Origin of the sequence: Serratia sp. BNK-10, from assembly GCF_047456065.1 — a bacterium.
In the GTDB taxonomy this organism is placed as follows: domain Bacteria; phylum Pseudomonadota; class Gammaproteobacteria; order Enterobacterales; family Enterobacteriaceae; genus Serratia; species Serratia ureilytica.
The window spans coordinates 4147139-4204809 of record NZ_CP179894.1; the positions used below are offsets into that span (position 1 = coordinate 4147139).

The 57671-nt window shown below is 59.8% G+C and carries 48 protein-coding genes (2 of these 48 running past the window's edge); 31 read left to right on the forward strand and 17 right to left on the reverse strand.

From position 1 onward, the window contains the following. From ACMGG9_RS19920 to ACMGG9_RS20015, 20 genes are all read left to right on the forward strand, one after another. Positions 1–1136 carry the 3' portion of a GMC family oxidoreductase gene (locus tag ACMGG9_RS19920; RefSeq protein ID WP_089192251.1) on the forward strand. It extends 520 nt beyond the left edge of the window, so 1136 of the gene's 1656 nt are visible here — the last part of the coding sequence; its start codon lies off the left edge, out of view; its stop codon occupies positions 1134–1136. Then, entirely contained in the window at positions 1133–2548 is a 1416-nt protein-coding gene (locus ACMGG9_RS19925; protein ID WP_414161659.1) for a c-type cytochrome, read from the forward strand. Before ACMGG9_RS19920 ends, ACMGG9_RS19925 begins: the two co-directional genes overlap by 4 nt. 232 nt (positions 2549–2780) lie before the next feature. Further along, positions 2781–3989: a lactonase family protein gene (locus ACMGG9_RS19930; RefSeq protein ID WP_369606055.1), complete on the forward strand. Its 1209-nt coding sequence runs from the start codon at positions 2781–2783 to the stop codon at positions 3987–3989. 1041 nt (positions 3990–5030) lie between these two features. Next, positions 5031–6326 carry a lysine N(6)-hydroxylase/L-ornithine N(5)-oxygenase family protein gene (locus ACMGG9_RS19935; RefSeq protein ID WP_197750942.1) on the forward strand — a complete coding sequence of 432 codons (1296 nt, stop codon included), beginning with the start codon at positions 5031–5033 and terminating at the stop codon, positions 6324–6326. A gap of 50 nt (positions 6327–6376) precedes the next feature. Beyond that, positions 6377–7261 carry an ATP-grasp fold amidoligase family protein gene (locus ACMGG9_RS19940; protein WP_033651313.1) on the forward strand — a complete coding sequence of 295 codons (885 nt, stop codon included), beginning with the start codon at positions 6377–6379 and terminating at the stop codon, positions 7259–7261. A gap of 615 nt (positions 7262–7876) precedes the next feature. Next, positions 7877–8791 (forward strand): alpha/beta hydrolase, encoded by a 915-nt coding sequence (locus ACMGG9_RS19945; RefSeq protein WP_414161660.1) that lies wholly within the window; start codon positions 7877–7879, stop codon positions 8789–8791. A gap of 416 nt (positions 8792–9207) precedes the next feature. Next, positions 9208–9618 carry a GNAT family N-acetyltransferase gene (locus tag ACMGG9_RS19950; protein WP_019453029.1) on the forward strand — a complete coding sequence of 137 codons (411 nt, stop codon included), beginning with the start codon at positions 9208–9210 and terminating at the stop codon, positions 9616–9618. A gap of 27 nt (positions 9619–9645) precedes the next feature. Further along, entirely contained in the window at positions 9646–10335 is a 690-nt protein-coding gene (locus ACMGG9_RS19955) for a helix-turn-helix transcriptional regulator (protein ID WP_033644646.1), read from the forward strand. 20 nt (positions 10336–10355) lie between these two features. Next, the gene (locus ACMGG9_RS19960; RefSeq protein WP_033644921.1) at positions 10356–11657 is read left to right on the forward strand and encodes a cytosine permease; all 1302 of its coding nucleotides are present in this window, start codon (positions 10356–10358) and stop codon (positions 11655–11657) included. A 534-nt stretch (positions 11658–12191) separates the two neighbouring features. Continuing rightward, entirely contained in the window at positions 12192–12806 is a 615-nt protein-coding gene (locus ACMGG9_RS19965; RefSeq protein WP_033644644.1) for a helix-turn-helix domain-containing protein, read from the forward strand. Next, on the forward strand, positions 12807–13703 hold the full coding sequence (locus tag ACMGG9_RS19970; RefSeq protein ID WP_033644642.1) for a queuosine precursor transporter: 897 nt from the start codon (positions 12807–12809) through the stop codon (positions 13701–13703). Next, positions 13681–14520 carry an NADPH-dependent 7-cyano-7-deazaguanine reductase QueF gene (gene queF, locus ACMGG9_RS19975; RefSeq protein WP_046687812.1) on the forward strand — a complete coding sequence of 280 codons (840 nt, stop codon included), beginning with the start codon at positions 13681–13683 and terminating at the stop codon, positions 14518–14520. The genes ACMGG9_RS19970 and queF overlap by 23 nt, the downstream gene beginning before the upstream one ends. Positions 14521–14643: 123 nt before the next feature. Further along, a complete protein-coding gene (locus tag ACMGG9_RS19980) occupies positions 14644–16791 on the forward strand; it encodes a phosphocholine-specific phospholipase C (protein ID WP_164106432.1) in 2148 nt (715 codons plus the stop codon). Positions 16792–16877: 86 nt separating this feature from the next. Next, positions 16878–18014, forward strand: coding sequence for an ABC transporter substrate-binding protein (locus ACMGG9_RS19985; protein ID WP_033644639.1), 1137 nt, complete (start codon positions 16878–16880; stop codon positions 18012–18014). Positions 18015–18174: 160 nt separating this feature from the next. Further along, positions 18175–20298, forward strand: coding sequence for a TonB-dependent receptor family protein (locus ACMGG9_RS19990; protein ID WP_033644638.1), 2124 nt, complete (start codon positions 18175–18177; stop codon positions 20296–20298). A 197-nt stretch (positions 20299–20495) separates the two neighbouring features. Continuing rightward, positions 20496–21422, forward strand: a complete 927-nt coding sequence (locus ACMGG9_RS19995; RefSeq protein WP_033651307.1) for an aminoimidazole riboside kinase — start codon at positions 20496–20498, stop codon at positions 21420–21422. A 195-nt stretch (positions 21423–21617) separates the two neighbouring features. After that, the gene (locus ACMGG9_RS20000; protein WP_033651352.1) at positions 21618–23027 is read left to right on the forward strand and encodes a carbohydrate porin; all 1410 of its coding nucleotides are present in this window, start codon (positions 21618–21620) and stop codon (positions 23025–23027) included. Positions 23028–23090: 63 nt separating this feature from the next. Continuing rightward, positions 23091–24461, forward strand: coding sequence for a sucrose-specific PTS transporter subunit IIBC (locus ACMGG9_RS20005; RefSeq protein WP_033644635.1), 1371 nt, complete (start codon positions 23091–23093; stop codon positions 24459–24461). Continuing rightward, positions 24461–25870, forward strand: coding sequence for a sucrose-6-phosphate hydrolase (locus tag ACMGG9_RS20010; protein ID WP_216474492.1), 1410 nt, complete (start codon positions 24461–24463; stop codon positions 25868–25870). Before ACMGG9_RS20005 ends, ACMGG9_RS20010 begins: the two co-directional genes overlap by 1 nt. Before the next feature lie 21 nt (positions 25871–25891). Continuing rightward, positions 25892–26935 carry a LacI family DNA-binding transcriptional regulator gene (locus ACMGG9_RS20015; protein WP_033644632.1) on the forward strand — a complete coding sequence of 348 codons (1044 nt, stop codon included), beginning with the start codon at positions 25892–25894 and terminating at the stop codon, positions 26933–26935. Positions 26936–26991: 56 nt separating this feature from the next. Here ACMGG9_RS20015 and exbD read toward each other — a convergent pair whose 3' ends face one another. Together exbD and exbB are read right to left on the reverse strand one after the other, a co-directional pair. Continuing rightward, complete coding sequence (gene exbD / locus ACMGG9_RS20020; protein ID WP_004937307.1) at positions 26992–27414, reverse strand: TonB system transport protein ExbD; 423 nt, start codon at positions 27412–27414, stop codon at positions 26992–26994. Positions 27415–27417: 3 nt separating this feature from the next. After that, positions 27418–28395 (reverse strand): tol-pal system-associated acyl-CoA thioesterase, encoded by a 978-nt coding sequence (gene exbB, locus ACMGG9_RS20025; RefSeq protein ID WP_414161661.1) that lies wholly within the window; start codon positions 28393–28395, stop codon positions 27418–27420. Between the two features lie 430 nt (positions 28396–28825). On the opposite strand from exbB, the gene metC reads away from it, so the two are divergent. Next, entirely contained in the window at positions 28826–30022 is a 1197-nt protein-coding gene (metC, locus tag ACMGG9_RS20030) for a cystathionine beta-lyase (RefSeq protein WP_033644631.1), read from the forward strand. A gap of 145 nt (positions 30023–30167) precedes the next feature. Then, a complete protein-coding gene (locus ACMGG9_RS20035; RefSeq protein WP_033644630.1) occupies positions 30168–30830 on the forward strand; it encodes a DedA family protein in 663 nt (220 codons plus the stop codon). Positions 30831–30840: 10 nt separating this feature from the next. Here the strand turns inward: ACMGG9_RS20035 and ACMGG9_RS20040 are convergent, their stop codons facing one another. After that, a complete protein-coding gene (locus tag ACMGG9_RS20040; protein WP_042785382.1) occupies positions 30841–31761 on the reverse strand; it encodes a LysR family transcriptional regulator in 921 nt (306 codons plus the stop codon). 107 nt (positions 31762–31868) lie between these two features. Here ACMGG9_RS20040 and ACMGG9_RS20045 point away from each other — a divergent pair, with 107 nt between their 5' ends. Continuing rightward, entirely contained in the window at positions 31869–32897 is a 1029-nt protein-coding gene (locus ACMGG9_RS20045; RefSeq protein ID WP_042785383.1) for a zinc-dependent alcohol dehydrogenase family protein, read from the forward strand. Between the two features lie 19 nt (positions 32898–32916). Here the strand turns inward: ACMGG9_RS20045 and ACMGG9_RS20050 are convergent, their stop codons facing one another. Then, the gene (locus ACMGG9_RS20050) at positions 32917–33804 is read right to left on the reverse strand and encodes an AraC family transcriptional regulator (protein ID WP_414162281.1); all 888 of its coding nucleotides are present in this window, start codon (positions 33802–33804) and stop codon (positions 32917–32919) included. 226 nt (positions 33805–34030) lie between these two features. On the opposite strand from ACMGG9_RS20050, the gene yqhD reads away from it, so the two are divergent. From yqhD to ACMGG9_RS20065, 3 genes are all read left to right on the forward strand, one after another. Beyond that, on the forward strand, positions 34031–35194 hold the full coding sequence (yqhD, locus tag ACMGG9_RS20055; protein WP_414161662.1) for an alcohol dehydrogenase: 1164 nt from the start codon (positions 34031–34033) through the stop codon (positions 35192–35194). 287 nt (positions 35195–35481) lie between these two features. Further along, entirely contained in the window at positions 35482–36306 is an 825-nt protein-coding gene (gene dkgA / locus ACMGG9_RS20060; RefSeq protein ID WP_016930128.1) for a 2,5-didehydrogluconate reductase DkgA, read from the forward strand. Between the two features lie 143 nt (positions 36307–36449). Beyond that, entirely contained in the window at positions 36450–37055 is a 606-nt protein-coding gene (locus tag ACMGG9_RS20065) for a transglycosylase SLT domain-containing protein (protein WP_033644624.1), read from the forward strand. Positions 37056–37117: 62 nt separating this feature from the next. On the opposite strand, the gene ACMGG9_RS20070 is transcribed toward ACMGG9_RS20065, so the two are convergent. Both ACMGG9_RS20070 and ACMGG9_RS20075 read right to left on the reverse strand, forming a co-directional pair. Continuing rightward, positions 37118–39286, reverse strand: coding sequence for a YgiQ family radical SAM protein (locus tag ACMGG9_RS20070; protein ID WP_033651302.1), 2169 nt, complete (start codon positions 39284–39286; stop codon positions 37118–37120). A gap of 80 nt (positions 39287–39366) precedes the next feature. Further along, a complete protein-coding gene (locus ACMGG9_RS20075; RefSeq protein WP_149542313.1) occupies positions 39367–40101 on the reverse strand; it encodes a GntR family transcriptional regulator in 735 nt (244 codons plus the stop codon). Between the two features lie 659 nt (positions 40102–40760). On the opposite strand from ACMGG9_RS20075, the gene ACMGG9_RS20080 reads away from it, so the two are divergent. Beyond that, positions 40761–42158 (forward strand): purine-cytosine permease family protein, encoded by a 1398-nt coding sequence (locus tag ACMGG9_RS20080; RefSeq protein WP_414161663.1) that lies wholly within the window; start codon positions 40761–40763, stop codon positions 42156–42158. Further along, on the forward strand, positions 42155–43087 hold the full coding sequence (locus ACMGG9_RS20085; protein ID WP_414161664.1) for a PfkB family carbohydrate kinase: 933 nt from the start codon (positions 42155–42157) through the stop codon (positions 43085–43087). The genes ACMGG9_RS20080 and ACMGG9_RS20085 overlap by 4 nt, the downstream gene beginning before the upstream one ends. 34 nt (positions 43088–43121) lie before the next feature. On the opposite strand, the gene ACMGG9_RS20090 is transcribed toward ACMGG9_RS20085, so the two are convergent. After that, positions 43122–44372, reverse strand: coding sequence for a nucleoside permease (locus ACMGG9_RS20090; RefSeq protein ID WP_033651349.1), 1251 nt, complete (start codon positions 44370–44372; stop codon positions 43122–43124). 81 nt (positions 44373–44453) lie between these two features. Continuing rightward, the gene (xapA, locus tag ACMGG9_RS20095; RefSeq protein WP_033651299.1) at positions 44454–45275 is read right to left on the reverse strand and encodes a xanthosine phosphorylase; all 822 of its coding nucleotides are present in this window, start codon (positions 45273–45275) and stop codon (positions 44454–44456) included. Between the two features lie 136 nt (positions 45276–45411). On the opposite strand from xapA, the gene ACMGG9_RS20100 reads away from it, so the two are divergent. Then, positions 45412–46323: a LysR family transcriptional regulator gene (locus tag ACMGG9_RS20100; protein WP_147838809.1), complete on the forward strand. Its 912-nt coding sequence runs from the start codon at positions 45412–45414 to the stop codon at positions 46321–46323. A gap of 17 nt (positions 46324–46340) precedes the next feature. Here ACMGG9_RS20100 and ftsP read toward each other — a convergent pair whose 3' ends face one another. The 3 genes from ftsP to parC all read right to left on the reverse strand — a co-directional run bounded on the left by ftsP (position 46341) and on the right by parC (position 51143). Further along, positions 46341–47756: a cell division protein FtsP gene (ftsP, locus tag ACMGG9_RS20105; protein ID WP_033644615.1), complete on the reverse strand. Its 1416-nt coding sequence runs from the start codon at positions 47754–47756 to the stop codon at positions 46341–46343. A 132-nt stretch (positions 47757–47888) separates the two neighbouring features. After that, complete coding sequence (locus ACMGG9_RS20110) at positions 47889–48623, reverse strand: 1-acylglycerol-3-phosphate O-acyltransferase (RefSeq protein ID WP_004937266.1); 735 nt, start codon at positions 48621–48623, stop codon at positions 47889–47891. Positions 48624–48869: 246 nt separating this feature from the next. Continuing rightward, complete coding sequence (gene parC, locus ACMGG9_RS20115; protein WP_004937261.1) at positions 48870–51143, reverse strand: DNA topoisomerase IV subunit A; 2274 nt, start codon at positions 51141–51143, stop codon at positions 48870–48872. 325 nt (positions 51144–51468) lie between these two features. Here parC and ACMGG9_RS20120 point away from each other — a divergent pair, with 325 nt between their 5' ends. After that, positions 51469–52050: an NAD(P)H-dependent oxidoreductase gene (locus ACMGG9_RS20120; protein WP_042785391.1), complete on the forward strand. Its 582-nt coding sequence runs from the start codon at positions 51469–51471 to the stop codon at positions 52048–52050. Between the two features lie 33 nt (positions 52051–52083). Then, entirely contained in the window at positions 52084–52392 is a 309-nt protein-coding gene (locus tag ACMGG9_RS20125; RefSeq protein ID WP_047026464.1) for a putative quinol monooxygenase, read from the forward strand. Positions 52393–52400: 8 nt separating this feature from the next. Here ACMGG9_RS20125 and ACMGG9_RS20130 read toward each other — a convergent pair whose 3' ends face one another. The 6 genes from ACMGG9_RS20130 to nudF all read right to left on the reverse strand — a co-directional run. Next, positions 52401–53297, reverse strand: coding sequence for a LysR substrate-binding domain-containing protein (locus ACMGG9_RS20130; protein WP_197666941.1), 897 nt, complete (start codon positions 53295–53297; stop codon positions 52401–52403). Between the two features lie 82 nt (positions 53298–53379). Next, a complete protein-coding gene (parE, locus tag ACMGG9_RS20135) occupies positions 53380–55275 on the reverse strand; it encodes a DNA topoisomerase IV subunit B (RefSeq protein WP_025304305.1) in 1896 nt (631 codons plus the stop codon). Positions 55276–55321: 46 nt separating this feature from the next. Next, on the reverse strand, positions 55322–55906 hold the full coding sequence (gene yqiA / locus ACMGG9_RS20140; RefSeq protein WP_004937252.1) for an esterase YqiA: 585 nt from the start codon (positions 55904–55906) through the stop codon (positions 55322–55324). After that, a complete protein-coding gene (gene cpdA / locus ACMGG9_RS20145) occupies positions 55906–56733 on the reverse strand; it encodes a 3',5'-cyclic-AMP phosphodiesterase (RefSeq protein WP_004937250.1) in 828 nt (275 codons plus the stop codon). The genes yqiA and cpdA overlap by 1 nt, the downstream gene beginning before the upstream one ends. 27 nt (positions 56734–56760) lie before the next feature. Next, the gene (locus ACMGG9_RS20150; RefSeq protein ID WP_004937244.1) at positions 56761–57186 is read right to left on the reverse strand and encodes a DUF1249 family protein; all 426 of its coding nucleotides are present in this window, start codon (positions 57184–57186) and stop codon (positions 56761–56763) included. After that, positions 57186–57671 carry the 3' portion of an ADP-ribose diphosphatase gene (gene nudF / locus ACMGG9_RS20155; RefSeq protein ID WP_004937242.1) on the reverse strand. Its footprint extends 147 nt past the window's final position, so 486 of the gene's 633 nt are visible here — the last part of the coding sequence; its start codon lies beyond the right edge, outside the window — the gene reads right to left on this strand; the stop codon is at positions 57186–57188. Before nudF ends, ACMGG9_RS20150 begins: the two co-directional genes overlap by 1 nt.

Below are 57671 nucleotides of genomic sequence, written 5' to 3' on the forward strand. Positions count from 1 at the left end.
CACGCAGCAAGCCTTATCCCATGGATATGGTGCCCTGGGCCCACGGAGATACGCGCTTCGCCGAAGTGGTCAACCCGCACGGTTACCGCTCCGTACCGATCCCCCAAGGGCGCAGCACGCGACCATGGCAGGGACGGCCCACCTGCTGCGGCAACAATAACTGCCAACCTATCTGCCCGATTGGCGCCATGTATAACGGCATCCATCACATCGAACGCGCCGAAATGAAAGGAGCGCTCGTGCTGGCGGAAGCGGTGGCGTACAAAATCGATACCGATGGGCAAAATCAGGTTACCGCCGTGCATTGGCTGGACAACCAAAAGCGGTCGCACAAAGCCAGCGCCAGCGCGTTCGTCCTGGCATGCAATGGCATCGAAACCCCGCGCCTGCTGTTGATGGCCGCCAATGCGCAAAACCCGAATGGGATCGCCAACAGCTCCGATCAGGTTGGCCGCAATATGATGGATCACTCCGGCTTTCACTGCACCTTCCTGGCGAAAGAGCCGCTGTGGCCAGGACGCGGCCCGGCGCAGAGCAGCTGTTTGGTCGGCCCGCGCGATGGGGATTTCCGCAAGCATTACTCAGCCAACAAGATGATCCTCAATAACATCAACCGCGTTTTGCCGGCTACGCGTCAGTCCTTGGCGCAGGGCCTGGTGGGGAAAGCGCTGGATGACGAGATCCGCCGCCGCGCGGCGCACGGCGTCGATTTGTCCATCAGTCTGGAACCGCTGCCCGATCCAAATAACCGTCTGACGTTGAGCGCAACGCGCAAAGACGCCCACGGTTTGCCTTGCCCGGACATTTACTATGACGTGGGGGACTATGTGCGAAAAGGGGCTGAAGCGGCGCACCGGCAGCTCAAGCATATTGGCCAATTGTTTGATGCCGATGAATTCACCATCACCACCAGCCTGAATGCCAATAATCACATTATGGGCGGCACCATCATGGGCAACGATGAGAAAAATTCCGTGGTGAACGGCGATTGCCGTGCGCACGATCATCCGAACCTGTGGCTACCCGGCGGTGGCGCCATCCCTTCAGCCAGCGTGGTGAACAGCACGCTGACGATGGCGGCCCTGGGCCTTAAAGCGGCGGACGACATTGCCCGCAAACTGGCGGTGAAATCATGAGAAAACCTGCAAGGATAGCCTGGCTGGCGCTGCTCCTCGCGGCGGGCGGCTCGGCGTTCGCCGCCGACGAAGGACCGTATTTCAGCACCGAGCTGATTGAAAAAGGCGAGCGGCTCGCGGTAGCGGCGGACTGCCAGGCCTGCCACACCCAAACGGGAGGCGGCGAGCGATTTGCCGGCGGTTACAGCATCGCCACGCCGGTAGGCGTGATTTACACCACCAACATCACACCCGACAAGGAAACCGGCATTGGCCGCTACAGCGAAGCGCAATTCGCCCGCGCCGTGCGTGAAGGCATTCGCGCGGACGGCACCCCGCTGTACCCGGCAATGCCTTATACGTCATACGTCAAATTGAACGACGAGGACATTCACGCGCTGTACGCCTACTTTATGAACGGCGTCGCCCCCGTCGTTCAGCACAACAGGCGAACCGAACTGCCCTTCCCCTTTAACCTGCGCTTTATCATGCCGGCCTGGAACAGTTTGTTTCTGGAAGAGGGGCATTTCAGCGCCGACAGCCGCGAAGATGCACAATGGAACCGCGGCGCCTACCTGGTCAACGGCCCTGGACACTGCGATACCTGCCATACGCCGCGCAACGTGTTACTGGCTGAATACAGCGGGCAACCGCTTTCCGGCGCCATGGTCGGCAGTTGGTATGCGCCCAATATTACTTCCGACCCGATCAGCGGCATTGGCGGATGGAGCCAGGCTGAGCTAATCCAGTATTTGAAAACCGGGCGCGCGGCGGGAAAAAACCAGGCGGCGGGGGGCATGGCGGAAGCGATAGAAAACAGCCTGCAATATTTGTCGGACGACGATCTGGCCGCGATTGCCGCTTACCTGAAAAACAGTCCGCCGATCAGAGATCGACGCGATACGCGGCCGGCAGACAGCTTTGGCAAGCCGTTCAACGTTGAACCCGAGCTGCGCGGCGCGCATCCGCCGACCGCCAACGAGACGGTGATTGACGGCGCCGCCTTGTTCAGCGGCAACTGCGCCAGCTGCCACCAACCCGACGGCAGCGGCAGTCAAAACCAGGCCTATCCATCGCTGTTCAACAACACGGCGACGGGCTCGCGCAATCCCTCCAATCTGATCTCGGCCATTTTGTTCGGCGTCGAGCGCCGCGTCGGGGATCAACATATCCTGATGCCGAATTTCGGCCCGCAATCCTATGTCAATCCCTTGAACGACCAACAGATTGCGGCGATCGGCAACTATGTCTTGCAACATTACGGCAACCCCGCGGCGCACGTCACCGCCGAAGACGTTGCGATCCTCAGACGAGGGGGCCCGGCGCCGTTGCTGGCCGAGATGCAGCCCTATATGGCACCGGGGTTGGGCGGCGGCGCGCTGGCGCTACTGGCCGCCATCGCGTGGCGGGTGCGCAAACGCCGCGGCGCGTGATTCACGCCAATTAAAGCTCCCTACGCTGGCGGCCGCAGGGAGCTTGTCTGCCGGCGCGCAAGGCTCTGATGCCATACGCCAATGATGTGCTAAAAATAGGCCCCGCCGGCGTTTTGCACTATTTTGGTTATGTCTGCCTGTTCATTCTGGGCGGTGCCTCGCTACGACGATAAACCCTGTACACCGTTCGCCTCGGTCACAAAACACAGTCAATCATGCCAGGAGCCCGACCATGAAAAACGCAACGTTCCCCAGCATCGCCAAGTTTTCCTTTCTGTCTTTATTATTGCCGGCCTGGATCACCCAGGCCGCTCCCCCGCAGCCGCAGCCGCAGCCGGGCAGCACCGCGCAAATCGTTTTGATTGGCACCTGGACAGGGGAAAGAGACGGCGATCGGGTTCAGCCGCCCGTTTATCCCAGCCAGGGGATGTATCGGTTGGCGCTCAACGAAGACGGCAGCCTGCTGCCATTGAATCGCATAAAAATGGACAGCCCTTCCTGGATAGTTCTGAGCAAAAATCGCCAATTTGCCTATACCACCAATGAAACTCAGCAAGGCCAAATCAGCACGCTCAGGCTCGGCAAAGGCGGCGACCCGCAACGCATCAGCGGCATCGACTCGCAGGGACAAGAGCCGACGCATGCCGCCATCAGTCCAGACGGGCGCTACTTATTGGCCGCCAATTACTCCAACGCCCCCGGGCATGCCAGCGTCATCGTGGCCCCCATTCTCCAGAACGGTGAACTCGGCGAGGTGCTGCAGCGCTTTCCCTTCACCAAGGGCTCAGAGGCCGTTGCCGAGCGGCAAGCCAGCGCCCATATTCACTCCGTCAACTTCACCCCCGACGGGCGCATGATGTACGCCGCCGATTTGGGCGGCGACATCATTCATGCCTTCTTCTACGACGCGGCAAATAAGGCCGCGCCGTTCAGGCTCGCGCCGGATTACGATTTGTCGTTTCCGCCGGGCACCGGCCCGCGACATATGATCTTTTCCGCAAATGGCAGATTCGCCTACGTGATCAGCGAAATGTCGGCGAATATTTTTGCCTACCAGATTAATAACGATCGGTTGGAGAACATCCAGACATTAGCGCTGACGGAAAGCGCCCGCGCGGATGCAAAGGGCGGCGGCGGGCTGGCGTTTTCCCCTGACGGAAAATACCTCTATGCGAGCAATCGCCAAAAAACCAACGAAATCGTGGGTTATAAAATTAACCCGGAGAATGGCAAACTCACGCTGATTGGCCGCACGCTTTCCGGCGGAATCGAACCGCGCGCTTTCGCCTTCGATAAAAGCGGAAAGTTTTTGCTAGTCGCCAATGTGTTTAGTAATAATGTTACCGTATTACAACGCGATCTGGATACCGGCGAATTATATGGCAACGGCGTAAGCGTCCAGATAGGTACGCCAACTGACGTTAAATTTATCCACGAGTAAATTATTGCTGCGGCAATCCGTTTGTCGCAGCGCCAACATCGATTCTCTTGCCCACGAGCGCCATACTTTACCCCATTCCCATGGCGTTTAACGTGTCGATAACGTGAACGCTCAGGTAATGAGAATCATCATCAGCGGCAAAGGAATTATAAAAGAGAAACGCCAAAACAATTCAAACCGGGTTGATATAATGGCGGCTACATTCAGGTAAGTTCCGGCGGCACACGGATATCCTTGCACGTCACGCCGTCGCTGAACCTAAACGAACCTAAACGTCCAACTGTCGGCCAATCGGTTTTTAATTGGCGCTTTTCCAACGTCAACAGGCGCCTCTGTATATAACATGAACATTCACTCATTGAAATTAATGCATATAGGGATAATTTCCCGCCATACAGGCCCGCAAACAACAAAACTGGGCGCATTGGCCGATGTGAAAGCGGATACCCCCATGCCGCCAAGACGCAATAGCTCTCGCATCCAAAAGATAATAACACATTGAATACAATGATAAAAAGACCATCAAAACGGCCTGATTTCATAATTTCACTTTAATTTCATCTTTTCAAAAAGCGCTCAACGCCTAATATCATGTTATTTCACCTTCCCAGAATCCCTTTTAACGCTATTCTAAGCAGCGAATACCTGATTCAAGAAACACAAGCCGAACGCAGAACGGCGTATACACGTTAACAGACAATAGTCGATGCCAATCCCATGCGGCTTATCCTCTTTGCGGAGTGTCGTTTACATGGAATGATGAACGCGGTTTCTAAGATTATTGCTTAAGAATATTAATTAAACACATACGCAAGCTTTTGCAGGGACTTTCATGGAAAGAAATACACCCGTAGCCTTTACCTGATGTGCTACCGAATTCTAAACGGGCATTTAAAAATGACGCATTTTTAACCCGCATATCTTTTAATTATTTTTAATTCATGTCGTTTACTTATAAGAAAAAGGCAGCCTGGTTGCTATAAGCCAACCCCTTTGCAGCCGTATTTCTGGGTATTATTCTCATTATACTGGAGCTTATTAATGAATCAGCGTTTCGATATCATCGGTATTGGCCTTGGCCCGTCGAATCTTAGCCTGGCGGCCTTAGGGAGCGAAATCGAGGGATTTACGGGGCAATTCCTTGAGCGCAAACCTCATTTCTCCTGGCACCCGGGCATGATTTTGGCTGACTGCAACATGCAAACCAACTTTTTAAAGGATTTGGTGAGCGCGGTTGCCCCAACCAATCCCTATAGCTTTCTCAACTATCTGGTAAAAAACCGAAAATTCTACCGTTTCCTGACGACCGAACAGCGTACCGCATCGCGTGAAGAGTTCGCCGATTACCTCACCTGGGCCGCAAGCGGGATGGGATCGTTGGCGTTCAATCAAGACGTTCAGCGAGTCGAGTTTGACGATCGGCAACGCCAGTTCGTGGTGACCACCTCACGGGAGGTCTTCCACGCCAGACACGTAAGTATCGGTATTGGCAAGAAAATAAAGTTACCGGATTGCGTGACGGCGCAAAACGATCGCTGTTTCCACGCCAGCGAAATGATGCTGCGCAACCCTAATCTGGCAGGCAAACGCGTGGCGATCGTCGGCGGCGGCCAGAGCGGCGCCGATCTGTTCCTGAATATTTTTAAAGGGGAATGGGGGCAGCCAGAACAACTCGACTGGATATCGCGACGCAACAATTACAACGCGCTTGATGAGGCGGCCTTTGCCAATGAATATTTCACGCCAGATTACGTCGAGAGTTTCTACTCACTGGACAGCGCGGCCAAGCGGCATATGCTGGCCGAACAAAAGATGACCTCAGACGGCATCACCAGCGAGTCGCTGCTGGCCATCTATCGCGCCATGTACCACAGCTTCGACGTACTGCGCGAGAAATTATGGGTGCGCCTGCTGCCCAGCCGTTCGCTGACGGCCGTAAAACACACGCTGGATAACGCCTACCAACTCGAAACGCGTCATCATCTCGATCACGGCGAGGAAACCTTCAAGGCGGACGTGGTGATCTTTGCTACCGGCTATCAATCGGCGACGCCTGAGTTCCTTGCGCCTCTGGCCCACCGACTGTTGACCACGGCGGACGGCGAGTACCGCATAGCCCCGGACTTTACCTTTGAGTGGGAAGGCCCGGCGGAGAACTGCTTATTTGCGATGAACGCCAGTATGCATAATCACGGCATTGCCGATCCTCAGCTGAGCCTGATGGCGTGGCGTTCGGCCCGCATTCTTAATCGGGCGTTAGACCACCAGCCATTTGATCTGGGAACAACGCCGACAGCCATTCAATGGCGCAGTGAAGGTGCGCCACCCGCGTTTTAAATACAAGAACGTCTTAATCATTGTCACTATGCTTTGATGGAATTACGGATATGAAAAGACAAATAAACAAGTTCATTATGAATCAGTTGGCCGTATTGGCCCCCGAATTCAAGGCCAGGTTGATCTACAAAAGAGCATTTGGCAAACCGCTGAACTTGCAGGCGCCATCGACTTGGAATGAAAAAATCAATCACCTTAAGTTGAATGACTACAGTAAAAACGCCTTAGTCACTCAATGCGCAGATAAATATGCGGTTAGAGAGTACATCAAGGCAAAAGGATGTGAAGAGATCCTTAATGAGCTGTACTTTGCCTGTGATTCGGTACAGGAGATCCCATGGGAAACGCTGCCTGAGAAATTTGTCATCAAGGGAAATCACGGCTCAGGATATAATTTAATTTGCCAGAATAAACAATCGTTGAACATTAAAAGCGCCTCCCAGCTGATCGATGGCTGGATGAAAGACGATTACTGGAAAACCTATGTAGAACTCAACTACAAAGGGATACAAAAAAAGATCATTGGAGAAAAGTATATCGAATCGGCCAATGGTCACGGGCCTGAAGACTATAAAATTTATTGTTTTCGCGGTGTGCCTTACTGCACCTTGCTGTGCGTCGGCAGGGATACCGGGACGCCGAAATATTACTTCTTCGACAAAGATTTCAAGTTCCTTTGCTATAGCGAGGACTGCCTGGCGTTGAGCCAGGAGGAGATAGACGCCTTCGTGAAACCGGAGGGATACGATGAGCTGTTTGAGTATGCCGCTCGTTTGTCGGCGCCCTTCGAGTTCGTGCGCGTTGATTTCTACATCTCTCAGGGCCAAATCATTTTCGGTGAGCTGACCTTTACCCCCTCGGCCGGGCTGGATACGGATATTCTGCCACCGACCGATGTTTTGCTTGGCAAGATGCTGACGCTGCAACAGCACTGATTATCATCAACAAAAGGCGGCGCAATTCCCCTGCGTATCCATCAAACAGGAGATACCGGCCGGCGTTTTCGCAGGCCGCCCGCCGGTATCTCACTGTGGGGCGGCGGGCCGGCACCGCCCCGCCACCTGCGCTTTATCCACAGCGGAGTGGCTTGCACCGCCAACGGGAACGTTCCCCTTTGGGCGACATAACCCCTTGAAAAACAATGGCATTAGAACATTAATAAGAATCGTTTACATATTTATAATAAAATGTTCTATATGTATAGGAAGCTATAATATAAGATACCGGAAAGTTTCCCTGGTGTTGTTGTGTGTCTTTGCCCTATTTTATAGGGCTTTTTTTTCGCTAACACCCATTGATGATTGAGTGTTTTTGCGCCCATCAGCAGATTATCCCCTCCCAAAAAACATAATCATTTCTAATTAATCGTAACCCTTCTTATTCCTGACTTGCCAATAATAACAATGAGTTGCTATTAACCCTGCGAAGCATCAGGCAGCCACCGCCTGATCCCGGCCGCACTTCGCCACTGAAATACCCGCCCGAAGGAGAGGTTTTTACTGGGCGCGTACCGATGCTAATATCGGCCTTTTTCGAGGACGCTGCCCCGCATGTTATTGTCTCACCGGCATTTTATCTGCACGCTTCTGGCGCTCGCCATCGGCTTTTGGTTGCCGACTGCCGTGCAGGCCAGGCCCGATCTGGAACGCAGGATCGGCGTGACCGTCGCCGATAGCGACTCTGCGGATTACCGCTTCAGCGATCTGCGCTTCACCTCCGCCGATGGTCAACGGCGTTACCGCGTCCGTATCGCCCAGCCGCGTCGGGCGCCTGCGCCTGACGGCTATCCGACGATTTATTTCCTCGACGGCAATGCGGTGCTGATGGAGCTGAACGCCAGCTTACTGGCCAGATTGGCGACGGCGAAGCGGCCACCGGTGCTGGTGATGATCGGCTATGACAACGATCTGCGCATCGATGCCGCCGGCCGCGCCTACGACTATACGCTGCCTCTGCCGACGGGCATGAAGAAACCGCCGCAGGGGGGCGGGGGCGCGGAGGCCTTCCTGCAATTGATGGAAACGCGGATCAAACCGGCGATCGCCGCCAAACTGGCGGTCGATCCGCAGCGGCAAACGCTATGGGGCCATTCCTACGGCGGGCTCTTCGTTCTGCATACGTTATTCACCCATCCCGCCGCCTTCCAGCATTATATCGCCGTGGAACCCTCGCTGTGGTGGGGCAACGGCATGATCCTGCAAGAGGCGCAGCAGTGGGCGGAACGGCATCCGACGCCGGCGGCAAGGCTGCAGTTGTGGGTGGGTCTGGCGGAGCGCGATCGCGCGGCCCCGCCCGGCGTGAAGAGCCCTGCACTGCCGGCGAACGCGGCGCAAATGCTGGCGGAACGCCTGGCAAAGCTCGACGGTCTTACCGTCGGCTATCGGGAGTGGCCCGGCTTGGGACACGGCGCCATGCTGGGTGCCGCCATCGAGCCGGCACTGAGCAGCGTGGCATATGAAGACTAAAGGAGGGTATCGACCGCATTTTCATCGGCGGCTCATATCTTCTGATAAGAAGAGCGTTTAATATCTGAGACAGCGCGCAGTCATCGCGGAACGGATGCGCAAAAACAAAGTGGCTCCCCCGTCGGCAAGTTAGCTTGCTCTATCCGGTGGAGCCGTACAGTACTGCAGTTTTCCCGGTGGGGCCCTGGTGAGGCGCAAGTAGGAAAAGATGGTGTTGGCAGGGCATTTCAGCGTTTTAATACTGCCTGTTTCGCTATTTTCTTCACCCTGTGATGCTTACTATAAGCGCCCGCCTGCACGGCGGAAAAGGGTGAAAACCACCCTTGAAATACATTAATAAAAGTGATAATAGAAGCGGTTGGGGCGAAAGCGTCTAGTTCAGATTTGAATAATTAAATCAGGGAATTATATTAAAAATGAATATTAATATCACCGACAAACCCAACCCGCAGGATGAAGAGTTCGTTATCGACAGCCTCTGGGCGCACAACCATAAAACCCAGCCCGTAGACATTCACCCGCTGTTCCTGACCGTCACCGACGACAACCAGCAGATCGTCGGCGGTCTGGTCGCACGTACCTGGTGGGGCGGCCTGGAAGTACAGTATCTTTGGGTCGGCGATCAATGCCGCAAAAGCGGTTACGGTCGCCAACTGATGCAGCTGGCCGAAGAAGAAGCCCGCAAGCGCGGTTGCCATATGGCCTACGTCGATACCTTCGATTTCCAGGCCAGAGGCTTCTACGAAAAACTGGGCTACCGGGTCTATGGCGAGCTGGGTGACTATGCGCATCGCCATACCCGCCATTACCTGGCTAAAAGCCTGTAACGCGGCCTGAGCGGCGCAGAGGTGGGTATGGGTTCATCGCATAAAAATAATGAATCTTATTTCAAGGGCCTCATCACCATGATGGAGCACCTGAGCGAGCCCTGGGGCATCAAAGACCAGCTGTCCCGCCACCTCTATATGAACCGCGCCGCTTATCTCTATACCAATACGCCGCTGAATTTCGACGTCGCCGGAAAATATGACCACGAATTCCCCGCCGACTGGGCCGATTCCGCCGCCGACTTTATCGAGCATGACAAGATGACCGAAGCGGCGCGCGATCGGGTCACGGTCATCGAGACGCACTACTGGTATGGCAAAGACAGCCTGACGCCGTTTATCAGCGAAAAGCTGCCGGTCTACAACGATGACAAACAGGTGATCGGCGTGATCTGGAACGCCAAGCCGATGAACAGCCTGTCGCCGCTGAAATACATCAATCAGCAAAAACCCAGCATCTTGACCACCGAAGTTAACAACGAGCTGTTCACCCGCGCCGAGCTCGATGTCATTTTCCTTATGCTGCAGCGATTTACGGTGAAAGAGATCGCCAAAATCTATAACGTCAGCAATAAGACCATCGAAAACCGCATTTATAATATTTACCAGAAGGCCAACGTGCATACTCAGCAACAGTTTGAGGAGTATTGCAAATACGCCAACCTGGATAACTACATTCCCGATCGCCTGATAACCAAGGGCATTCAGTTTATTTGAACCGCAAGGAAGATCTCACCGTGATAAAGATCGAAGATTATCCGCTCACCCGGGTGCCGCAGGATAAAAGAGTCTCGTTTTTAAGCGTGGCCATCGTGCATATGGGCATGCTGACCGCGCTGGACCAGTTCATGCTCGGCGCCGTGCTCGGCAACTCCATGACGCTGATTGACGCCTTCACCGCCATTTTCGTCGGCAGCCTGATCTTCGGCGTGGTGACCTATGGGCTTGGGATGGCGGGCATGCGCGAAGGGATTTCCGGCAGCCTGCTGGCGCGCTGGTGCGGCTTTGGCCGCCTGGGCTCGGTGCTGATCGGCGTGGTCGTGGCCGTCAGCCTGCTGGGTTGGTTCGGCATTCAAAACGCCATTTTCGCCAAGTCGCTCGATTTCGCGCTCGGCAATAAGCTGGGCTTTGGCCTGGCCGCCGGGCTCTCGGGCACGCTGTTGACCATCCTGGTGGCATTCGGCTTCAAGGCGTTGCGCATCGCCGCCCGTATCGCGGTGCCGATGTTCATTATGCTGGTGGCCTATATTTCAGTGACAGCGCTTTCCGGCCATAACCTGCAGGAGATCATCCAGCTGGCGCCGCCGGGTGAACCATTGACCATCAGCGCCGGCATCACCATCGTCGTCGGCGGCGCCATCGTGGCCAGCCTGATGACGCCCGATCTGACCCGTTACTCCAAAAACGGCAAACACGTGCTCGGCGTTACGATCTTCACCATCGTCGCCGGCGAGTTCGTGGTGAATGGCCTGGCTATCCTGATCGCCAAAACCCTGGGCACCGCGGATGTGGTCACCATCATGTCGCAAGCGGCCGGCGGCGCCGGTTTGCTGGTGGTGGTGTTTTCCACCCTGCGCGTCAACGATCTCAACCTGTACTCCTCTTCGCTGGGCATCGTCAACGCGGTGGAAGGCATCACCGGCAAAAAGCTGAAGTACACCTACACCACGTTGGCGATCGGTATTCTGGGCACTACGCTGTCGGTGCTGGGCATTCTCGACCGCTTCGTCGACTTCCTGACGGTGCTTGGCGTGGTCTTCCCGCCCATTATCGGCATCATGCTGGTGGACTATTACCTGCTGCGCAGCCACCGCAAAATCCTGGACGAGAGCCGCCGTACGGGCCAGTTGCCGAACGAAACCCCAACCATCGGCTGGGCGGCGATCGTCGCCAGCATCGCCGGCGGCGCCGTTGGCCTGGCGACCGAATGGGGCGTACCGACCATCAACTCACTGGTGGCCGCCAGCCTGCTGTATTGGGTGCTCAAGCTGGCCTTCAGTCGGGCGCAAAAACCCCTGGCCTCGCAGAAGTCGCTCTGATTTTCGCACAGGCGTTAACACACTCCTCCGATGACGGGGGAGTGTTTTATTGCTCGCAAAGTGCGGAGTTCAGCGCAAAGGAATAGGCCGATCGCGCAGACAAACGGCCGTGGTGATGAGGGTCCCTGGTGTCGGTAGCAAGCTATCCATTATGCTCAGAGTGCGGGAACATCCCCCTCTGAGCTTTTTATTATAAAAGTCGTTAGCTTCAGTGTTTTGATCGTAAAGAAAAACTTCAGCTTGCATGAACAGTAGCCCATGAAATCGCCTTTGGTCAACATAAAAGTGAACATAAAATTGGCTTTTGTGTTCACTTTTCCATAAGCAAAAGCTAATCAATTGATTTGCACAGCTTTATCATTTCCCCAAACCGCCTTCCGCATCCACGTCGCCCGCCCCCCGCCAAGCCGCTGACAGAAAGCAATAATTAACGAAAATAATCAGTCTGTTATCCTATTTCCTGCGCCTTTTTATCTGGACAACGCCAACGCGTAAGATATAGTGAAGCCAGCGTAATGTTTGTAAGGACAGCCTATGAAAACCCCCAACGCACAGCGCAAAATCAACATCATTAAAAATATTGAATATCTAATGCGTACCCGCGGTGAAACCAAGGCTTCCTTTTCCAACCGCAGCGGCCTGACGCGCACTACCCTATACAAAATTCTTGATGGAAGAGTGAACAACGTTCAGCAATCCACCGTTAATCGGATTTCCGATTTTTTCGGTGTCTCCTGTGAAGAGATCGAAGACTACGATCTGGAAAAACTGGAGCTGCTCAACGAAACGTTGTCCACCGAAGGCAACAAGAACCCTTCCGCCATTCCGGTGATCCCGCAGTCGCGCTATCTGGCCGTCTCGCAGCGCAAGATCGGGCAACTGGTCACCGAGTTTCCTTTGACTTATTTCTTCGGCGATGAGTCGAACATGTTGGCAATGAAAATAGAGACCGAAATTAAAGGGTCATTCATTCCGGGCGAAGTCATTATCATCAAACGTCCGCCGGTACTGATTTGCGATTCACCTTTGCTGTATCACTCGGGAAAAAGCGGCTTCTTTGTGGTTGACGACAAAGACAGCGAAAGCATGGACAAACGCCTTCAGGAGACGGTGCAATTCCTGGGTTATATCGTTGGAGAAAGGTTATAAATGGAACCGAATCAGAAGTTCAAGCTGTTGGGCTTCACCCGACATGGCACCATCGCGGCCAATGTCATGGTATTGGCCACCGGCAAAACCATTACCATGGGGCTCAATGAGCTGGCCGACAGCGAAATATCGGAAGATCTGAGCCGGCACGAGCTGCAGGCGCTGTACCGTAAACTCTACGGCGACAATCAACAAAAAACCGCCTATGAGCTCAGCGATCGCCATGAACGTTCCTGGTACGCCTACCTGATTATTACCGTGGCGCTCAGCGTGATTTATATCTTCTCGACGCTGTGCGGCGTCAAGCCGATCCAAATTCCGGTGCTGAATCTCATCACGCCGCCGGCGATCTTCATCTATCCGCTCACGTTCATCCTGGTGGACATTCTCAACGAGTTCTATGGGTTGCGGCTGGCCAGACGCACCATCATCATCTCGTTCATCGCCAACCTGACCTTCGTCCTCGGCGTCTGGGTGACGACGCTGGTGCCGAGCATTCCACAGTGGGAGTACAGCGAGACCTACAACGGCATCGTTCACAGCATCATGGCGGTGCTGGTGGCCTCTTCGGCGGCCTATCTGATCTCCGAGAACGTCAACTCCTATCTGCTTTGCAAGATCAAGGAGTTGACCAACTCCCGCTACCTGTTCGTGCGCGTGATCACCAGCACCGTAATCGCATCGGCCATCGACAGCGTGGTGTTCTGTACGCTGGCGTTCTACAACGTGCTGAGCTGGGACATCATCAAAACCATGATCCTGTCTCAGTTCCTGATCAAGGTGGTTTACGCCCTGCTGGGCGTCGGGCCGATTTACGCCACCCGCAGTCTGTTTAACCGCTACATCAATACCGAACAAGCAAAGGGCAATGAATATGCATATCCAAAAGCAAGATAAGATCACCCATCTTGGCGCGAACTCCGATTATCCGGACCAATATGCTCCCGCATTGCTCGAAGCCTTGCCGCGCGCACGCGGCCGCGATCTGATCGGCGTGGACGAACGGCGGCTGCCGTTCAGCGGCTTTGATCTGTGGACCGCCTTCGAGTTGTCGTGGCTCAACGGCAAGGGCAAACCGGTGGTGGGCATCGGCGAATTTACCTTCCCGCACTCTTCTTCCAACCTGATCGAATCCAAATCGTTCAAGCTGTATCTCAACAGCTTCAACCAAACGCGCTTCGACAGCGTGGAACAGGTGAGCGCCGCCATGCAGAAGGATCTGTCGCAGGCGGCCAATGGCCAGGTCACCGTCAAGCTCTATCCGGGTTTGGAAGGTTATCCGGCTCAGATCGATCGTCTGCCGGGCATCAACATCGACGATCTGGATATCGCGGTCGACGACTTCGCCTTCAAACCGGAATACCTGAGCGGCGCGGCCGATCAAGGGGAGCACGTAGCGGAGACGCTGTCTTCCAATCTGCTGAAATCCAACTGCCTGGTCACCAACCAGCCGGACTGGGGCAGCGTGGTGATCCGCTATGAAGGCCGCAAAATCGATCGCGAAAGCCTGCTGCGCTACCTGATCTCCTTCCGCCAGCACAACGAATTCCACGAGCAGTGCGTCGAGCGCATTTTCAACGACATCAAGCAGAGCTGCCGCCCGGAAAAACTCAGCGTGTTCGCGCGTTACACCCGCCGCGGCGGCCTGGACATCAACCCCTTCCGCAGCGATTTCGAAACGGCGCCGACGCTCGGCCGCCTGATCAGACAGTAAGCCCCATCCCCCAATGCTCCCGCCAGGGAGCATTGTTTCTCTCGCTTTCATCTCCCTGTTATTTTTCGCCATTATCGTCGTCAGCGGCTATCTTCAAAGCACACTGACGGAGATTAACGACGCATGCCTGACCTTTCTCGCAGAGACATCCTGCGGGCTGCCGCCATCGGATCGGCGTTCTCGCTGTTGCCCGCCTCGATTCGCAAAGCGCTGGCCATTCCCGCCAATAACCGCACCGGCACCCTGCGCGACGTCGAACACGTGGTGATCCTGATGCAGGAGAACCGCTCTTTCGATCACTACTTCGGCACCTTGCCGGGCGTGCGCGGCTTCAGCGATCGATTTACCATTCCACTGCCCGGCGATCGCCTGGTCTGGCAGCAACAAGGCGCCGAACGGCTGGTGCTGCCCTACCATCTGGACAGCAAACGCGGCAACGCCCAGCGCGTCACCGGCACGCCGCACTCGTGGGTGGATGAGCAAGCCGCCTGGGATCACGGCCGCATGAGCGCCTGGCCCACCTACAAAACGCCGGCCTCGATGGGCTACTACCGCCAGCAGGAGCTGCCGTTCCAGTTCGCGCTGGCCAACGCCTTCACCCTGTGCGATGCCTATCACTGCTCCATCCACGCCGGCACCAACACCAATCGGCTGTTCCACTGGACCGGCACCAACGGCCCGTCCGCCGCCGACGTGGCGGTAGTGGTCAACGAATGGGACAGCCCCGGCCCGGCAGAGATCGGCTACCGGTGGACCACCTATCCGGAACGGCTGGAGGCGAGCGGCGTCAGTTGGAAGGTGTACCAATTCCTGCCGGACAACTTTACCGACAACCCGCTGGCGGGCTTTCGCCAATACCGCGCCGCCAGCATTCAGGTGGGCAACCCGGCTCGGCCGCCAAAAGACTTCAACGCCTTCGTGCCTTATCGCGACGAGCTCAACGCGACCGCGCCGCTGTACAAAGGCAACGGCAACACCCTGCCGGCCGCCGACGGCAACGATCTGGACGCCATGCTGGCCGGATTCCGCACCGACGTGCAGCAGGGCAAACTGCCGCAGGTCAGTTGGATCATCGCGCCGGCGGCCTATTCGGAACATCCCGATCCCTCCAGCCCGGTGCAGGGCGGCTGGTTCACGCAAGAGATCCTCAACGCGCTGACCGACAACCCGGAGGTGTGGAGTAAAACCGTGCTGCTGGTCAACTACGACGAAAACGACGGTTTTTTCGATCATATGCCTTCGCCTTCCGCGCCGTCGCTGCGCGAAGACGGCAGCTTCGCCGGTAAATCGACGGTGCCGTTCGATACCGAGATCTTCCAGCACGTGGCGCCGCCCGGCTCGCAGAACCAGCCGCCGCCGGACGGCCGCATCTACGGCCCCGGCCCGCGGGTGCCGATGCTGGTGCTGTCGCCCTGGAGCCGCGGCGGCTGGGTCAATTCGCAGGTCTTCGATCACACCTCGGTGCTGCAATTCCTGGAAAAGCGCTTTCAGGTGCATGAACCCAACATCAGCGCCTGGCGCCGCGCGGTGTGTGGCGATCTCACCTCGGCGTTCAACTTTGTCGATCCTAACGGCGAAGCATTGCCGAGCCTGCCCGCCACCAGCCGCCACGCCGCCGACGGTCTGCGTCAACGCCAGGAGCAGCTGCCGCAGGTGCCGCTGCCGCCGCCCGCCCGCCAGCGTTTGCCACACCAACGCCGCCTGGCGCGCCCTTCTCGCGCACTGCCCTATCAGCTGCACGTCGAGGTCAGCGTCGCGGCCGAGCAGCGGCGCGTAACGCTGAACCTGTTCAATACCGGCGAGCAAGGGGCGGTGTTTCACGTCTACGACCGGCGAGATCTGACGCAGATCCCGCGCCGCTATACCGTCGAGGCCGGCAAGGCGGTCAGCGACGACTGGCAGACGGAGGACGAGTACCATCTGTGGCTGCTCGGCCCCAACGGTTTTCATCGTGAAATGCGCGGCGCGCTGAGCCGGCCGCAGCCGGAAGTGCGTTTGCGCCCGACGGGCCGCAGCCTGCTGCTGCAGTTGGATAACCCAGGTGCCGAAACGGTGACGGTCACTCTCGACCGCTGCCCTTACACGCAACAAGGCCCGTGGCCCATCACGCTGCCTGCGGGCGGCAGCCACCGCCAAACGTTTGACGCCCGCGCCAGCGGCGGTTGGTATGATCTTGCGCTGCACAGCGCCGGAGGCTGGCGGCGCCGCCTGGCGGGCCGACTGGAGGATGGCGAACACAGCGTCAGCGACCCGCTGATGGGCCAGGAGTAACCTATCGACAGCGAAGAGGTTCAAAAAGCGAAAGGATATCGCTTATCATTGCGTTCTCGTTCCTAGCCGATTACTCAAGGATCTCCATGTCCGCTGTTCTTATCGCCAAAGCCGGCCGCTGGCTGGCCGCCTGCGTTTTGCTGTTGGCCGGCGCCGCTCAAGCCGCGCCGATCGTCGTTACCGATGTCGCCGGCCGTCAGGTTACGCTGCCGCAACCGGCCAAGCGCGTTATCCTGGCCGACGCCCGAGCGCTGTTGGCGCTGAATATTCTGCATCCGCAGGAGCCGCTGAAAAACATCATCGCCTGGGACAACTCGCTGAAGGTCAAAGCCCCGGATCTGGTTGAGGCCTATGCGAAAAAATTCCCTCAGGTCATGCAAATCCCCACCTTCGACAACCCCTACACCAGTGACTTCAGCGTGGAGAGCGCGGTGGTGCGCCAACCGGACCTGATCATTTTCGACATCGGTCTGCTGAGCAAATTGAAGGACAGCGGCGTACTGACCCAGCTGGAAAAAGTCGGCATCCCGGTGCTGATCATCGATTTCCGCCAGCAGCCGCTGACCAACACCGTCGCCAGCATGGCGCTGTTGGGCAAAGTGTTTGACGAGCAGCCCAACGCCGACGCCTTTATCCGTTTCTATCAGCAACGCCTCGAGCTGGTGCGCCAGCGCGTCGCCACGCTGAAACCGGAGCAGCGCCCCAGCGTCTTCATCGAACGCAGCGCCGGCATCAAAGGCGAGCAGTGCTGCAATACCTTCGGCAAAGGCAGCTTCGGGCAGTTTATCGATACCGCCGGCGGCGACAATATCGGCAGCAAACTGTTTTCAGACATGGGCGGTGAAGTAAACGTCGAACAGGTGATCGCCAGCAATCCGGATTTCTATCTGCTGACCGGCGCCGACTGGAGCCGTGGCCATCGCGGTACGCTGGCCGTGCCGCTGGGCTACACCACCGATATGGCCACCAGCCAAAAGAAACTGGCGCATCTGCTGGATCGCACCGGCATTAACGTGTTGAAAGCGGTGAAAGAAAAACGCGTGATGGCGATTTATCATCAATTTTACGACACGCCGCTCAACTTTATCGCGGTCGAGGCGATCGCCAAATTCCTGCACCCGGCGCTGTTTAAAGATATTGATCCGCAAGCGGATATCGAAAGCGTGCACCAGAAATTCACCGCGCTGGATTACAGCGGGGTCTTCTGGCTTACGCCGCAATAATCCCCGCCAGGGCCCGCCAACCGGGCCCTGCTACCGGCATCCTTCATGTAGTTACCCACTTAACTATTCCATAACAATTCTATTTACTTGCCAATAATTATCATTAAGATTGTCGTTTCTAAAAAAACACATCCGGGTCTGAAACTTCTAAGGCATTATTATGTCAATTCTTTTTCGCCTCTCCCTGCTGGCGACCTCTATCGCCGTTGCTTTCCCCATCCTTGCTGCTGATAACTCATCTCAAAACGATGCCGATACGGTAACCGTCGTCGGCAACTGGCTGGACAACCCTGATACCAGTTCGGTGCTGCTCAACCATCCGGGCGCGCGATCCATCGTCACTCAGCAGCAGATGCATGAGCAAGGCGACCAAACCATCGCCGACAGCCTGCGCGGTGTGCCCGGCGTGCAGGTGCGCGACAGCAACGGCACCGGCGGCAGCGACATTTCGCTCAACGTCGGCGTGCGCGGCCTGACCTCACGCCTTTCTCCGCGATCCACCATTCTGATGGACGGCGTTCCGTTGGCCGTCGCGCCTTACGGCCAGCCACAGCTGTCGATGGCGCCGCTGTCGATCGGCAACCTGCAATCGGTTGACGTGGTGCGCGGCGGCGGCGCGGTGCGTTACGGGCCGCAAAACGTCGGCGGCGTGATCAACTTCGTCACCCGCGACATTCCAAAAGCGTTTGGCGGCACCGCCGGCGTGCAAACTCAGGGCGCCAGCCACGGCGGCCTGAAGACCCTGACCAGCGCCTCGGTGGGCGGCACCGCAGATAACGGCTTCGGTGCCGAGCTGCTTTACTCCGGCCTGCACGGCCAGGGCTACCGCGACAACAACGACAACACCGACATCGACGATTTCATGCTGAAAACGCGTTATGCGTTCACCGATCGCGACGAACTGCTGGCCAATTTCCACTACTACGACGCCAAAGCCGGCATGCCGGGCGGGCTGAGCAGCGCGCAATACGCGCAGAACCCGTTCCAGTCCACGCGTCCCTGGGACCAGTTCGAAGGCCGCCGCAAGGATATGTCGTTCAAATACAAACATCAGGAAGACGACAAACAGTTCGAAGTGTTGACCTACTTCACCGACAGCTACCGCGGCAGCAACATCGAGTCGGAAGGCACCGGCAAAAATGCCGGGTTGCGGCGCATGGTGTCCTATCCGCGCCACTATTCGACCTGGGCGATCGAACCAAGCTATTCGCAGCTGTTTCGCTTCTGGGATATGGCGCACGAGATCACCCTCGGTTACCGCTACCTGAATGAAACCATGGATGAAAAGGCGTCGCGTTCGGCTTGGTATAACCCGGCGAATGTCGGCGCCACGCCGGATACCCCGGACTATTACCAGCACACCTCCGGCGGCACCGCAGCCAACGCGTTCTATATCGACGATACCATTAACGTCGGCAACTGGACGGTCACGCCGGGCCTGCGTTATGAAAGCATTCGCACCCACGTGGACGATTCGTTCAACAACATCAGCCGCGAGAAAAGCTACAGCGAACCGCTGCCGTCATTGAACGTGATGTACCACCTGTCCGACGCCTGGAAACTGTTCGCCAACGCCAACACCTCGTTCGGCAGCATGCAGTATTTCCAGCTGACCAAAGGCGGCAACGGCAACCAGCCTGCGCCGGGGCTGACGGCGGAAAAAGCGCATACCTATGAGTTCGGCACCCGCTACGACGACACCGTGGTCAAGGCCGAAGCCACGCTGTTCTATATCGACTTCGATAATCAGCTGCAATACATCAGCAACGATGTGGGCTGGACCAACATGGGCGCCACCAAGCACAAAGGCATCGAGTTGGCGCTCAGCTACGATCTCAGCGAGCTGAACCGCGCGCTGGACGGCGCCAGCGTCTACACCAGCTATACCTACACCAAGGCCAGCACCGACAAGGGCGACTTCGCCGGTAAAGACCTGCCGTTCTACTCGCGCCAGGTCTATACCGTCGGCACGCGCTACGCCACCGGCAACTGGGTATGGAATCTGGACGGTTACGCGCAGTCCAAACAGCATTCGCCGGGCACCGGGCCGGAGTACGTCACGCAGGAAAGCGCCGATGGTCAGTTCGGCAATATCGCCGGTTACATGGTGTGGAACATGCGCGGGGAATATAATTTCGGGCCGCAGCTATCGAACCTGACGCTGGGCGCCGGGGTGAAAAACCTGTTCGATCAGCGCTACTTTACCCGCTCCAACGACAATAACTTCGGCAAGTACGTCGGTGAACCGCGCACCTTCTTCGTGCAGGGTTCCGTCGCATTCTGACCCCCAGCGCCCACTACAGGCGCTTCGCTCATCCATACCGCCCGCTCGCATCTCGGGCGGTATTTCCTGCGCCTGACCCGCCCTATTTTTTGATCTTCCTCACTCCCCAAACGCCTGACGCATTATTTCATTGCTTTGCTAAACCGGTTCTTCTATTTTAGCCACCCATCAGACATCGGTAGAAACAGGGATTAAGCATGGCGAATCGCGTATGGGTGCTGGGCGACGCAGTGGTCGATTTGGTGCCAGAAAATTCAAACAGTTATCTTAAATGCCCCGGCGGCGCGCCGGCTAACGTGGCGGTGGGCGTCGCCCGCTTGGGCGGCGACAGCGCCTTTATCGGCCGAGTGGGGCAAGACAGCTTCGGCGCCTTTCTGCAGCAGGTGCTGAGCGAAGAAGGGGTGGATATTGACCATATGCTTTCGGATCCCGAACACCACACCTCCACGGTAGTGGTGGATCTCGATCAGCACGGTGAACGCTCATTCACTTTCATGGTACAGCCCAGTGCCGATCTGTTTTTACAGCCTGACGATCTGCCGGCCTTCCAACGCGGCGAGTGGCTGCATCTCTGCTCCATCGCGCTGTCGCAGGAGCCCAGCCGCAGCGCGGCCTTTACGGCAATGGAAAACATTCGGGCGGCCGGCGGGCGGGTCAGTTTCGATCCCAATATCCGCGAAGAGATCTGGCACCAACCGGAAGCGCTGCGCCCCTGCCTGCAAAAGGCGTTGCTGCTGGCGGACGTGGTGAAACTGTCGCGCGAAGAGCTGGTTTTCATCAGCCATCTTGACGATGTGGAGAACGGCATCCGCTGGATGATGCAAACCTACCCGTTGCGCCTGTTGCTGGTCACGCTGGGCGGCGACGGCGTCTACGTGCATGACGGCCAACGGCTGCGTCATTTCCGCGCGGCGCCTGTCGTGCCGGTCGATACCACCGGTGCCGGCGACGCGTTTGTCGCCGGGCTGTTAGCGGCGCTGGCGCGCCTTCACGCATTGCCGCAAGAAGCGCAATGGCCGGCGATTATCGCCCAGGCTCAGGCCTGCGGCGCGTTGGCCACCACCGCCAAAGGCGCCATGACCGCCCTGCCGCGCGCCGAAGAGCTCGCCGCTTTTCTGCGCTGATCCTCTGCATCCACGGCGATCCCCTGGGCGCCGTGGTCTTTTAACCCCACGATTTGCGCACTCGATCACAATAGCTGAATCGGGTTAGCAAACTTGATTGCCAGTCCGCTTCTCGATCGTTATCTTTCGCCATGAAAAACCGGTTTAGCAATTTAGCAAAAAATAATAACAACCCTTCCCGGATGATAGACGATGATGAAAAAACTCAGCTATTTGGCGATAACAACAGGGCTTTTCCTCTCCACTTCTGCCGCTGCGGCCTCCGGCGACGGCAGTATCGAGGCGCGTCTTAACGCGCTGGAACAACGTCTGGCGCAGGCGGAACAGCGCGCCGCTCAGGCTGAAACCCGCGCCACGGCGGCGGAACGCCGGGCGCAACAGCTGGAGCAGCGCACCGCCAGCACCGAGCGGCAAACCGCGCGGGTCGCGCAACGCGCCGCCGCGCTGGAAACGCAATCCCCCGCAACCGGCGCGCTGAAACTGAACGGCTTCAACGATCTGAAGCTCTACGGCGACGTGGAGTTCAATCTGGACGGCGCCAGCCGCAGCGGCCAACTGACGTCGTTGAAAGGCAGCGATCACAAGGATTGGAAACCCGGCAACAAAGAGCGCTGGGATATCAACGGCCGCATTCTGGTGGGGCTGGACGGCTATCGCCGCAATCCGGACGGCAACTTCTCCGGTTTCAGCGTCCAGCCGCTGGCGGACATGACCGGCAAAATGAACCTGGACGACGCCGCTTTCTTCTTCGGCAATGAAAAGAACTGGCAAACCAAAATCGGCCGCTTCGAAGCCTACGACATGTTCCCGCTGAATCAGGACACTTTCATTCAGTATTCAGGCAACACCGCCAACGATCTTTACGCTGACGGCTTTGGCTATATCTATATGATGAAAGAAGGCCGTGGCCGCAGCAGCAGCGGCGGAAACCTGATGTTGAGCAAATACGCCGGGGATGTCTATTTCGAACTGAACACGCTGGTGGAAGACGGCACCTCGCTGTTCCAGGACAACAGCTACCATGGCAATGCGCTGAACAATAAGAAAAACGTCGCCTATTTGCGCCCGGTGATCGCCTGGAAGAAAGAGGCCTTCAGCATCGCGGCGGCGATGGAAAGCAACGTGGTGAATAATGCCTACGGCTATCAGGACAGCCAGGGCCGCTTCGTCGATCAATCCAAGCGCAACGGCTACGGCATGACCATGAGCTGGAACACCAACGCGGCCGATCCGGATAACGGCGTGGTGGCCAACCTGAGCACCGCCTACCTGGACGCCGCCGGCGAGCAGGACTTGACCGCCGGCGTCAACGTGCTGTGGCGGCGCTTCGAACTGGGTTATATCTATGCGCACAACAACATCAAAGAGTTCAATACCGCCGGGATCGCCGCCGATATCCACAATCCGCTCAGCGAGCCGGGCAACTACGACATCCACACCGTTCACGCGTCGTATCAGATACCTAACATTATGAATATGAAGAATTTCAATGTGTATTTAGGCGCCTATGTTTCGCTGCTGGAAGCCAACGCCGAGAACAAGATCGCCAACGGCGACAACGACCAGCGTTACGGCGTGCGCGCCAGATTCAAGTATTTCTTCTGACATCGATGAACGTATTTCCGCCGCGCAGAGCGCGGCGGCATTTTAATTCAGCAAGGGGACAACATGGACATTACCGCAACCGCCAACGCGCTGTTGCCGCTGCTCGGCGGTAAAGAGAACATCGCCAGCGCCGCCCACTGCGCCACGCGCCTGCGCCTGGTGCTGGTGGACGACAGCAAGGTGGACAAAGAGGCCATCGGCAAACTGGACGGCGTCAAAGGCTGCTTCAGCAACGCCGGTCAGATCCAGGTGATCTTCGGCACCGGGCTGGTCAACAAGGTGCATGCGGAATTCATCAAGGCGGCGGGCGTCAGCGAATCCAGCAAGGCCGAAGCCGCCGATATCGCGGCGAAAAAGCTCAACCCGCTGCAGCGCATCGCCCGCCTGCTGTCGAACATCTTCGTGCCGATCATCCCGGCCATCGTCGCCTCCGGCCTGCTGATGGGGCTGCTCGGCATGGTGAAAACCTATGGCTGGGCGGATGCCGACAGCGCGCTGTTCGTGATGCTGAACATGTTCAGCTCGGCGGCGTTCATTATCCTGCCGATTCTGATCGGTTTCACCGCCGCCCGTGAATTCGGCGGCAACCCCTATCTGGGCGCCACGCTCGGCGGCATTCTGACGCACCCGGCGCTGACCAACGCCTGGGGCGTCGCCGGAGGGTTCCATACCATGAACTTCTTCGGTCTGGAGATCGCCATGATCGGCTATCAGGGCACGGTATTTCCGGTGCTGCTGACGGTGTGGTTCATGAGCCTGTTGGAAAAACGCCTGCGCAAGGTGATCCCCAACGCGCTGGATTTGATCCTGACGCCGTTCCTGACGGTCGTGATCTCCGGGTTTGTCGCCCTGCTGTTTATCGGCCCCGCCGGCCGGGCGCTGGGCGACGGCATCTCCTTCGTGCTCAGCACGCTGATCGCCCATGCCGGTTGGTTCGCCGGCCTGCTGTTCGGCGGCCTCTATTCCGCCATTGTCATCACCGGCATCCATCACAGCTTCCACGCGGTGGAGGCCGGGCTGCTCGGCAACCCCAACATCGGCGTCAACTTCCTGCTGCCGATTTGGTCGATGGCCAACATCGCTCAGGGCGGCGCCTGCCTGGCGGTGTATTTCAAAACGCGCGACGCCAAAATCAAAGCCATCGCTGTGCCTTCAGCCTTTTCCGCCATGCTCGGCATCACCGAGGCGGCGCTGTTCGGCATCAACCTGCGCTTCGTGAAACCGTTCCTGGCGGCGCTGGCGGGCGGCGCACTCGGCGGCGCCTGGGTGGTGGCCAATCATGTCGGCATGAACGCGGTCGGGCTGACGGCGATCCCCGGCATGGCGATCGTGCAGGCCAGTTCGCTGGTCAGCTATATCATCGGCCTGGCGATCGCGTTTGGCAGCGCCTTCGCCCTCTCCCTGCTGCTGAAATATAAAACGGACGCGCAATGATGGAGGAGCTCAGCCTAATCAAACAGGCAATGCGGGCGGTCATGAACGGCCTGCCACTCGCGCTGCGCGATCCGCACCGCCCGGCCTGGCATCTGGCGCCCAGCGTTGGCCTGCTGAACGATCCCAACGGCTTCATTCAGCACAACGGCGTTTATCATCTGTTCTATCAATGGAATCCGCTGGGCTGCGACCATCGCAACAAGTGCTGGGGACATTGGCAGTCAACCGACTTGCTGCGTTGGGCGCATCAGCCGATCGCCCTGGCGCCGGGCGCCTGTTACGACAGCCACGGCTGTTACTCCGGCTCGGCGGTGGTGGCGGAAGACAAAATCACGCTGATCTACACCGGCAACGTGAAATTCCCCGACGGCTCACGCACCGCTTACCAGTGCCTGGCTCAGGAAAGCGATCGGGGCGAGTACCGCAAACTCGGGCCGGTGCTGCCGCTGCCGGCGGGCTACAGCGGGCACGTACGCGATCCGAAAGTGTGGCGTCATCAGAATGCGTGGTACATGGTGCTCGGCGCGCGGGACTTGCAGGATCGCGGCAAGGTGCTGTTACTGCGCTCCGCCGATCTGCGCGGCTGGCAACCGCTGGGCGAGATCGCCGGTTCCGGCCTGAACGGCTTAGGCGAATTCGGCTACATGTGGGAGTGCCCGGATCTGTTCTCGCTGGACGACGCTGACGTGTTGATCTGCTGCCCGCAGGGGCTGACGCCGCAGCCGGAACGCTACCTCAATCGCTATCAGGCCGGTTATCTGATCGGCAAGCTGGATTACCGCCAGGCGGCCTTCCGTCACGGCGAATTCCGCGAACTGGACGCCGGCTTCGAGTTTTATGCGCCGCAGACTACGCTGACGGAAGATGGCCGCCGCTTGCTGTTCGGCTGGATGGGCGTGCCCGAGCAAGATGAAGAAGCCCATCCGACGCGCCGCTACGGCTGGATCCACACCATGACCTGCCCGCGCGAGCTGTCGCTGCGGCATGGCCGCCTCCAGCAGCGTCCGGCGCGCGAGCTGCAACAGCTGCGCGGCGAACGAACATGCTGGCAGGGCCGCGCCGATGACGCCCCCGCCTGCGCGCTGGGGGCCGCGGAGCTGCAGTTGGCGCCGCAGGGCGCGTTCAACGCCGCCTTTGGCGACGCAATGACGCTGAACTGGGACGGCGAAAGGCTGCGGCTGACGCGCGCTTCCCTGGCCGACGGCCAGCCGGAGCACCGTTACTGGCGCGGCCCGGTCACGCATCTGCAGCTGCTGTTCGATCGTTCCAGCGTGGAGATCTTCATCAACCGCGGCGAGGCCGTGATGAGCGCGCGCTACTTCCCGGCCATTGAGCCGCAACTGCGGCTGTCCGGAAACGCGCCGCTGGCGTTGGAATACTGGCCGCTGACGCCATGCATGCTAGAATGACGCATCCTCCGATGACTTCAGATGGCGTCAGTGAAAAAAAATAAACGCATTACCATCAGTGACATCGCCACGCTGGCCGGGGTGTCGAAATCGACCGCCAGCCTGGTGCTGAACGGCCGCAGCAAGGAATACCGGGTGTCCGACGACACCCGCGACCGCATTCTGGCGCTGGCGCACGAACACCATTATCAGCCCAGCATCCACGCCCGCTCCCTGCGCTCCAACCGCAGCCACACGCTGGGGCTGGTGGTGCCGGAGATGACCAACTACGGCTTTGCAGTGATTTCACGCGAGCTGGAAACGCTGTGCCGCGAAGCCGGCCTGCAGCTGTTGATCGCCTGCACCGATGAAAACCCGGCGCAGGAGATGATGGCGGTGAACAGTCTGGTACAGCGGCAGGTGGACGGCTTGATCGTCGCCTCCAGCCAGTTGAACGACGCAGAATACCAGAAGATCAACGCCGGGCTGCCGGTGGTGCAGATGGATCGCCTGATCGCCGGCTCCGAACTGCCGCTGGTGATCACCGATTCGGTCAATTCGACCGCCGACCTGGTGGAAACGGTCGCGCGCCAACATCCGGATGAGATCTATTTTCTCGGCGGGCAGCCGCGCATTTCGCCGACCCGCGATCGCCTGGCCGGCTTCCAGCTTGGCCTGGAGCGCGCCGGCGTAACGTGCAAACCGGAATGGATCATCAACGGCAACTATCACCCCAGCTCAGGTTACGAGATGTTCGCTCAGCTGTGCGCACAGTTGGGGCGTCCGCCCAAAGCGCTGTTTACCGCCGCCTGCGGCCTGCTGGAAGGCGTATTGCGTTATCTGACTCAGCATCAGCTGATGGAGAGCGACATTCACCTGTGCAGCTTCGACGATCACTACCTGTTCGACTGCATGACGCTGAAGATAGACACGGTCGCGCAAGACTGCCTGGCACTGGCGCAACATAGCTTCGACAATGTCACCGCGCTTATCGACGAGCGGCCGCTGGAACAGAACGCGCTGTATCTGCCGGGCCGCATCCACTGGCGCCATGCCGGTTCCAGGGATTTGTTGGCAAAGGCGTGACAGCTCTTTAGCCGTAAAAAAAGGGCGCCTGAGCGCCCTTTATCGTTTTGCTGCCGCTACTTGGCGGCGCCTTCCATGCCCACCAGCCCCACTTTCAGGTAACCGGCTTTACGCAGGGTGTCCATCACGCTCATCAGCGTTTCATAGTCCACGCTCTTGTCCGCCTGGAAGAAGATGGTGGTTTCTTTGTTCGCCTGAGTGCGTTGATCCAGCACCGAGGTCAGCTGATCCGCATTCACCGGCTGATCGCCGACGTAGAGCTGCTTGTCGGCCTTCACCGACAGGAAGACCGGTTTTTCCGGCCGCGGCTGCGGCTTGGCGGAAGAAGCCGGCAGATCGACGCGGATATCTACCGTTGCCAGCGGCGCGGCCACCATAAAGATGATCAACAGCACCAACATGACGTCGATAAACGGCGTCACGTTGATTTCATGCAGTTCGCCGCTGTCGTCCAGATCTTCATTTAAGCGCATCGCCATGACTCACCCCGCCCGCAGTTGATGTGCGTGCTGTGAGCGCTTGGCTTCCGCCGTTGCGGCCAGATCCAGATCGCGGCCCTGCAGCAGCAAGACCTGGGCCGCCACGTCGCCCACCTGGGCGCGATGGCCGCTGATGACGCGGGCGAAGATGTTGTAGATCACCACCGCCGGGATCGCCGCCACCAGGCCCATTGCGGTCGCCAGCAGCGCCTCGGCGATGCCCGGCGCCACGACCGCCAGGTTGGTGGTCTGCGAATGGGCGATGCCGATGAAGCTGTTCATGATGCCCCATACGGTACCGAACAGGCCGACGAACGGCGAGATGGCGCCGATGGTGGCCAGAAAGCCGTTGCCGCGGCCCATATTGCGGCTGTAGGCCGCCATGCGGCGCTCGAGGCGGAAACCGGTGCGCTCTTTGATGCCGTTGTTGTCGTCAGACTCGGCGGACAGCTCCAGCTCGTTTTGCGCATCGTTCAGCAGCACCGCGCTGACGCTCTCCGGGGAGAAATTTTGCGCCAGCTCGGAAGCTTCATCCAACGAGCGCGCGTCGGCCAGCGCCGACTGCTCGCGGCGCAGACGGCGCTTGGCGCGCAGCAGTTCGCTGCCTTTGGCGAACAGAATGGTCCAGGTCACGATAGACGCCAGCACCAGGCCGATCATCACCGCTTTCACCACCGCGTCGGCGTGCTGGTACATGCCCCAAATGGACAAGTCCATACCGCGGGTTTCCGGTGGCTGGATCGTGGGCGCCGGGTTCACCGGCGTGATGCTTTCCGGCGCGGCGGCTGCAGGCGCAGGCGCGGCGGCTGGCGCAACGCTTTCGGCAACGGCCGGATGGGTCGCCGGCGCAGCCTGCGCGCTGCCGGCCAACCCTACGACCAGCACCATTGAAGCCATCAGGCTGCGGCCAAAGGCCTTGCCCCACTGCGCCCGGCCCTGGCCGAACGATCCTTGATTTAAATTCTTGCCAGCCGTTTTCACGCTGTGCCTCCACCCATTACCGATCAAAATTAAGGAATAATTCAGCGTGCGATCATATCAAACCAACCGGGGATTGATAGTAGTTCTCATTATTATTTACCAAATAAACGAGAAAATTTTAGACACCTCCGCAACCAAACGCCAATCCACGCCCGTTCACCGCTAAAAGCCCCTTTTATAGGGCGATTTCGTTACTTTTCTCCCACAACGGCGCAACAACGCCACGCTGCCGAACGGCGTCTCGACCGATGAATGGGCTTCTCTCTGGCCGCTCGGCAGAAGGATGACACGAAAAATGCGCGGGCGGCAGCCAATTATAGCCGTTTCTATATCCAGAAGTTAAAACGTCTGGATGGCTATAATAACTCATGCTAACGTAAGGGCTATCGCAAACGGGCAGTGCAGAGCAACCAGAGGTGAGCCAGGTACCATGACGTCAAAACACATCGAAACCACGCTGATCGGCGCCGGCCGCGGCAAACGCTACACCCAGGGCTCCGTCAACCCCGTGACTCAACGCGCCTCTTCCCTGGTCTTCGACTCCGTCGCCGCCAAAAAACAGGCCACTGCGCAACGCGCCCACGGCGAGCTGTTTTATGGCCGACGCGGCACGCTGACCCACTTCGCGCTGCAGGATGCGATGGTGGAGCTGGAGGGCGGCGCCGGCTGCGTGCTGTACCCCTGCGGCGCGGCGGCGGTGGCCAATGCGATCCTGTCGTTCGTCGGCGCCGGCGATCACCTGCTGGTCACCGGCTCAGCGTATGAACCGACCCAGGACTTCTGCACCCACATCCTCGGCCGCATGAACGTCAGCACCACCTATTTCGATCCGCTGATCGGCGCCGACATCGCCACGCTTATCCAACCCAATACCCGCGTGGTGTTCCTTGAGTCCCCCGGCTCCATCACCCTGGAAGTGCAGGATATCCCGGCGATGGTGCAGGCCATTCGCGCCGTGGCGCCGGACGTGGTGATCATGATAGACAACACCTGGGCGGCGGGCGTGCTGTTCAAGGCGCTGGATTTCGACATCGACATTTCCATTCAGGCCGGCACCAAATACCTGATCGGCCATTCCGATTACATGCTCGGCACCGCCGTCGCCAACGCGCGCTGTTGGGAGCAACTGCGCGAGTACTCCTATCTGATGGGGCAGATGGTGGATGCCGACACCGCCTACATGGCGAGCCGCGGCCTGCGCACCCTGAGCGTGCGGCTCAAGCAGCACGAACGCAGCAGCATTGAGGTCGCCAACTGGCTGGCCGAACGGCCGGAGGTGGCGACGGTCAATCACCCGGCCCTGCCCAGCTGCAAGGGCCACGCGTTCTACCGCCGCGACTTCAGCGGCTGCAACGGGCTGTTCTCTTTCGTGCTGAAAGAGCGGCTGGATGAGGCGCAGCTGGCCGCTTACCTGGACAACTTCAGCCACTTCAGCATGGCCTACTCCTGGGGCGGCTTCGAGTCGCTGATCCTGGCCAACCAGCCGGAAGAACTGGAAGCGATCCGCCCGGCGGGCGGCGTCGATTTTTCCGGCACGCTGGTGCGGTTGCATATCGGTCTGGAGAACGTCGAAGACCTGATCGCCGATCTGGCGGCCGGCTTCGATCGCCTCAACGGCGTGCGCTAAGGCGGATTCCGGTAATTTTCTTCGTCTCGTTTAATGTCGGCTTAAGCTATTAGCGGTACACTAACCGGGTAACTGTCAGATACGGTAACCGCCGCATCCTGGAGAACGTGACCCCGGGCGCAACCGGCATGCAACAGGACATAAAATGGATGTATTACGAGAGATTATTCATGCGCTTTGGCAGCAGGACTTCATCGCCCTCGCCGATCCCAGCGTGATTTGGGTGGTTTACGCCGTACTTTTCACCACCTTGTTTTTGGAAAACGGACTGCTGCCCGCCTCCTTCCTCCCCGGTGATAGCCTGCTGTTGCTGTCGGGCGCGCTGATCGCCAAAGGCGTGATGGGCTTTGCCCCCACCCTGTTGATTCTGACCGCCGCCGCCGGCCTCGGCTGCTGGCTGAGCTATATCCAGGGCCGCTGGCTGGGCCACACCAGCCTGGTGAAAGGCTGGCTGCTGCAACTGCCGGCGCAATACCATCAGCGCGCGCATAACCTGTTCAACCGCCACGGGCTGACGGCGCTGCTGATCGGCCGCTTCCTCGGCTTCGTGCGCACGCTGCTGCCGACCATGGCCGGCATTTCCGGGCTCAACAGCTCGCGCTTCCAGGTTTTCAACTGGCTGAGCGCAGCGATCTGGGTCTGCGCGCTGGTCGGCCTCGGCTACGCTTTCAGCCAAATTCCGCTGGTGAAACGCCACGAAAGCCAGGTGATGACCGGCCTGATGCTGCTGCCGCTGCTGCTGCTGTTCGTCGGCCTGCTCGGCGCCATGCTGGTGGTCTGGCGTAAAAAACGCGCTTCCTCTTCCTGATCCCGGCGCGCTACAGCGCTTTCTCGACCAACGCCAGGCGAGGCGGCAACTTGCTCACCAGCGTATCCACCGCCAGCCGCACCTTCAGCGGCAGGTGAGGCGTGTGCGGCCACACCGCATGCGCTTCAAAGGCGGCGCCGGGCCGATCGCGCAGCAGGCGCACCAGCGCCCCGCTCAACAGCTGCTCACGCACCAGCCAACACGGCAGCCAGGCGATGCCGAACCCGGCCGTCGCCGCATCCGCAATCGCCTGCAAATCGTCCATCTGCAATCGGTTATTCGGCATCACTTCCTGCGGCTCGCCGTTTTCGTCCAGCACCCGCCAGCTGCGCCGCGCGCCGGCGCGCATATAGGTCACCGCCTCGTGCTGGGCCAGTTGCTCAATGCTGTGCGGTTCGCCGCACCGCTGCAGATAGGCCGGCGAGGCGCACAGCGTCATGCGGTGATCGCCGATGCGCCGCGCCACCAGCCCATTGCTGTTGGCCAGCGTGCCGTTGCGGATCGCCATATCGAAACCGTCCTCAATCAGATCCACCACCCGATCGCTGAACGACAGCTCCAGCTCCAGGCCGGGATGCTCACGCGTCAGCTCGGTCAGCAGCGGCGCGATGCACATGCGGCCAAACAACACCGGCATCGATACCCGCAGCCGGCCACTGACCTGCCGCTTGCCCGACTCCAGCAGCGTTTCCGCGCCGCGGATCTCCTCCAGCGCCCGCAGGCAACGCTCATAGAACAACGCGCCATCGTCGGTCAGGCTCTGGCTGCGGGTGGTGCGATGAAACAGCCGCACGCCCAGCCGCTGTTCCAGCCGGGCGATCGTTTTCCCCACCGCCGAGCGCGACAGGTGCAGCCGACTGGCCGCCAACGCAAAACTGCCCGCCTCCACGGCGGTGACGAATACCGAAATGCCGCTCAATCGATCGCTCATGGTTTGTCGCTCTAAAAGAAACAATCTGCGGAAATCTTATCGCCACTGGCGAACCTTCATCAACGATATTATCGACAGGTCGTTAATCGCAGACTTTGGAGAACATCATGACCGACACGATGCAACGCTGGACGATGGACGCCCTGGGGCGTGAACACCTGCAGCTGACCACCGACGCGATCCCGCAGCCGGGGCCGCGCGAGATCAGAGTGAAAGTGAAGGCGGTAGCGCTCAACTACCGCGACAAAATGATGATTGAAAGCGGCATGGGGCTGACGCTGCCGCAGTCGTTCACCCCCGCCTCGGACATGGCCGGCGAGGTCGACGCCGTCGGACCCGGCGTCAGCCGTTTCCAACCCGGCGCCCGGGTCATTTCTACCTTCAGCCCCGGCTGGATCGACGGCCGGCAAAAACCGTACGGCGATGCGCGCCAGGTGCCTTACCACACCCTTGGCGGCTTCTATCAGGGCGTGCTGGCGGAATACGTGATTTTGCATGAAGAGTGGTTGGTGGCGGCGCCGGCGTCGCTGGACGACGTACAGGCCAGCACCCTGCCTTGCGCCGGGCTGACCGCCTGGTTCGCGCTGGTGGAACAGGGCAAACTGCATGCCGGCGAGACGGTACTGGTGCAAGGCACCGGCGGCGTGGCGCTGTTCGCGCTGCAGATCGCCAAAGCCCACGGCGCGGAGGTCTATGTCACCTCCGGCAGCGATGAAAAGCTGGCGCGAGCCCTGGCATTGGGCGCCAATCATGGCATCAACCGGCTGGACGGCGATTGGGTGGAGGCGATTTATGCGCTGACGCAGGATCGCGGCATCGACCATGTGATCGATACCGTCGGCGGCCCGAATTTGGGCAACTCGGTGCGCGCCGTGGCGGTGGGCGGCCGCATCTCAGTGATCGGCGTGCTGGCGGGCGCCGAGATCACCGCCCCCGCCGGCCTGCTGCTGCTGAAATCGGCGGCGATCCAGGGCATCGGCGTCGGCCACCGCCGCGCGCTGGAAGATCTGGTGCGCGCCGTGGACGCCGTCAACCTGCAGCCGGTGATCGACCAGGTATACCGGCTCGATCAACTGCCGCAGGCGTTGGATCACCTCGATCGCGGCCCGTTCGGCAAGATCGTGCTAACCCCATAGCCCGCCGCCCGGCGGCGGCTCACCCCTCCAGCATCAGCGGATTGGCGTCGCGCAGCCGGGCGACTTCATCCCCCGGCGTGACGCCAAACAGGCGTTTGAATTCACGGCTGAACTGCGACGCGCTCTCGTAGCCGACGCGGATCGCCGCGGTACTGGCCTTCAGGCCGTCATGCACCATCAGCAAACGCGCCTTGTGCAGCCGGTACGACTTCACGTACTGCAGCGGCGAGGTGTTGGTCACCGCCTTGAAGTTATGGTGAAACGCCGACACGCTCATGTTGACCTCGCCGGCCAACTGCTCGACGTTGAGGCTCTCGGCATACTGACTTTCTATGCGCCGCAGCGCCTTGGCGATCTGACTGAAATGGGTATGACGGTTGACCAGCTCCTGCAGCGACGCGCCGCAGGTGCCGCGCAGCACGTAGTAGAGGATCTCGCGCACGATCTGCGGCCCCAACACCCGAGCGTCGAGCGACTTGGCCATCACGTCCAGCAGACGTTCGGTGGCGCACAACAGCTCTTCCGTCAGCTCGGCCAGGTTTACGCCGTTGCTCTCCGCGCGCGGCTGCATCAGGTAGTCGTCGTCGCCGATGTCGATCAGCAAGTCCTGCAGCATTTGGGTATCGATGTTGACCGCCAACCCAACCAGCGGCAGCTCCGGGCTGGCGAAGGTTTCGCACTCGAACGGCAGCGGCACCGTCATCAGCAGGTAGTTGCGCGGATCGTACTGGAACACCTTGCTGCCGCAATAGCCGACCTTGTGCCCCTGAAAGATGATGACGATCCCCGGTTCGTACATCACCGGCTGGCGCGGGCAGTGGCGATCGACATACAGGATCTTCACCCGCGGCACCGGTGACGGCGTATAGCCGTTGCCGGTGGCGATAGCCATCGCCTGGCGCGCCATGCGACTGCGCAGCACATCGATTTCAGTCACGGAAACACCCTCTTACAGTCAGAACGATTCGGCATAAATCATAATTTAAAACTCTCTATTTCTACAGTCATCTGTAGAAATAGGCAAGAACCAAACAGGAATGTGCATTGTGCGTTACCGCCAGGTTGCTGACAATACGGGCCAGAAACCTTTGCGCCGCTTTGGCGCCCGCCTGACAGAAAGAGAGAAATCAACCATGCAAAACTTCATTCTGCATACCCCAACCAAAATCCTGTTCGGCAAGCAGCAAATCGCCGAAGTGGCCGGCCAGATCCCGGCGGACGCGCGCATTCTGATCACCTACGGTGGCGGCAGCGTGAAGAAAAACGGCGTGCTCGACCAGGTGTATAGCGCGCTGGCCGGCCGCGACGTGCGGGAATTCTCCGGCATCGAACCTAACCCGACCTACGAAACCCTGATAAAAGCGGTCGAGGTGGTGAAAGCGGAAAACATCGATTTCCTGCTGGCGGTCGGCGGCGGTTCGGTGGTTGACGGCACCAAGTTCATCGCCGCCGCGGCTCGTTATACGGCCGACAGCGATGCCTGGCATATTCTGCAGACCGTCGGCAGCCACATCACTGACGCGGTGCCGATGGGCTGCGTGCTGACGCTGCCGGCCACCGGTTCAGAATCCAACAGCGGCGCGGTGATCACCCGGAAGAGCAGCGGCGACAAGCAGCACTTCTTCTCGCCGCTGGTGCAGCCGCGCTTCGCCGTGCTGGATCCGGTGGTGACCTACTCGCTGCCGCCGCGCCAGGTAGCCAACGGCGTGGTCGACGCCTTCGTACACACCCTGGAACAGTATCTGACCTACCCGGTCGACGCCAAGGTGCAGGATCGCTTCGCCGAAGGCCTGCTGTTGACCCTGCTGGAAGACGGCCCGCGCGCGCTGGCCGAGCCGGAGAACTATGCGGTGCGCGCCAACGTGATGTGGAGCGCCACCATGGCGCTGAACGGCCTGATCGGCGCCGGCGTGCCGCAGGACTGGGCGACCCACATGCTGGGTCATGAGCTGACCGCCATGCACGACCTCGACCACGCGCAAACGCTGGCCATCGTGCTGCCGGCGCTGCTGCACGAGAAGAAAGCGCAGAAACGCGAAAAGCTGCTGCAGTACTCTGAACGCGTCTGGGGCCTGCGCGAAGGCAGCGAAGACAGCCGCATCGACGACGCGATTGCCGCCACCCGCGCCTTCTTCGAGCAGATGGGCGTGCCGACCCGCATGGCGGATTATCAGCTCGACGGCAGCAGCATTCCCGCGCTGCTCGACAAGCTGCAGCAGCACGGCATGACCGCCCTGGGCGAGCATCAGGACATCACCCTGGACGTCAGCCGCCGCATTTATGAAGCGGCGCGTTAATCGCAAAACGGCGATTTTTTGCTAGGCTTTAGTCTTCGCCAGCCATTTTTCGCCGCATTCTGCGCTCGGCCGATCGCCGGGCGCAGTCGGGCGCCTCAGCGCGCCGCCGCTCGTTTCGTACCCTTCGTCTTACCGCTCATTCGCAGGGAGAGCGGGGAGAAAATCGCCCTCCCGCCACCGCTGAAATTAGGCTGGCAAACCCGGCAACCGCCCATTTTGCCAACTAGAATTTATCTATAGCCGTTTCGGTGCCGCAGGCGCCGCAATCCGTACACAAGGAGATGCGCATGACAACGCAACAACCCATCATCAAACTCCACGATGGTAATCTGATGCCGCAGTTGGGTCTCGGCGTTTGGCAGGCGAGTATTGAAGAGACCACCCGCGCGGTCAGCAAAGCGCTGGAGATCGGTTACCGCTCCATCGACACCGCCGCGATCTACAAGAACGAGGAAGGCGTCGGCGCCGCGCTGCAGTCCAGCGCGCTGCCGCGCAGCGACCTGTTCATCACCACCAAGCTGTGGAACGACGATCAGGGCGATCCGCTGGCGGCGCTGGAAACCAGTCTGGAAAAGCTCAAGCTGGACTACGTGGATCTGTATCTGATCCACTGGCCGCGCCCGCAGCAGGATCAATACGTCTCCGCCTGGCGCGAGCTGATCAAACTGCGCGAACAAGGCCTGGTGAAAAGCATCGGCGTGTGCAACTTCCATACGCCGCACCTGCAGCGTCTGTTGGATGAAACCAACGTGGCGCCGGTCGTCAACCAGATCGAGCTGCACCCGTTGCTGCAACAGCGCCAGCTGCGCGCCTGGAACGCCACGCACCATATCGCCACCGAATCCTGGAGCCCGCTGGCGCAGGGCGGTGAAGGGGTATTCGACCAGCCGCTGATCAAGGCGCTGGCCGAGAAATATGAGAAGACTCCGGCGCAGATCGTGGTGCGCTGGCACCTGGACAGCGGCCTTATCGTGATCCCGAAATCGGTCACGCCGTCGCGCATCCGCGAAAACTTCGAGGTGTTTGATTTCAAACTCGATAAGGACGAACTGGGCGAGATCGCCAAGCTGGACGTCGGCAACCGCCTGGGGCCGGATCCGGATACCCTGTAACCCCCCCTCAAGCCCTCTCCCGCCGGAGGGGGCTTTTCCTTCCCGCACATTGCTCCTTTGCGCCGCCTGACGTTATGATGACGACGCCGGAGGCTCCGGCCACCGGTTAACGCCGTTAAAAAAACAGACAAGCACGGAGCACCATGAAATTCTCTTTCTCACACGGGTCACGGCTGGGCATGCTTTGCATCATGCTGGTGCTGGCGGGTTGCGCCGGCAAGAAACAGCGCGTCAGCTACGATCGCCACGCCTTCGATAGCGCCATTCAAGACGCCGCCAGCGAATACGGCGTTGACGCCAAGCTGATCACCGCCATGATCCAGGTGGAGTCCGGCTTCAACCCTTCCGCAGTGAGCAGATCCAATGCGATCGGTCTGATGCAGCTGAAAGCCGATACCGCCGGCTGCGACGCCTACCGCTACAAAGGCAAACGCGGCTGCCCGGACGACGATGACCTGCGGGATCCCGACACCAATATCGATCTCGGCGCCGCCTATCTGGCCACCTTGCAAAAACAACAGCTTAAAGGGATCGCCAATCCCGTCACGCTGCGCTACGCCACCATCATCGCCTACGTCAACGGTACCGGGGCGCTGCTGCGCACCTTCTCCAGCAACCGCCAGCAGGCGATCGCGATGATTAACAACCTGTCGCCGGAAGCCTTTAACTGGCACGTGCGCAAATACCATCCCGCCCCGCAGGCGCCGCGCCATTTGATGAAAGTAGAAGCCGCTTACGAACGGTTGTAATTAGCCAAAGTAAAAAGGAGAACCCGAGGGTTCTCCTTTTTGTTTGCGCGCGGGCCTCGTCGTTACGGCTTGGCCTTGCGAATCGGTTTGCGCGGTGGCCGGTTGGACGGCGTGCGCTGCCGATTGATGTCGGTATGCTTGGTCAACGCCGGTCGGGTGTGGCGCTGCAGCCGTTTCGCTTCGCGCTGCTCGTCGATGCTCGGCGCCGGCACCAGACACTCGCGGCGGCTGCCGATCAGGTGCTTCAGCCCCATCTCTTCCAGCGCGGTGCGGATCAGCGCCCAGTTGGCCGGATCGTGGTAACGCAGCAGCGCCTTATGCAGGCGACGCTGGCGCTCGCCGCGCGGCACCACCACGTCTTCACTCTTGTACCCCACCTTGCTCAGCGGGTTTTTGCCGCTGTAATACATGGTGGTGGAGTTGGCCATCGGCGAAGGATAGAAGTTCTGCACCTGATCGAGGCGGAAACGGTTCTTCTTCAGCCACAGCGCCAGGTTCACCATGTCTTCATCGCGGGTGCCCGGGTGCGAAGAGATGAAGTACGGGATCAGGTACTGCTCTTTGCCCGCCTGCTTCGAATAGTGATCAAACAGCTGTTTGAAGCGATCGTAGCTGCCCATGCCCGGTTTCATCATTTTCGACAGAGGGCCTTCTTCGGTGTGCTCCGGCGCGATCTTCAGGTAGCCGCCGACGTGGTGGGTCGCCAGTTCCTTGATATAGCGCGGATCTTCCACCGCCAGATCGTAACGTACCCCGGAGGCGATCAGGATCTTCTTGATGCCCTCCAGCGAACGCGCGCGGCGGTAAAGCTTGATGGTCGGCTCGTGGTTGGTATCCATATAAGTGCAGATCTCCGGATACACGCACGAGGCGCGGCGGCAGGTCTGCTCGGCGCGCGGGTTGGTGCAGCGCAGCATGTACATGTTGGCGGTCGGGCCGCCCAGATCGGAGATCACGCCGGTAAAGCCCGGCACTTTGTCGCGGATCTCTTCGATTTCACGAACGATCGAATCTTCCGAACGGCTCTGGATGATGCGCCCTTCGTGCTCGGTGATCGAACAGAACGAGCAGCCGCCGTAGCAACCGCGCATGATGTTCACCGAGAAGCGGATCATGTCGTAGGCAGGAATGCGCTCCTGACCGTAGGACGGGTGCGGCACGCGCTGGTAAGGCAGGGCGAAGACGCTGTCCATCTCCGGCGTGGTCAGCGGGATCGCCGGCGGGTTGATCCACACGTAGCGATCGCCGTGTTTTTGCATCAGCGCGCGGGCGCAGCCGGGGTTGGTTTCATGGTGCAAAATGCGCGAGGTGTGCGCATACAGCACCTTGTCGCCCTTCACTTTCTCGAAGGACGGCAGCAGCACGTAGGTCTTCTCCCACGGCTTCGGCTTGGCGGCGCGCACCGTGACAGGCTTGGCTTCCGGCTCCTTCGGTTTGGCGCCGTCGGCGCACGGCAGATCCTCGCCGTACGGGTTCGGGATAGGTTCGATGCGGCCCGGCTTGTCGAGGCGGGTGGAATCCACGCCGCTCCAGCCCGGCAGCGCTTCTTTACGCATCACCGCGGTATTGCGAATATCGTGGATATCGCCGATCTTCTCGCCGGCGGCCAGACGGTGCGCCACTTCCACCAGCGGGCGTTCGCCGTTGCCGTAGATCAGCATGTCGGCTTTGGAGTCCACCAGCACCGAGCGGCGCACGGTATCCGACCAATAGTCGTAGTGGGCGATGCGACGCAGGCTGGCTTCGATACCGCCCAGCACGATCGGCACGTCTTTATAGGCTTCTTTGCAGCGCTGGCTGTAGACCAGGGTGGCGCGATCCGGGCGCTTGCCACCGACGTTGCCGGCGGTGTAGGCGTCGTCGTGGCGCAGTTTGCGATCGGCGGTATAGCGGTTGATCATCGAATCCATGTTGCCGGCGGTGATACCGAAGAACAGATTCGGTTTCCCCAACCGCATGAAGTCTTCTTTGTTGCTCCAGTCCGGCTGCGCGATGATGCCAACGCGGAAGCCCTGCGCTTCCAGCATGCGGCCGATGATCGCCATCCCGAAGCTCGGGTGATCGACATAGGCGTCGCCGCTGATGATGATCACGTCGCAGCTGTCCCAGCCCAGTTGATCCATCTCTGCTCGCGACATCGGTAAAAACGGCGCGGTGCCATAACATTCCGCCCAATAAGGCTTATAAGAAAACAGTTCACGATCGGGTTGGATCAGGCTGGTGGTGCTCATTCTGCTGCTCTTTTTACAGGTTAATTAATCGCCGGGCGGCGATTATACGCACTAGTGGCAAAAAGAGCATGGTTATTTCGCTAACCATTCACCTCGAATTCATAAACGTCGCTGCGGCACAAGATATCGCTGAACTCCAGCGCCTCGCCCCGGGCGTTGCGGCTGGTTTGGAGGATGTGCAACAACGGCGCGCCGCACGGTACGTTGAGCAGCTCGGCGACCTCGCCGCTGCAGGACACCGCCTTCAACAAAAAGTGTTTATCTTCAGGCACGATGCCGCGCGATTGCCATAACGCATACAGCGAATGCTCCAGCTGCGCCGGTTCAGGCAGGAAGCGCAGCGGAATATAGGTGGTTTCCAGCGAGACCGGGCTGCCGTTCAGCAAGCGTAAACGCCGCAGTTTGACCACCTCATCCCCTTCCGCGATCCCCAGCGCCGCCGCTGCCTTGGCCGGCGCGCCGACCCGCGCGCGCAGCAGCCATCGGTTGCTGACGCTGCTGCCGTGACGCAGCGCCTGAGCGGTAAAACCGCTGTCCTTATCGAGGGAATAGCCGATACGCATCGCCACGCGGGTGCCAACGCCCTGCTGCCGCGAAATCAGCCCCTTCTCCTCCAGCAGTTTCATCGCCTTGCTGACGGTGACGCGCGACAGCGCCAAACCTTCCGCCATGTGCCGTTCCGGCGGCAGAAATGCCTCCGCCGCCAGCACCTGCTGCCTGATCGCGGTTTCTATCGCCGTCGCCAGCTGAATATAGCGCGGCGCCGCCGCCCCCTGCGCCAGATGTTCACGCAGCCAGGCCATAAAATCCGTCATTCGCCCGCCCTCTTGTTCCGCCCTATGCCCAAACTTCGCTTTCTCCTATCGCCGATCCGGCGATAAAGCCTCTCACCATAACTAAAATATTTCTAATGTTTTCAGAGGGGCATCACAATTTTTATTCAATGGACTTTCATTGGATCTAGATCGCGCGTAATCTGTGCTTATTGATGTTGAAACATCAATGGCACCAACACCAGGGATCCACCTTTAAAACAACTAAAAATCCGCTGCCGACCAGACAGGACGCACCTGATGGTCAGGCAGCGGGCATACGCTGTCCGCATCCCGTTCGCTGAAGCGGATGGACGACCCTTTGGGATGAATTGCCCGCTTCTCGCCGTACCCGATGGGTCACGTTGCCCAAGACGCCACTACAAATGACAAATAATAAGCAACGGTGCTAATGGATAGCTTGCTCACGGCTCATCATCCCCTCGCGCGATCCCCCTTGCGCCGGGTGAAACGGACTGATGCCTGCAAATAAAAACGTTCTCTCTCTTCCAAACTCCGCTGCAGACCCACTCTTTGTCTACACTCATTGGCGCCGTGCGGTCGGCAAGCCTCATCCGAGGCGGCGGCCGCAGCGCCAACAAAATCGCTTTTCAGTTAACTGCGGCGGCCCTCAAGGCCCTGCGCAACAGGGATCAATTGCTATGACCGATATCAATCGCAATGAAGCATGGAAGGTAGAGAGCACCGGTATCGACCGGGTGCCGGATGCGGAACAGACCGGGCGGCCCATCGAGCTGTTTTGGATCTGGTCTGCAGCCAATATCGGCATTCTCGGCGTGGTGTATGGCGCCATCATCGTCGGCTTCGGCTTATCCTTACTGCAATCGGTGCTCGCCGCCTTGTTCGGCGTCGCCAGCTTCGTGCTGGTTGGCCTCACCAGCTTCGCCGGCAAGCGCGGGCGCACCTCTACGCTAACGCTGTCGCGAGTGATTTTCGGGCTGAAGGGCAACGTGGCGCCTACCCTGTTCAGTTGGATCAATCTGATGGGCTGGGAAGCGGTCAACGTGATCACCGGCACCCTGACGCTGGCGGCGCTGTTCGAGGCCTTCGGGCTGGGGGCCAGTCATCTGCTGACCGCGCTCAGCCTGTTGCTGTTCGCCGGGCTCACTATCGTCGTCAGCCTGCTGGGGCAGAATACCGTAGTCTGGATGCAAAGCTGGTTCAGCCGCATCTTCGGCACCATGACGCTGATCGTGGTGCTCTATATCCTGTTCAACACCGAGTGGAGCCAGGTGCTGGCGCTGCCTTCCGGCAGCTGGCTGACCGGCTTCCTGCCGGCGGTCTCGGTGATCGCCGCCGGTACCGGCATCAGTTGGGCGATCGCCGGCGCCGATTACAGCCGCTATCAAAGCCCGAATTCGTCGAGCAAAAGCATTTTCGCCGCGGTGATGGGCGGCGCCTGTTTGCCGCTGATGCTGCTGATGCTGGCCGGCATTCTGCTTTCCGTGCAGCTGCCCGATCTGGCCAACGCCGCCAATCCCATCGCGCTGATAGGCTCAGTGCTGCCCGCCTGGATGGCGATCCCTTATCTGCTGGCCGCCACCGCCGGCATCGTCACCATCGCGGTGCTCAGCCTGTATTCCGCCAGCCTTAACCTGCTGACCATCGGCGTGCAGGTCAAACAGTGGTTGGCGGTATCGATCGACGCCGTGGTGGTGCTGGGTATCGCCCTGTATGTGCTGTTCATCTCCGGCGATTTTATGGGGCCGTTCATCTCCTTCCTGGTGTTCTGCGGGGTGTTCCTGGCGGCCTGGGAGGCGATTTTCCTGCTCGATTACCTGTGCCTGCGCCGCCGCCACGGGTATGATGGCAACGCTTTGTACGGTCTGCATGGCCAGAACCGCGGCGTGCGCAAAGCCCCGCTGTTCTGCTGGTTCCTCGGCGCCCTGTGCGGCCTGCTGGTCACCAAAACCGGTTTTATCGACGGCCCGCTGGCTAAAGGCTTGTTTGCCGACTCCAGCCTGGGGCTGTTTGTGTCGTTTGCGGTTAGTCTGATCGCTTACGGTCTGTACCTGACCCAACGCAGAGAACATCAATGAATGAGTGGGAAGCTGTAACGCCTGTCCTGGTGATAGGGGGCGCGGTCGGCGATCTGGTGATGACGCTGCCGCGCCTGCCGACCAGCGGCGAAGATATCGAAGCCCAGCCGCAGGCGCGGCAAATCGGCGGTTGCGCGTTCAACGTGGCGCGCGCGCTGACGCGCCTTGAAGTGCCGGTGATCAACGGTATGCCGGTCGGCAACGGCGAATGGGGCGCGGCGATCGAAGCCGCCATGGGCGAACTGGGGCTGGAGGTGCTGTTGCGCCACGGCCAGATGGACAATGGCTGGTGCCTGGCGCTGGTGGAGCCGAACGGCGAACGCACCTTCATCACGGTTTCCGGTTGCGAAAGCCAATGGAATAAAGCGCAGCTGGCCACGCTGCCGCTGACGGAACACACCCTGATCTACGCCAGCGGCTACGAGCTGGCGGGCGAAAACGGCGAAGCGCTGCGCGAGTGGCTGACGCGCATGCCGTTCGACCAACCGCGTCTGATCGATCCCGGCCCGCGCATCGCCCAGCTCAGCGAAGATTTCTTCGCCATGCTCAGCGACAGCCACACCCTGCTGACGCTCAACCGCGACGAAGTGGCCGCGCTGTGCGGCGCCGGCGACGCCGTGGATGCCGCGCAGCGCTATGCCGCCGCCCGTAACCTGACGCTGATCTGCCGCCTGGATCGCGACGGCGCCTGGATCTGCGACGGCCGCACGCCGCCGCTGCACGTTCCCGCCTATCCGGTGGACGTCATCGATACCATCGGCGCGGGCGATGCCCACTGCGCCGGTTTGCTGGCGGGGCTGTCCGCCCGCTGGCCGCTGCCGCGGGCGGTCGATCTGGCCAACCGGGTCGCCGCCTGCGTGGCGGCCAGCCTCGGCGCCGCCAATCCGCCGGACCGGCATCAACTGCAACAACGCTTCCCGCAGGCCTGACGTTTCAGGGCGCCACCATCCAGCGCCCTAAGCCTTACTGCGCCGCCGCCGCACTCTCCTGCGGCGAGTGGCGATAGTTGAAGCTCAACGCGAACACAATCCCCAGCACCAGCGTATACAGCGCAAACACCAGCCAGATGCTCTGCCAGTCTTTCACGCCGTCATGGCTGAAGAAATCCACCACTTCGCCGCTGGCGAGCGCCCCCACATAGGCGCCCAGACCGTTGACCATGGTCATGAATAGCCCCTGCGCGCTGGCGCGGATGCGGTGATCGGCCTCCTTCTCGACGAAAATGGCGCCGGAAATATTAAAGAAGTCGAACGCGCAACCGTAAACGATCATCGACAACAGCAGCAGCACGAAACCAAAACCGACCGGCGTGCCGTAGGCCAAGAACAGGAAACGCAGCGTCCAGGCCGCCATACTGATCAGCATCACCTGCTTGATGCCGTAACGGCGCAGGAAAAAGGGAATGGTGAGGATAAAGAACACTTCAGAGATCTGCGACAGCGACAGCAGCACCGCCGGATACCGGACGCTGAGGCTGTCCTGATATAGCGGATTGAGCGACAGATCGTGCAGGAACGGGTTGCCGAAGGTGTTGGTTATCTGCAGCGCCGCGCCGAGCAACATGGCGAACAGGAAAAACAGCGCCATGCGCCGCTGGCGAAACAGCACCAGCGCATCCAGCCCCAGCACGCTCACCCAGCGCTTCGACTCGGCCGCGCGGTTGGTCGGGCAGCGCGGCAGCGTCAGCGAATAGGCGGACAGCAGCAGCGACGCCGCAGAAGCCAGATACAGCTGCAGATTACTGAGCTCGATTTGGCTGAAACCGACCAGCCACATTGCCAGAATGAATCCCACGGTGCCGTACACCCGCACCGGCGGAAAGTCCTTTACCGTGTCAAAGCCGTGCTTCTCCAGGCAAAAATAGGAAATGGCGTTGGAGAGCGCGATGGTCGGCATATAGACCATGGCGTTGAACAGCATTACCCAGAACATCAGCATCGGTTGCTCAACCTGCGCCGCACAGTACAGCGCCAGCGCCCCGAGCAGGTGGCAAAGCGCATACAGGTAGTTGGCCCTCATCCAACGGTCGGCGATGATGCCCGCCAGGCCCGGCATGATCAGCGCCGCGATCCCCTTGGCGCTGTAAACCATTCCCACCTGCATGCCGCTGAAATGCAGCGTGTTGATCATATAGGAGCCCAGCGTCACCAGCCAGGCGCCCCAGATAAAGAACTGCAGGAAAATCATCACCTTCAATCGTGTTTTTATCGCCATCGCCATCACCTTGTTATTATGCTTTCAACGATGATTGGTGCGGCGGGCCCCCTGCAGCCCGCCGCCGGTTTGCTTACGGTGTCACAGCGTTTTGAACAGCTCGCGGATAAGGCGCATGAAATCGTCCGCCGCCAGCGCCGCGCAGCTGAGCGTTTGTTCGTGAGAAAGAGGCGTATCCGACAGCCCTTCGGCGTAGTTGGTCATCGCGGACACCACCAGCACCTTGAGGCCGCAGTGGCGCGCCGTCAGGACTTCCGGCACGATCGACATGCCCACGACGTCGCAGCCGAGGGTCTGCATCATGCGGATCTCCGCCGGCGTTTCGAAGTTCGGCCCGGTGTAAGCGGCGAACACCCCTTCCGCCAGCGGGATGCCCGCGCTTTCGGCCACCGCCGCCAATTGGGCGCGCAGATCGCGATCGTAGGCGTTCGCCAGGCTGAAGAAGCGCGGCCCGAAGCGCTCGTCGTTGGCGCCGACCAGCGGCGATTCCGGCATGAAATTGATATGATCGGTAATGGCCACCAGGCTGCCCGGCGCTACCGAGCGGCGCAGCGAACCGGCGGCGTTGGTCGCCAACAGAAATTCGCAGCCCAGCAGTTTGAAGGTGCGCACTGCGGTGGTCATCACCTGCATGCCGCGCCCTTCATAGAAGTGGCCGCGCCCTTTCATGCACAAGACCGGCACGCCCTCCAGCTTGCCGGCGACCAGTTGCCCGGCGTGGCCGGCGACGCCGCTCACCGGGAAGCCCGGCAGCGCCGCGTAATCGAGGGTGACGGTTTCGGTCATCACCTCCGCCAGAGCGCCGAGACCGGAGCCGAGAATCAAGGCCGCTTTCGGCTGAAAACCCGGCAGACGTGCGCGGACAACATCGGCGCAGATAAAAGCATCTTCTTGATTAAACATCGTATTCTCTCTTTAAGCGGGGGACAATAAGCCCCATAGTAGAGAGCGAGGCGCAGCCGAGACCAATACATTCTTGGCGGCCGATTTATTCCATTTATCTATAAGTTGAGCTGCGTCACAGGAGGCGATACCCCGGATGAACCCGCCCCATGCCCTGCCCGATCCCGGTCGGATTAACTTCCGCCTGCTGCACTATTTCCGCGTGGTGGCGGAAGAGATGAATTTCACTCAGGCGGCGCGGCGGTTGAATATGTCACAGCCGCCGCTCAGCAAGCACATCAAAGAGCTGGAGAGCCAGCTCGGCGTGGTGCTGTTCAAACGCACCACCCGCTCCATGACGCTGACGCCGGCCGGCCGCACGCTGCTGCGCAACGTCGAGCGGCTGCTGGATCAGGCCGACAGCGCGCTGCATCAGGTGCAACAAATGGGGCGCGGCGAAGGCGGCCACATGGTGGTCGGCATGGTCGGCACCTCGGCCTGGGGCGGCTTGATTGCGGCGCTGCGGCGGTTCAGCGAGCAGAGCGTCGGCGCTACCTGGTCGTTGAATGAGCTGACGCCCAGCCAGCAAATCGCCGCGCTGCAAAAGCGGCATATCGATATCGGGGTATGGCGAGAGGCGCAGCAGCAGACGCTGCCGGGATTGAGCTGCCAACGGCTGGCGCGCGAAAGCATCGCCGTGGTGCTGCCGCTCGATCATCCGCTGGCGCAGCAGGAAAACATTCCGCTGGCGGCGCTGCAAAACGACAGCTTCATCGTGCTGCCGCCGCATGAGGCCAGCCTGGGGCTGTACCTGCACAATCTGTGTCTGCAGCAGGGATTTTTGCCGGACGTCGCTTATCAGGTCAATGAACCGCAAACCCTGCTGGCGCTGGTGGCGGAAGGCTGCGGCATTACCCTGCTGCCGGACAGCTACGGCCGCATCCCGTGGCCCGGCGTGCGGTTTTGCTCGCTGCAGCAGGCGCCCCCGGCGGATCTGTATGCGGTATACCGTACCGACAGCATCACGCCGGTGGTGCAGGCTTTTTTGGCGATGCTGCGGGCGCCCTAAGCGGCCCGCAGAGCGGGTTACATCGTCGGCTGCACCATCAGCTGGCCGGCGGTGCCGCGATCGGCCATCTCCAGCGTCTGGCTGTAATACAGGAACGGGAAGTGTTCGGAGGTGGATTGGTTGAAATACACCAGCAGCTCGACGTCGCCATCGACCCAGACGGTATCCTTCCAGCCGCGATCTTCCGCCATCGGCTGCGCGCCGTTGACGCGTTTAATCAGGAACTGCACGCCCTGAATATGGAACGACTGCGGCGTATCCGCATGAATGTTCCAGCGTTCCCAGGTGCCTTGCTGCGCCTGTACGTCGATGCGGTTCATGTCCCAAATTGCGCCGTTGATGCCGACGCCGCCGTCGCCCAGGCGGAAATCGCGGGTGCGGCTGGCGCTGCCGTCCAACAGCTGATCCGCCAGCAGGCGCATCGGCAGGTTGTCGGTCACCAGCGGCAGCAGGCCGGTCGGGCGCAGCGTCAGCACCTGGGTGGACACCAGAATGCTCGACGGCTCGAACAGGCCGCGCAGGCGATCCATGATGCCCGCCGCTTCACCGGCGGTGATGGTCACCTCGTCGCCCTTCGACATGTCGATCAGCACTTCCCGGCGCTCGCCCGGCGCCAGCGACAGCTGCTGCACCGCAACCGGCGCAGGCAGGAAGCCCTGATCGCTGGCGATCACGTTGAACGGCCGCCCGTCGCTGAGCTGCAGGGTATAACGCCGCGCGTTGGAGGCGTTGAGCAAACGCAAACGCACCCAGCCGCGCGACACGTCGACATACGGGTTTTGCACGCCGTTGACCAACAGCGTATCGCCGACGAAGCCGCCCTGCGACGGCGCATCGTATTGCGGCGTGCCGAAGTTATCGAAGCGTTTGTCCTGAATGATCAGCGGGAAATCGTCGACGCCGTAGTGGTTGGGCAGCGGCAGCGCTTTGCTGACGGCATCCTCCACCAGCCACAGCCCGGCCAGCCCGTTGTACACGTGCGGCGCCATGCGGTTTGGCGTGTTGGCGTGGTACCAGCAGGTAGCCGCCGCCTGACGAATGGGCAGCACCGGCGACCAGTCAACGTTGGGCGACATCATACGCGGCGCGCCGCCCATCAGCGTGCCCGGCACCTGCAGACCGCTGATGGTCATCGCCACCGGCTCCTGCAGGCGGTTGCTGTAGATCAGTTTGACGTCGTCGCCGCTGTAAACCCGCACCGTCGGCCCCAGGTACATGCCGTTGATGCCCCACACCGCCGCTTTGCGGTTATCCATAAACGCCCAGTGGGCGCGCTGCAAGGTCAGGAACAGCGGCTGACCGCGGCGAGACTCCAGCAGCGGGGGAATGGGTAATGGGGTCTGCGTTCCGCTCGCCTCAGCCCTCAGCGGCACGGCGCCCGCGCACAGCGCCAGGCCCGATGCCTGTAAAAACTGACGTCGACTGAGTGACATATTTTCTCCATGAAAAGCAATAACTAAACCGTGTGCAAAACCCAAACGCCCGCCAATCAAGATTAGCAGGCGCTCAGGCGTTAACGGCGCTGAACGCCAATTAAAAAACTCTTCTTTGAAGCCGGTAGACTCTTATTTTTTGGCGGCGTTGCGCTGGGCGACTTCGGCGTCCAATTCGGCGATTTTCGCCTCCATCAGCTCGCGGCAATGGGCCGCCAGCTCGCGCACGTTTTCTTTGCCGTATTTGCTGGTATCCACCGGCGCCAACATCTCGACGATCACATGGCCGTTATTCCAGCGATTAAGATTTATATTACCGCTGGTGGTGGATACGCAGATAGGCACAATCGGCACGCCGGCGGCGATGGCCGCGTGGAACGCGCCGGTTTTAAACGGCATCAGCCCACGGCCGCGGCTGCGGGTCCCTTCCGGGAACATCCAGATCGAAATGTCTTTCTTCTTGAACTGCTCCGCCACCTGGGCGATGGTGCCGTGCGCCTTGGCGCGATTATCACGATCTATCAGCAGATTACCGGTCAGCCAATACAGCGGGCCGAAAAACGGGATCCACACCAGACTTTTTTTACCGACCGTCACGGTGCGCGGCTGCACGATATTAGAGGCCGTCACCATGTCGTAGTTATTTTGGTGGTTGGCGATATAGATGCAGTTGCCGTTGTTGGCCGCATCGGCCGGCACGCGGGTTTCAACCTTGATGCCGAACAGCGTCGACAGACGGCCGAAAAGATGGCCGAAGGTCGCCACATGGCGAGGATTACGCGGACTGAACAAGCAATAAACCGAACCGAAAATACACACCAGAATACAGAAAAGAGTGGCGAGAACGGCACGCAAAATCAATAACATAACAACCTCATTAGCACACTGCCAACGCAGTTTACTTCGCTGCGCAGATTCCTTTACTCATTATTTGCCGACCAGGCGGAAAGCACGCCTATGTCGCCTGCATTTCTCGCTATTTTCCCGCCAGGCGGCAGTACGCACAATAATTTTATGCGCAGAAATGTTAACTATTTGGAAAATAAACGCCAGCAAAAATAAATAAGGCGGCCACAGCATGCTGCGACCGCCCGTTAACGCGGGTGCCAACGCTTACTCTTCGCTGTCGCCACCCGACGCCCGCACCGGCGCATCCACTTCGACGCGATCGATGCGCTGCAGGCCGCGCGGCAGTTGGGTGCCCTTGCGGCCGCGTTCCGCACGGAACTTCTGCAGATCTTCCGGACGCAGCGTCAGCTTGCGTTTGCCGACGTGCAGCGTGACGGACGCCTGCGGCGGCAGCACGAACAGCCAGGCCAGCTTGTCTTCACCGGCGGCGGCCTGCGCCGCCGGAATGGAGACGATCTTGTTGCCCTTGCCCTTCGACAGCTGCGGCAGATCGGCGACCGGGAACATCAGCATGCGCCCGGCGGCGGTGATCGACAGCAGCATATCGTCTGCGCCGTGGATCTCCATCGGCGGCAGCGCTCTGGCGTTGTCCGGCAGCGTGATCATCACCTTGCCGGCGCGGTTGCGCGCCACCAGATCGTTAAAGGTGCAGACGAAACCGTAACCGGCGTCAGACGCCATCAGCAGCTTCTGATCGTCGGCCGCCATCAGCACCTGCTCGATGGTGGCGCCCGGCGGCGGCGTCAGCTTGCCGGTCAGCGGCTCGCCCTGCCCGCGCGCCGAAGGCAGCGTCATCGGATCGAGCGCATAGCTGCGCCCGGTAGAGTCGATAAACACCACCGGCTGATTGCTCTTGCCGCGCGCCGCGCCGCGGAAGCTGTCGCCGGCCTTGTAGCTCAACCCGGTCGGATCGATGTCATGGCCCTTGGCGCTGCGCACCCAGCCCATTTCCGACAGCACGATGGTCACCGGTTCGGACGGCACGAAGTCGTGCTCGCTCATCGCCTTGGCTTCCGCGCGCTCGGTCAGCGGCGAACGGCGATCGTCGCCGTAGGTCTGCGCATCGGCCTGGATCTCTTTCTTAATCAGCGTATTCAGCTTGCGTTCGGACGCCAGCAGCGCCTGCAGCTGATCGCGCTCTTTCGCCAGTTCGTCCTGCTCGCCGCGGATCTTGACCTCTTCCAGCTTGGCCAGGTGACGCAGTTTCAGCTCGAGGATCGCTTCCGCCTGAGTATCGGAGATGCCGAAACGCTGCATCAGCACCGGCTTCGGCTCATCCTCGCTGCGGATGATGTGGATCACCTCGTCGATGTTGAGGAACGCCACCAGCAAGCCTTCGAGGATATGCAGGCGCTTGAGCACCTTCTCGAGGCGGTAGTTCAGGCGGCGACGCACCGTATCGCGACGGTAGGCCAGCCATTCGGTGAGGATCTCCACCAGCCCTTTCACCTGCGGGCGGTTGTCCAGACCGATCATGTTCATGTTGATGCGGTAGCTGCGCTCCAGATCGGTGGTGGCGAACAGGTGATTCATCACCTGCTCCAGATCGATGCGGTTGGAACGTGGCACGATCACCAGACGCGTCGGGTTCTCGTGATCGGATTCGTCGCGCAGGTCTTCGACCATCGGCAGCTTCTTGGCGCGCATCTGGCTGGCTATCTGCTCCAGCACCTTGGCGCCGGAAACCTGATGCGGCAAGGCGGTGATCACCGCGCTGCCATCCTCTTTCTTCCACACGGCGCGCATGCGCACCGAGCCGCGGCCGCTCTGGTAAATTTTGCGAATTTCATCGCGCGGGGTGATGATCTCGGCTTCGGTCGGAAAGTCCGGCCCCTGCACGAACTCGAGCAGGTCATCGAGCGAGGCGCCCGGCTTGTCGAGCAGCGCCACCGCGGCGGCGGCGACTTCGCGCACGTTGTGCGGCGGAATGTCGGTCGCCATGCCGACCGCGATGCCGGTGGTGCCGTTCAGCAGGATGTTCGGCAGGCGCGCCGGCAGCATCTTCGGCTCTTGCAGCGTGCCGTCAAAGTTCGGGATCCAGTCGACCGTGCCCTGGCCCAGTTCGGCCAGCAAGACCTCGGCGTATTTGGACAGGCGCGATTCGGTATAACGCATCGCCGCGAACGACTTGGGATCGTCCGGCGCCCCCCAGTTCCCCTGGCCGTCCACCAGCGGATAGCGATACGAGAACGGCTGCGCCATCAGCACCATGGCTTCATAACACGCGCTGTCGCCGTGCGGGTGATATTTACCCAGCACGTCGCCCACGGTGCGGGCGGACTTCTTGAATTTGGCGCTGTTGGTCAGCCCCAGTTCAGACATGGCGTAGATGATGCGGCGTTGTACCGGCTTCAAACCGTCGCCAATGTACGGCAACGCCCGATCCATGATGACGTACATGGAATAGTTCAGATAGGCGTTTTCAGTGAATGTGTGCAGCGGTAAACGCTCTACACCGTCATGAGTCAGATCACTCATTACTCAATTATCCTCAGACCGTGGCTTGGCAATCCCTTGGACGACAAAAGGCATCGCTTGTCGATTCTGCCCGCGATAGTAACCCATCTGCAGGGTGGCTGTCACAGTTGGCGCAAGGATCGCCGGCGGCGGCCGGTTGCGCGCTGCGGTTTATGCAAAATTTCGCTGTCTGGCGGCCCGTTTATTGACTGGCAGTCAACACTGTTGTGCGCTGGATCGCATTTTTACTTGCCTGCCTAACGATTACACTCGTCGCCAGCGAGCTGGTTTCCGCCTTTTCGGCGGGAAGCATGCCATATCTTAACTCTGACGGGAGCCGCGAAAGATGAGCAATATCCTGATTATCAACGCTAAAAAACAATTCGGCCATTCTAACGGCGAACTCAACCAAACCCTGAGCGACGTGGCGGAAAGCTTCCTGCGCGATCTGCAGCACGATGTGCAGGTCACCGTGGTCGACGACGGTTATGACATCGAAGCAGAGGTAAAGAAATACCTGTGGGCCGACGCGGTCATCTACCAGATGCCGGGCTGGTGGATGGGCGAACCCTGGATCCTGAAAAAATACATCGATGAAGTGTTCACCGCCGGTCACGGCAGCCTGTATGCCAGCGACGGCCGCTCTCGTTCTGACGAAAGCAAAAAATATGGCTCCGGCGGCCTGATCCAGGGCAAAAAATACCTGCTGAGCCTGACCTGGAACGCCCCGCTGGAGGCCTTCACCGATCCCGATCAGTTCTTCCACGGCGTCGGCGTAGACGGCGTTTACCTGCACTTCCACAAGGCCAACCAGTTCCTGGGAATGGAAGCGCTGCCGACCTTTATCTGCAATGATGTGATAAAACAACCGGATATCGAAGCGGACATCGCACGTTATCGCGAGCATCTGGCGAAAATTTTTGCTTAACTGACGCAGAACATACTCATCAACGAGGTAAGCATGATCACCGTAATCGCAGAAATCAAAGTGAAACCCGGCCGCCGCGCCACCGTACTGCAAGCCATTGAAAAGCTGGTGCCGCTGGTGCTGGCGGAAGAGGGTTGCGGCGAATACACGCCGATGGTCGACAGCAATACCCAGGCGCCGTGGCAGAAGCGGTCGCCGGATTCGGTGTTCATGCTGGAGAAATGGGAAAGCATGGCGCATCTGGAAAAACATCTGGCCATTGAGCACATGCTCAAACACCGCGACACCCTCAAAGACAGCGTGCTGGACACCGAGATCTACATCCTGGAAAACGCCCTGTAAGCTCCGCCTTATAGCGTCTGCGCGTCGATGTGCGCGCTGACGTAGTCAAGAAAACAGGTGATGCGCGCCGCCAATTGCGTATTGCGGTAATACACCGCATTAATCGGCTGGCGCACGTCCAGCGTCTCCTGCTCCAGCAACGTCACCAACTTGCCCGCTTCCCGATCGCGCCGGGTCATAAAGTCTGCCAGCTGTACGATCCCCTCGCCCCGCAGCGCCAATTGCCGCAGCGTTTCACCGCTGGACGCCGAGATCGTCGGCGTGATGGTGAAATGCGGCGCCTGGCGATAGCGCAACGGCCACTGGTTCAGCGATTCCGGCTGGGTAAAACCGAGCAGACAATGCCGGTGCAACGCCTCCACGCTCTGCGGCGTGCCGTGCTTCTGCAGATAAGCCGGGCTGGCGAGGATGCGCAACCGGCTGGCGCCCAGCGCGCGCGCATGAATGGTCGAATCGCGCAACACGCCGATGCGAATGGCGATATCCGTGCGTTTTTCCAGCAGATCGATGATCAGATTGTCGGTGTTCAGTTCGAGCGAAATTTGCGGATAACGTTCCCTGAACCCCGCCACCAGCGGCACGATGACGTGCTCCATAAAAGGCGCAGCCGCATTGATCCGCAGTCGCCCGGCCGGCATCTGCCGGCGCACCGCCATTTGTTCTTCGGCATTTTCCACCGAGTTGATGATCGTACGCGCATGGCTCAGGAAGCTTTGCCCCTCTTCGGTCAGCTCCAGGCGACGCGTAGTGCGGCGCATCAGGGTGGTATCGAGCTTATTCTCCAGGCGGCTGAGCGCGCGGCTGATGCCGGAAGTCGTCTGGCCGAGCTGATCGGCGGCGGCGGTGATGGAACCGCTGTCGACCACCGAAGTGAACGCCAGCAATTCTTCGAGCGTGATCTTCATGCATTCCGGCCCAGGTTATCGGGCGCCGCATGAACGCCCTGCGGGAAAGCCGGCCCGGCGTTTCACCGGGCCAGGGTCAGGCTCAGACCGCCAATTCGGCCATGTCGCCCTTGTCTTGCAGCCAGTTGCGGCGATCTTCCGAACGCTTCTTGGCCAACAGCATGTCCATCACCGCCAGCGTCTGATCGACATCATCTTCCGCGACCGTCAATTGCACCAGACGGCGGGTGTTCGGATCGAGGGTGGTTTCGCGCAGCTGCAGCGGGTTCATCTCGCCCAACCCTTTAAAGCGCTGGACGTTCGGCTTGCCTTTCTTGCGCTTCAGCTGTTCCAGCACGCCGGCTTTCTCTTCTTCATCCAGCGCGTAGAACACCTCTTTACCGAGATCGATGCGGTACAGCGGCGGCATGGCCACATAAACGTGCCCGCCTTTCACCAGCGAACGGAAGTGGCGCACGAACAGCGCGCACAGCAGCGTAGCGATGTGCAGGCCGTCGGAGTCCGCATCCGCCAGGATGCAGATTTTGCCGTAGCGCAACTGGCTGAGATCTTCGCTGTCCGGATCGATGCCGATCGCCACGGAAATGTCATGCACTTCCTGCGAGGCCAGCACTTCGTCCGAGGAGACTTCCCAGGTATTCAGGATCTTGCCCTTCAGCGGCATGATCGCCTGATATTCGCGATCGCGCGCCTGCTTGGCCGATCCGCCCGCCGAGTCCCCTTCCACCAGGAATAGTTCGGTCATGGCCAGATCCTGCGAGGTGCAGTCCGCCAGCTTGCCCGGCAGCGCCGGCCCGCTGGTCAGCTTCTTGCGCACCACTTTCTTGGCGGCACGCAGACGGCGTTGGGCGCTGGAAATCGCCAGCTCGGCCAGCTGTTCCGCCGCCTGAACGTTCTGGTTCAGCCACAGGCTGAAGGCATCTTTCACCACGCCGGAAACGAAGGCCGCGCACTGACGCGAAGAGAGACGCTCTTTGGTCTGCCCGGCGAACTGCGGATCCTGCATCTTCACCGACAGCACGTAAGCGCAGCGATCCCAAATATCCTCCGCCGACAGCTTCACGCCGCGCGGCAGGATGTTGCGGAATTCGCAGAACTCGCGCATCGCGTCCAGCAGCCCCTGACGCAGGCCGTTGACATGGGTGCCACCCTGCATGGTCGGGATCAGGTTGACGTAGCTTTCGGTCAGCAGCTCGCCGCCTTCCGGCAGCCACAGCAGCGCCCAGTCCACCGCTTCGGTGTCACCGGCGAAATTGCCGACGAACGGCGCTTCCGGCAGGGTGATCAGGCCGTTAACCGCTTCCATCAGGTAGTCGGTCAGGCCGTCCTGGTAGCACCAGCGCTGCTCGGTGTTGTTCACCTTGTCGATGAAATAGATCTCAACGCCGGGGCACAGCACCGCTTTGGCTTTCAGCAGGTGAGTGAGGCGCGATACCGAGAAACGCGGGCTGTCGAAGAACTGTTCGTCCGGCCAGAAGTGCACGCTGGTGCCGGTGTTGCGTTTGCCGCAGGTGCCGGTCACCGTCAGGTCTTGCACTTTGTCGCCGTTTTCGAAGGCGATGCCGTAAACGTTGCCGTCGCGGCGCACGTTGACTTCCACCCGCTTCGACAGGGCGTTGACCACCGAGATCCCAACGCCGTGCAGGCCGCCGGAGAACTGGTAGTTTTTATTCGAGAATTTACCGCCGGCGTGCAGCCGGCACAGGATCAACTCAACCGCCGGCACGCCCTCTTCCGGGTGGATGTCCACCGGCATGCCGCGGCCGTCGTCGATCACTTCCAGCGACTGATCGGCGTGCAGGATCACGTCGATACGCTTGGCATGTCCGGCCAACGCTTCGTCGACGCTGTTATCGATCACCTCTTGGCCGAGGTGGTTTGGGCGCGTCGTGTCGGTATACATGCCGGGACGACGGCGCACTGGTTCTAGACCGCTGAGTACTTCAATGGCATCAGCGTTATAGCTGGATTGAGTCATCGTTGATTATTTTTTCGTGGTTAAAGGGAGGTGCCGGAACGGTCCGTCAGACCGCGTTTAGCCCTAAAAAATCCACAATCTGGGGGAAGTAGTGCTCGAAACCGACGAAGGCGTGGTTTCCACCCGACTCCACCGTTTGCCGACACGCGGTGTAATACGCCACTGCCTGGCCGTAATCGAGAATTTCATCGCCCGTTTGCTGCAGCAGCCAGATTAAATCCGGCGACTCCAAAGGATCGATCTGCATCACTTTCAGATCGTAAACGTGACGAGACTCTAACACATATTGCTGGCCGGTGTAGGGGTTCTCGTTGGCGCCGAGATAGTCGACCAGCAGCTCAAACGGCTTGACCGCCGGGTTGACCACCACCGCCGGCAGCGAAAAACACTGCGACAGCCAGGTGGCGTAATAGCCGCCCAGCGAGGACCCCACCAATCCGAGCGTTTGTCCGGCGCGTTCCAGCACCAGATTTTCCAGCATTTCGGCGGCCTCCGCCGGAAAGGCCGGCAACTGCGGCACCAGCATCTCGATAGCGGGATGGTGTTCGGCCAGCCAGGCCTTGAAGGCCACCGCCTTGGCCGACTGCGGCGAGCTGTTGAAACCGTGCAGGTAGAGCAGTGTCGAAGGCATCAGTATCCATCCGAGTCCATATCGGGGCGGAAATCGTCGTTTTCCAGGCGGAACACCTGCGTCTCGACGCGGCCGTCCGGCAGCAGATCGAGGTAACGCCAGCCGGGGGAGACGTCGTCGATGGTAAAGTTAGTGCAGTGCGGCTTGAATTGCACGCAGGTGGACGGCGTCGCCAACAGACGCCGGCCCTGCCATTCCAGATCCAGATCCTGGTGAATATGACCGCACACCACGGTATTCACCTTCGGGTAGCGCAACAGGATCGCGCCCAGCATATGCGGGTTGCGCAGGCTGTGCTGATCGAGCCAGGTGCAGCCGGAAGGCAGCGGATGGTGGTGCAGCAGCAACAGCGTGTAACGCTCGGGGTGCGCCTGCAGGCAGCGCTCCATCCACTCGAGCTGGTATTCGCTCAGCTCGCCGTGCGGTACGCCGAACACCTGGCTGTCCAACATCAGCACCTGCCAGTTATCGCCCAGCAGCACCTGCTTGGAAGGGGCGATGCCGGCGGCGGCCAACGCGTCGACCATCGCCGGTTGGAAATCGTGGTTGCCCGGCAGCCACACGCACGGGGCCGGCAGTTGCGCGATGCCGGCGGCGAAGTGGCGGTACGCCTCCTGCGAATGATCCTGCGCCAAATCTCCCGTGGCGACGATCAAATCGACATCGCGGCGCTGCGCCTGAATGGCGTCCAGCACCGCGTGATAGCTGCGATAGGTATTGATGCCGAGCAACGTCTCGTGTTCGCCGGCAAAAAGGTGGGTATCTGTTATTTGTAGAATCCTGACCGCGGCCCCACTCGCCACGGGCAGTTTAAACAGGCTTTCCAAATGGTGTCCTTTGTTATTTCAGTCTGTCTAACAAACCGGAACCGCCATCGCTCCATGCGCCAAACAGTAGCGCAGCCAATCAGCAAGAAACTGGTTAATTTGATGCTTTTCGTCGCGTTGATGCAACTTTTTATTAGGATAATCATAACGCGCTTTAAAGCGGTAGATCTGCTGACTGGAACACACTTCCGCAACCATGGCGTCATGGTATAACCGCACCGTCATCGCGGGCAGGCTCCAGTAGCTGACCGCCGGAAAGATCTGCTCGATCTCCACCAGCGACGTGTAACGCGTGGACTCAACGATGGTCAAACGATAGCCGGCGCCGTTCACCTGATAAGTCACCGTTTCGCCCGCTTCGTCGTTGCGCGGCAGCAAGCGGCGCAATTGCGCGAAGTTGGTTTCGCACAATCTCATCATTTCGGGGAAATCAGGGGTATAGCGCTGTTTCATTAATTGGCCCACTCTTTTCTCAACGATTCATGGTGCAACGCCAGCCACTGCAATGCAATCACTGATGCGGCGTTATCGATCGCGCCCTCTTCCACCCAGCGGTAAGCCTGCTCGCGGCTGACCACATGGACGCGAATATCTTCATGCTCTTCCGCCAGGCCGTGGATGCCTTCGGCGGTGCCGGCGTCCACCTCGCCGACCATGATCGACAAGCGTTCGCTGGTGCCGCCGGGGCTGGCCAGATAGCTCAGCACCGGCTTGCAGCGCCCGACCACCACGCCGGCTTCTTCCTGCGCTTCGCGGCGGCACACGTCTTCGACGCTTTCGCCGGTTTCGATCATACCCGCCACCATTTCCAGCAGCCAGGGCGAATTACTGGTATCGACCGCGGCGATGCGCAGTTGTTCAATCAGCACCACTTCATCTCGCACCGGGTCGTAGGGCAGCAGCACCGCCGCATGGCCGCGCTCGAAAATTTCACGCGT

What these genes read in the sequence shown, in the direction of transcription:
- ACMGG9_RS19925 (WP_414161659.1), top strand. Translation starts at nt 1,133, where the DNA reads ATGAGAAAACCTGCAAGGATAGCCTGGCTGGCGCTGCTCCTCGCGGCG.
- ACMGG9_RS19930 (WP_369606055.1), top strand. Translation starts at nt 2,781, where the DNA reads ATGAAAAACGCAACGTTCCCCAGCATCGCCAAGTTTTCCTTTCTGTCT.
- ACMGG9_RS19935 (WP_197750942.1), top strand. Translation starts at nt 5,031, where the DNA reads ATGAATCAGCGTTTCGATATCATCGGTATTGGCCTTGGCCCGTCGAAT.
- ACMGG9_RS19940 (WP_033651313.1), top strand. Translation starts at nt 6,377, where the DNA reads ATGAAAAGACAAATAAACAAGTTCATTATGAATCAGTTGGCCGTATTG.
- ACMGG9_RS19945 (WP_414161660.1), top strand. Translation starts at nt 7,877, where the DNA reads ATGTTATTGTCTCACCGGCATTTTATCTGCACGCTTCTGGCGCTCGCC.
- ACMGG9_RS19950 (WP_019453029.1), top strand. Translation starts at nt 9,208, where the DNA reads ATGAATATTAATATCACCGACAAACCCAACCCGCAGGATGAAGAGTTC.
- ACMGG9_RS19955 (WP_033644646.1), top strand. Translation starts at nt 9,646, where the DNA reads ATGGGTTCATCGCATAAAAATAATGAATCTTATTTCAAGGGCCTCATC.
- ACMGG9_RS19965 (WP_033644644.1), top strand. Translation starts at nt 12,192, where the DNA reads ATGAAAACCCCCAACGCACAGCGCAAAATCAACATCATTAAAAATATT.
- ACMGG9_RS19970 (WP_033644642.1), top strand. Translation starts at nt 12,807, where the DNA reads ATGGAACCGAATCAGAAGTTCAAGCTGTTGGGCTTCACCCGACATGGC.
- queF (WP_046687812.1), top strand. Translation starts at nt 13,681, where the DNA reads ATGCATATCCAAAAGCAAGATAAGATCACCCATCTTGGCGCGAACTCC.
- ACMGG9_RS19980 (WP_164106432.1), top strand. Translation starts at nt 14,644, where the DNA reads ATGCCTGACCTTTCTCGCAGAGACATCCTGCGGGCTGCCGCCATCGGA.
- ACMGG9_RS19985 (WP_033644639.1), top strand. Translation starts at nt 16,878, where the DNA reads ATGTCCGCTGTTCTTATCGCCAAAGCCGGCCGCTGGCTGGCCGCCTGC.
- ACMGG9_RS19990 (WP_033644638.1), top strand. Translation starts at nt 18,175, where the DNA reads ATGTCAATTCTTTTTCGCCTCTCCCTGCTGGCGACCTCTATCGCCGTT.
- ACMGG9_RS19995 (WP_033651307.1), top strand. Translation starts at nt 20,496, where the DNA reads ATGGCGAATCGCGTATGGGTGCTGGGCGACGCAGTGGTCGATTTGGTG.
- ACMGG9_RS20000 (WP_033651352.1), top strand. Translation starts at nt 21,618, where the DNA reads ATGAAAAAACTCAGCTATTTGGCGATAACAACAGGGCTTTTCCTCTCC.
- ACMGG9_RS20005 (WP_033644635.1), top strand. Translation starts at nt 23,091, where the DNA reads ATGGACATTACCGCAACCGCCAACGCGCTGTTGCCGCTGCTCGGCGGT.
- ACMGG9_RS20010 (WP_216474492.1), top strand. Translation starts at nt 24,461, where the DNA reads ATGGAGGAGCTCAGCCTAATCAAACAGGCAATGCGGGCGGTCATGAAC.
- ACMGG9_RS20015 (WP_033644632.1), top strand. Translation starts at nt 25,892, where the DNA reads ATGGCGTCAGTGAAAAAAAATAAACGCATTACCATCAGTGACATCGCC.
- exbD (WP_004937307.1), bottom strand. Translation starts at nt 27,414, where the DNA reads ATGGCGATGCGCTTAAATGAAGATCTGGACGACAGCGGCGAACTGCAT.
- metC (WP_033644631.1), top strand. Translation starts at nt 28,826, where the DNA reads ATGACGTCAAAACACATCGAAACCACGCTGATCGGCGCCGGCCGCGGC.
- ACMGG9_RS20035 (WP_033644630.1), top strand. Translation starts at nt 30,168, where the DNA reads ATGGATGTATTACGAGAGATTATTCATGCGCTTTGGCAGCAGGACTTC.
- ACMGG9_RS20040 (WP_042785382.1), bottom strand. Translation starts at nt 31,761, where the DNA reads ATGAGCGATCGATTGAGCGGCATTTCGGTATTCGTCACCGCCGTGGAG.
- ACMGG9_RS20045 (WP_042785383.1), top strand. Translation starts at nt 31,869, where the DNA reads ATGACCGACACGATGCAACGCTGGACGATGGACGCCCTGGGGCGTGAA.
- ACMGG9_RS20050 (WP_414162281.1), bottom strand. Translation starts at nt 33,804, where the DNA reads ATGGCGCGCCAGGCGATGGCTATCGCCACCGGCAACGGCTATACGCCG.
- yqhD (WP_414161662.1), top strand. Translation starts at nt 34,031, where the DNA reads ATGCAAAACTTCATTCTGCATACCCCAACCAAAATCCTGTTCGGCAAG.
- dkgA (WP_016930128.1), top strand. Translation starts at nt 35,482, where the DNA reads ATGACAACGCAACAACCCATCATCAAACTCCACGATGGTAATCTGATG.
- ACMGG9_RS20065 (WP_033644624.1), top strand. Translation starts at nt 36,450, where the DNA reads ATGAAATTCTCTTTCTCACACGGGTCACGGCTGGGCATGCTTTGCATC.
- ACMGG9_RS20070 (WP_033651302.1), bottom strand. Translation starts at nt 39,286, where the DNA reads ATGAGCACCACCAGCCTGATCCAACCCGATCGTGAACTGTTTTCTTAT.
- ACMGG9_RS20075 (WP_149542313.1), bottom strand. Translation starts at nt 40,101, where the DNA reads ATGACGGATTTTATGGCCTGGCTGCGTGAACATCTGGCGCAGGGGGCG.
- ACMGG9_RS20080 (WP_414161663.1), top strand. Translation starts at nt 40,761, where the DNA reads ATGACCGATATCAATCGCAATGAAGCATGGAAGGTAGAGAGCACCGGT.
- ACMGG9_RS20085 (WP_414161664.1), top strand. Translation starts at nt 42,155, where the DNA reads ATGAATGAGTGGGAAGCTGTAACGCCTGTCCTGGTGATAGGGGGCGCG.
- ACMGG9_RS20090 (WP_033651349.1), bottom strand. Translation starts at nt 44,372, where the DNA reads ATGGCGATAAAAACACGATTGAAGGTGATGATTTTCCTGCAGTTCTTT.
- xapA (WP_033651299.1), bottom strand. Translation starts at nt 45,275, where the DNA reads ATGTTTAATCAAGAAGATGCTTTTATCTGCGCCGATGTTGTCCGCGCA.
- ACMGG9_RS20100 (WP_147838809.1), top strand. Translation starts at nt 45,412, where the DNA reads ATGAACCCGCCCCATGCCCTGCCCGATCCCGGTCGGATTAACTTCCGC.
- ftsP (WP_033644615.1), bottom strand. Translation starts at nt 47,756, where the DNA reads ATGTCACTCAGTCGACGTCAGTTTTTACAGGCATCGGGCCTGGCGCTG.
- ACMGG9_RS20110 (WP_004937266.1), bottom strand. Translation starts at nt 48,623, where the DNA reads ATGTTATTGATTTTGCGTGCCGTTCTCGCCACTCTTTTCTGTATTCTG.
- parC (WP_004937261.1), bottom strand. Translation starts at nt 51,143, where the DNA reads ATGAGTGATCTGACTCATGACGGTGTAGAGCGTTTACCGCTGCACACA.
- ACMGG9_RS20120 (WP_042785391.1), top strand. Translation starts at nt 51,469, where the DNA reads ATGAGCAATATCCTGATTATCAACGCTAAAAAACAATTCGGCCATTCT.
- ACMGG9_RS20125 (WP_047026464.1), top strand. Translation starts at nt 52,084, where the DNA reads ATGATCACCGTAATCGCAGAAATCAAAGTGAAACCCGGCCGCCGCGCC.
- ACMGG9_RS20130 (WP_197666941.1), bottom strand. Translation starts at nt 53,297, where the DNA reads ATGAAGATCACGCTCGAAGAATTGCTGGCGTTCACTTCGGTGGTCGAC.
- parE (WP_025304305.1), bottom strand. Translation starts at nt 55,275, where the DNA reads ATGACTCAATCCAGCTATAACGCTGATGCCATTGAAGTACTCAGCGGT.
- yqiA (WP_004937252.1), bottom strand. Translation starts at nt 55,906, where the DNA reads ATGCCTTCGACACTGCTCTACCTGCACGGTTTCAACAGCTCGCCGCAG.
- ACMGG9_RS20150 (WP_004937244.1), bottom strand. Translation starts at nt 57,186, where the DNA reads ATGAAACAGCGCTATACCCCTGATTTCCCCGAAATGATGAGATTGTGC.